Origin of the sequence: Comamonas sp. w2-DMI (assembly GCF_040187735.1) — a bacterium.
In the GTDB taxonomy this organism is placed as follows: Bacteria; Pseudomonadota; Gammaproteobacteria; order Burkholderiales; family Burkholderiaceae_C; genus Comamonas; species Comamonas terrae.
This window is the reverse complement of record NZ_JBANEL010000002.1, coordinates 338,994-379,911: the sequence shown is the minus strand read 5'-3', so window position 1 is coordinate 379,911 and position 40,918 is coordinate 338,994. Positions and strand designations below refer to the sequence as shown.

Here is a 40,918-nt window from a genome sequence, read left to right as displayed (position 1 = left end):
TCTCCAATCCTGACCAGCGCGGGGAATACGCCTCCGAGAAGATGGCCGCCCTGACACTGCGCGAGCTGGAGCGCTGGCTCACATTGGCGGTCGGCACCTATCACGGCTCCGTGCACAACGGCCTGCTCCAACCGCCGGCCGCGCGCTGGGCCGAAGCTATCACGCGGACCGGCGTGCCAACCGTCATCACTCGCGCTACGGCTTTTCTGGTCGATTTTCTGCCCATCATCCGCCGCACGCTGACCCGCACCGGCTTCGTCATCGACCACATCCACTACTACGCCGATGCGCTCAAGCCGTGGATAGCTCGGCGGGACCGCTTGCCTGCGTTCCTGATCCGGCGCGACCCGCGCGACATCAGCCGCATATGGGTGCTGGAACCAGAGGGGCAGCACTACCTGGAAATTCCCTACCGTACCTTGTCGCACCCGGCTGTCACCCTCTGGGAACAACGACAGGCGCTGGCGAAATTGCGGCAGCAAGGGCGCGAACAGGTGGATGAGTCGGCGTTGTTCCGCATGATCGGCCAGATGCGCGAAATCGTTACCACCGCGCAGAAGGCTACGCGCAAGGCGCGGCGCGACGCGGATCGACGCCAGCATCTCAAGGCAACGGCAACGCCTGTCAAAACCACGCCACCACCGGGCGCTGACATGGATGGGCAGCAGGCAGACAACCAGCCGCCGGCCAAACCGTTCGACCAGATTGAGGAGTGGTAGCCGTGGAAGAATATCCCATCATCGACTTGTCCCACCTGCTGCCGGCGGCCCAGGGCTTGGCCCGTCTCCCGGCGGACGAACGCATCCATCGCCTTCGCGCCGACCGCTGGATCGGCTATCCGCGAGCAGTCGAGGCGCTGAACCGGCTGGAAATCCTGTATACGTGGCCAAACAAGCAACGCATGCCCAACCTGCTGCTGGTCGGCCCGACCAACAACGGCAAGTCGATGATCGTCGAGAAGTTCCGGCGCACGCATCCGGCCAGAGCCGACGCCGACCAGGAGCACATTCCGGTACTGGTCGTGCAGATGCCATCCGAACCGTCGGTAATCCGCTTCTACGTCGCGCTGCTCGCGGCGATGGGTGCGCCATTGCGACCGCGCCCACGGCTGCCAGAAATGGAACAACTGGCGCTGGCACTGCTGCGCAAGGTCGGCGTGCGCATGCTGGTGATCGACGAGTTGCACAACGTCCTGGCCGGTAACAGCGTCAATCGCCGGGAATTCCTCAATCTCCTGCGCTTCCTCGGCAATGAACTGCGCATCCCACTGGTCGGGGTCGGCACGCGCGACGCCTACCTGGCCATCCGCTCCGATGACCAGTTGGAAAATCGCTTCGAGCCGATGATGCTGCCGGTATGGGAGGCCAATCACGATTGCTGCTCACTGCTGGCCAGTTTCGCCGCTTCGCTTCCACTGCGGCGACCCTCGTCGATTGCCACGCTGGACATGGCCCGCTACCTGCTCACACGCAGCGAGGGCACCATCGGCGAACTGGCGCACTTGCTGATGGCGGCGGCCATCGTCGCCGTGGAGAGCGGCGAGGAAGCGATCAACCATCGCACGCTGAGCATGGCCGATTACACCGGTCCCAGCGAGCGGCGGCGGCAATTCGAGCGGGAACTGATGTGAAGCCAGCGCCACGCTGGCCACTGCATCCGGCCCCCAGAGAAGGCGAAGCCTTGTCTTCGTGGCTCAACCGCGTGGCCCTTTGCTATCACATGGAGGTGTCCGAGCTGCTGGAGCACGATCTTGGTCACGCTCAGGTTGATGACCTGGATACCGCGCCACCACTGGCGCTGTTGGCGATGCTCTCCCAGCGGAGCGGCATCGAGCCGGACCGGCTGCGTTGCATGAGTTTCGCCGGCTGGGTGCCTTGGCTACTGGACAGCCTTGATGATCAGATTCCAGACGCATTGGAAACCTATGCGTTCCAGCTCTCGGTGCTGCTGCCGAAACTCCGCCGTAGGACGCGATCCATCACGAGCTGGCGTGCCTGGCTGCCCAGCCAGCCGATACATCGCGCCTGTCCTCTCTGTCTGAACGACCCGGCAAACCAAGCCGTACTGCTTGCATGGAAGCTGCCCCTGATGCTGAGCTGCCCGCTGCATGGCTGCTGGCTGGAATCCTATTGGGGCGTGCCTGGGCGGTTTCTCGGCTGGGAGAACGCCGACACTGCGTCGCGCACCGCCAGCGACGCGATTGCAGTGATGGACCGGCGTACCTGGCAGGCACTGACGACCGGCCATGTGGAACTGCCGTGCCGACGCATCCACGCTGGATTGTGGTTTCGACTGCTACGCACGCTGCTCGATGAGCTGAACACCCCGCTTTCGGCGTGCGGAACCTACGCGGGGTATCTCCGCCAAGTCTGGCAAGGCTGCGGGCATCCGCTGCGTGCTGGGCAAAGTCTGTGGCGACCGTATGAAACCCTGAACCCGGCAATACGGTTGCAGATGCTGGAGGCGGCGGCAACGGCAATCAGCTTGATCGAGGTGAGGGATATCAGCCCGCCAGGCGAGCATGCAAAGCTGTTCTGGTCCGAGCTCCAAACCGGGTTCACCAGTGGTCTGCCGGCGAAACCGCCGAAGCCCGAACCCGTCAATCATTGGCAACGGGCGGTCCAAGCTATCAGTGAGGCGATCATTGAAGCCCGGCACGACCCCGAGACGGCACGCTCGCTGTTCGCGTTGGCTTCCTATGGTCGGCGCGATCCCGCTTCCCTGGAACAGTTGCGCGCCACCTTTGCAAAGGAAGGCATTCCCCCGGAATTTCTGTCACATTACGAGGCTGATGGACCCTTTGCATGTCTTAGACAGAATGACGGGTTAAGTGACAAATTTTGACGACCAGAACTTTCCGGTGCACACTGTCACATAATCGAACGTATATGTGACAGGTGAAACATGCTGATTGGCTACATGCGGGTATCGAAGGCGGATGGCTCCCAAGCCACCGACTTGCAGCGCGACGCGCTGATTGCTAACGGCGTCGATCCGGCCCATCTCTATGAGGATCAGGCGTCCGGCAAGCGCGAGGACCGACCCGGCCTGGTGTCTTGCCTGAAAGCGCTGCGGCCCGGCGACACGCTGGTGGTGTGGAAACTGGATCGCCTCGGGCGCGACCTGCGCCACCTGATCAACACCGTGCACGACATGACCGGCCGTGGCATCGGTCTGAAAGTGTTGACTGGGCACGGCGCAGCCATTGACACCACGACGGCCGCCGGCAAGTTGGTCTTTGGCATCTTCGCCGCGTTGGCCGAGTTCGAGCGCGAACTGATTGCCGAGCGCACGATTGCAGGATTGGCTTCGGCGAGGGCGCGCGGTAGAAAGGGCGGCCGGCCCTTCAAGATGACTGCCGCCAAGTTGCGGCTGGCGATGGCCGCTATGGGGCAGCCCGAAACCAAGGTCGGCGATCTATGTCAGGAACTGGGCATCACACGGCAGACCTTGTATCGGCACATTTCGCCGAAGGGCGAGTTGCGCCTTGATGGCGAGAAACTGCTCAGTCAAGTTTGATGGCAGGACAGCGGTTACTGTAGACGAATCGTGACGACTGGTTGAGTCAGTATGTGCTACCTGTTATCACTTGAACGCCAATAACAGAACGCCTCCGGCGACCATCGAAATGCCGGACCACTCCCTCAGTGACGGGCGTTCGCCCAAAAAGGCGAAAGCAAATACCGCCACCAGGACAAGACTGAGTTTATCCACTGGCGCAACCTTGGATGCATCGCCAATCTTGAGTGCGCGGAAGTAGCAGACCCACGATGCCCCTGTTGCCAAGCCGGACAGCCCGAGGAAAAGCCATGTCTTGGGTGATAACTCCAAGGGGTTGGCCCATTTCCCCGTGTACGCAACAAACGCCGACAGGACGACGATGATGATGGCCGTGCGGATCAAGGTGGCCAGATCGGAATCAACTCCCTGAATGCCAACCTTGGCAAAAATAGCCGTCAGTGCTGCAAAGATAGCGGACAGCAAAGCCCAATAAAACCACCCCGCCGAATTAATCATTTAGCCTGCCTCCGCGTTTCTCAAACCCCTACCGCATGGGAGCGATAACGGCAACATTTAAGCCAGTTTGCTTCTCTTGGTCTGAGAAGTCGAGGCGGATTTCAGCACCGATGCGATTGGCAATCGTCTGGACAATGGATAGTCCCAGACCCGAGCCGATCTGCTCGCTCCCCAGCGTGCGGTAGAAGGGATCAAACACTCGATCCCGTTCAGCCAACGGAATGCCAGGCCCACTGTCCTGAATACGTAGTACGACCTTCCCTTCCGAAACACCCACAGAAAGATCAACACGCCCTCCCTCTGGCGTGTAGCGGATGGCGTTATCGACCAGGTTCTTGACCACAGCGATCATGTCCAGCTCGCTTGCCCACACTTCGGCGTCCAGCGTGCCTTCGACACCAATGTCGATGTGCTTGGCCTCGGCCAGCGGCATCAGGTCTTCCAGCACGCGGCGGTAGATGCTCTGGACAGATACAGGCGACTTCGGCAGGTCGGTGGCCGACTGCGCCTTGGCCAAGGTCAAGAGTTGATCGAGCAGGCTGCGGCCGCGCTCGATCCCTTGGCGCAAAACCGTCAGCCGTTCGCGCGCCACGCTGGACATTTCCGCTTCCGCGAGCCGTTCTGCTTGCAGCGACATGGCTGTCAGCGGCGAACGTAGCTCGTGCGCGGCATCCGCGACAAAGCGGCGCTGAGATTCCATCGACTGGCCGACACGAGCGAGCAGGCGATTGATCGCCACGGCAAACGGACGTACCTCGACCGGAAGGTGGCGGTCTTCGACGGGATGCAGTTCCTGCTCTGCCCGCTGGTCTATTTCCTTGGACAGCGCCGCGATGGGCTGGAACATCTTGCGCACCAGGTCAGCAACGATCAACAGCAGCACCGGCACGAGAATCAAGAAAGGCATCACCGTGCGCAGTGCCCCGTCGCGGGCAATTTCATTGCGGAAGCCGGACTCCTGAGCCACAGCAATGCGTTCGCCGCTCGCTGTGGTCTTGACCAGCACGCGAAACGTCTCGCCACCAACTTCCAGCGTGTGCAATCCATCTGCCAAGGTCGCCGGGAGCGGGAGCACGCCTCCTGCGTCCACGCCTACCGTAGAGGGACTGACCTCACCCAAGCGCTGGACGATCACGCGCGACTCTTCATCGACATCCTTGAGACGGATATCGGTGGTTGGCACGGCAGGCAACAAGCGCTGACGATCCATGAGCTGCGCCACCTGGCGCAATACATCGTCCTGTAGTTCGTGGGCTTCATCGAAGGCGGACAGGAACGAGAAGACGCCCGCCACAACGGCCACCACGAGGATGGCCAGCGACAAGGTGAAGGACAGCTTGAGCTGCACCGATTCGTTCAAGCGCCTTTTGAGACCATCCATCCGACCCCCCTGACGTTCTTGATGACCTCGCCACCGAGCTTGCGCCGCAGTGCGTGGATCAGATATTCGACGGCATTGCTTTCGACCTCTTCCCCCCAGCCATAGATGCGATCCTCCAGTTCGCTGCGCGAAAGGATGGCACCAGGCCGAACCAGCAAGGCTTGCAGTAGCGAGAACTCGCGGTTGGACAGTTGCACTTGGGGGCCATCATTGGCACAAGCCTCTTTGGTGGCCGGGTCGAGCGTCACCACGCCGTTGCTGAGCACTGGTGCTGCCGTGCCACCTTTGCGCCTCAGGACGGCGCGCATCCGGGCCAGTAGTTCCGCCATCTGAAAGGGCTTGGACACGTAGTCGTCGGCCCCGCCATCCAGGCCGCGCAGACGGTCATCCAGACCATCGCGAGCCGTGATGATGAGCAGGGGAATCGGGTTGTCCTTGGCTCGGATGCTGGCCAGCACCTCCAGCCCATCCTTGCCGGGCAGACCGAGGTCGAGTAGCACCAGGTCGTAGTGCTGGCAGCCCAGCGTGGTGAGCGCCGTCTGCCCATCCTTCACCCAGTCGGCGGCGTAGGACGCATCCTTCAATGCGCCCTGGATCGCGTCACCGATCATGGGATCGTCTTCGACCAGCAATACCCGCACTCACCCTCCCTTCAATTGTTGTTCAATGCGCCGTCCTGGCGGCTCGCTGCCTGAACAGCAGGATTGCCACCACTATGAAGGTGAGCAGCGCGGCCGACGCTGAATAGCGGCTCAGCGCCAAGCCGCCCGCGCTCACCGGCTTGTCCAGAAAATCGCCGACCACGGCACCTAGCGGACGCGTCAGGATGAACGCCGCCCAGAACAGCAGCGTGCGGGACACGCTCGTCCAGTAGTAGGCTGCCACGACCAGCGCGAGCAGCCCGCCGAACACGACGGCCGCACCCGTGTATCCCAGGCCCGCCGTATCAGCCGTCCAGTCGCCCAGCGCGGTGCCCAGCGTCTGGGAGAACATAATCGTCAACCAGTAAAAGGCTTCCGCCTTGGGCGAGCTGACCGTGCTTACCGACACGGAGCCAAGGGTGCGATGCCAGACGAAGAGAGAGCCAAGCAGCAAGGCCAGCAGCAAGCTCGAACCGCCAGCGTACCCGATTCCGAGCGATCGGTCCGCGAAATCGGCCAGCGTCGTGCCGACCGTGGTTGTCGCGATGATGGTCGTCCAGTACAGGAAGGGGTGGAAGTCCTTGGCCTTGACCTGCGCGACCACGGCAGCCAGGAAGATCGCCGCGAAGATGGCTGTACCGACCAGGTAGCCCAGGTTCATGGACATCGAAACCGCATCACCGCCAGTTTCACCGAGCGTCGTGGCGGCAATCTTGATGAGCCAGAAGCCCAGCGTAACTTCGGGCACCTTGGCCAAAGCGTGTTCAGTGGATGTTTTCATGGGGCGCGCTCACTTTCCTTCGAGCGTGTTAAAGGTTTTCAGCAGGGCATCCATCGCAGCCTTGCAGTCAGCCTGGCTTGGCGTGTCTGCGCGAAGCGCCGCAAGCGACTTGTCGATGGCCTTGTCGAGCAGATGCCAGTCATCTGCCGCGCGCGGTTTGAGTCCGGCTTCGGCCGAGTCCCATGCGACTTCCAAGTCCTTGATGCGTGACTTGGCAGCAGGCAGATCGCCCTTGTCAACAGTGGCGGCGACATCGGTGGCGATGCTGCGGAAGGCCGACAGGTCGCCCAGCTTGGAGGCAGTTTTGCCTTGCGAGGCCGAGACAGTCTGGGCCGGTGTAGTTGATGCTGTGCTTGCGTTGTTCTGATCGGCAGATTTGGAACAACCAGCCGCGAGGGCCAAGAGCACGGCGGCCGAAATGGCGGCAACAGGGCGAGCGATTGAGTGCTTTATGAGCATGTTTTTCTCCTTGTGTAGAGCGAAGATGGTTATTCGACGAGCTGGGCCGAGCGGCGTCCATTCATGCCGATCTGCGCGACGGCCACCAGCATGACGATCACCGTGAGGAACAAGGCGCTTGTCCACATGGCACCCATGCCAAGGCCGCCATAGGTCTTGGCCTGAGTCAGCAAGTCGCCGAGTGCGGCCCCGAAGGGGCGGGTCAATATGTAGGCGATCCAGAAGGTCAGAACGGCGTTGCCGCCCATGCGCCAGGCGGTATAGGTGATGCCAATCAGCACACCGAACGCCACCGCGCCCCAGGTAAAGCCCAAGCCCAATGCCTCGGTCGCCAAATCGCCAGCAGCCGTGCCCAGCGCGAACGTGCAGAGGATGGCAGCCCAATAGAACAGCTCCCGGCTGCGCGTCACAATGTCGTGAATGGACAGGGTGCGCTCGATCCGATACCAGACGAAGAAGATCGCGGCGAGCGCAACGGCGAACGCCGAGGTGCTGATGTACAGGCTGACGCCAAGGCCATCGGTCAGCAGATCGGTGATCTGGGTGCCGACCACGCTGACCAGTACCACCGTCAGCCAGTAAATCCAAGGGGTATAGCGTCGGGTGCGCAACTGCATGAACAAGGCGGCCGCCAACAGGGCAGCCATGACGGTTCGAGTCACGCCTTGCCCCCACCCTGCGTTGACCGCCAGGAAATCGGCTCCCGTCTCGCCCACCGTGGTGGACATGATCTTGATGATCCAGAACGACAGCGCGACTTCCGGGACTTTATTGAGCCAGCCAGTGGTGCTGCTCGTGGGCAATTTGTTCATGGTGTTCTCCTGCCGGGGGTGAAATGGTTTGCCAGCAGTTTGAACATGCTGACTTAGCCCGCCCATAGGCTCACTCGCGCACCCATCCAAGCGCGATCAACCCGCTGAAAAGCCGCCGATGGATTCCGGTGGAAAGTTGATAACTTGGCAATAGATACCAGTGTGCTTCACGTAACGTCAGCCAGGCACAGATTGCAGCAACGGCGATGGCCCCGAGCATGTCGAATGGGAAGTGCACTCCAAGGTAGATGCGCGCCCAGGCAATGGGAACGCCCAGCAAAGCCAAAGTCACGCCTGCAATTCGTGGGCCTCGTTGCAGCGCGAGGCTGAAGGCAACCGCCCACCACAGCGTCAGGTGATCGCTTGGGAAAGACGAATCGGCAACATGAGGGATGAGGGTGTGACCCAGGCCGATCATGAAAGGTCGAGGATGCAACCAAGCCAGGCCGATGATCTGGTTGATGAGCAGGCCCAGCAATCCCGATGCGCTAGCAACGAGCATCGTCTTGCGGGTAGGCTCGCCGCCGCGAAGCCAGCCGATGCCGATCAGGAGTGGAACCGCCCAGATGAGCTGTTCGGCAAAGAAGGTGGCCAACGTCAGAGCCAAAGCACTGGGATGCTCCGGTGCGTTGAGCCAGAGAAAAAATGTATGGTTGAGTGATTCCATGAGGTCTCCGGGCCGGATCGCCTCCGAGGGAAACGATCCGGCCATACTGTCGGGAGTCAGTCCCGCTTGTCGTGGTCATCATCGTGATCCGCCTTGTCCTCGGCAGACGAGATGACCGTGCCCTTGTCGGCATCGACCCGGACATCGAAGACCTTGGCCCCGCTGACGACTTCCACGTCGTAGACCCAGCCTTGCTTCGAGTTCTCGTACTCGGCGCGTGACGCCTTGCCATTGGCGTGCTGCTCGGCGACGGTGACCGCCTGAGTGAGGGGAATCTTGGCCTTGCTGATTGCCAGTGCGTCGTTTTCCATACCGCCATTGGCGGCGTAGGCGACCGCGCCGGTTGCAGCGATGGCGACGGCCAGAAGGGAAAGTTTGGTATAGCGGTACATGATGCTTCTCCAGAAGAGTGCAGGGATTTGCACAGTGGAGAAGGTACGCAGGCAGACTTAGCTCGCACTGAGCCGGGAAGTTTTCGCTCTCGCCGATGTAGTGTTATCGACTCCTGACAATTGGTGCAGTCGTCTTCTGAAAATGACACCTGATGTCAGATGTTGAGCACAAACAACGTCAGAGTAGAGTGTGAATTTATATTTATTGACACATTCAGCCAAGGGTAATAGATTTCATCCTGACATTTTTACCTTTGGAGGCATCTTGCAAGGTCAACGTATCGGCTACGTCCGCGTCAGCAGCTTCGACCAGAATCCTGATCGACAACTGGAACAAATAGAAGTCGGCAAGGTATTCACCGATAAGGCTTCAGGCAAGGACACACAACGTCCCGAACTTGAAAGGCTGCTGGCCTTCGTCCGCGAGGGCGACACCGTGGTGGTGCATAGCATGGACAGGTTGGCACGCAACCTTGATGACCTGCGCCGCATCGTCCAAGGGCTGACACAACGGGGCGTGCGCATGGAGTTCGTCAAAGAAGGGCTGACGTTCACCGGCGAGGACTCACCGATGGCCAATCTGATGCTGTCGGTCATGGGAGCCTTTGCTGAGTTCGAGCGCGCCCTGATCCGCGAACGTCAGCGCGAGGGAATCGTGCTGGCCAAGCAGCGCGGTGCCTACCGGGGACGAAAGAAATCGCTGAACAGCGAACAAATTGCCGAGTTGAAACGGCGAGTTGCGGCAGGCGACCAAAAAACCTTGGTGGCCCGTGACTTCGGCATCAGCCGCGAAACCTTGTACCAGTACCTGCGGGAAGACTGACCATGCCACGCCGCTCAATCCTGTCCGCCACCGAGCGCGAAAGTCTGCTGGCACTGCCAGATGCCAAAGACGAACTGATACGGCACTACACGTTCAACGAAACCGACCTGTCGGTGATCCGTCAGCGTCGCGGCGCCGCGAATCGATTGGGCTTCGCCGTGCAGCTTTGCTACTTGCGATTCCCTGGCATCTTCTTGGGCGTCGATGAACCTCCATTTCCGCCCCTGCTGCGCATGGTGGCCGCACAACTCAAGGTGCCGGTGGAAAGCTGGAACGATTACGGCCAGCGCGAGCAGACACGGCGGGAGCACTTGGTCGAGCTGCAAACGGTGTTTGGATTCAAGCCCTTCACCATGAGTCACTACCGGCAAGCAGTGCATACATTGACCGAACTGGCCTTGTAAACAGACAAAGGCATTGTGCTGGCCAGCACCCTTGTTGAAAACCTGCGGCGGCAGAGCATCATCCTACCCGCCATGAATGCCATCGAGCGCGCAAGCGCCGAGGCCATTACCCGTGCCAACCGGAGCATCCATGCGGCATTGGCCGATTCCTTGATACCTGTCCATCGCCAGCGCCTGGACGAACTGCTCAAGCGCAAGGATGGTAGCAAAATGACGTGGCTAGCGTGGCTGCGCCAATCGCCCGCCAAGCCGAACTCGCGCCACATGCTTGAACACATCGAACGCCTCAAAGCCTGGCAGGCGCTTGACTTACCTGCTGGCATCGAACGGCAGGTACACCAAAACCGCTTGCTCAAGATCGCCCGCGAGGGCGGCCAGATGACGCCCGCCGACCTGGCCAAGTTCGAGTCGCAGCGGCGTTACGCCACCTTGGTAGCACTGGCCATCGAGGGCATGGCCACCGTCACTGATGAAATCATCGACCTTCACGACCGCATCATCGGCAAGCTGTTCAATGCGGCCAAGAACAAGCATCAACAGCAGTTCCAGGCTTCCGGCAAGGCGATCAACGACAAGGTGCGGATGTATGGGCGCATCGGTCAGGCGCTGATTGAAGCCAAACAAAGCGGCGGCGATCCGTTCGCCGCCATCGAAGCGGTCATGCCGTGGGACACCTTCGCCGCCAGCGTCACCGAGGCGCAAACGCTGGCGCGGCCTGCCGATTTTGATTTCCTGCACCATATCGGCGAGAGTTACGCCACGCTGCGCCGCTATGCGCCGCAGTTCCTGGACGTGCTCAAACTGCGCGCCGCGCCCACCGCCAAGGGTGTGCTCGATGCCATCGACGTGCTGCGCGGCATGAACAGCGACAGCGCGCGCAAGGTGCCCGCCGATGCGCCAACCGCATTCATCAAGCCGCGCTGGGCAAAGCTGGTTCTGACCGACGAGGGTATTGACCGGCGTTACTACGAGTTATGCGCCCTGTCGGAGCTGAAGAACGCACTGCGCTCTGGTGATGTTTGGGTGCAGGGTTCGCGCCAGTTCAAGGACTTCGACGAATACCTGGTGCCGATCGAGAAGTTCGCCACCCTGAAGCTGGCCAGCGAATTGCCACTGGCCGTGGCCACCGACTGCGACCAATATCTGCATGACCGACTGGAATTATTGGAGGCGCAACTCGCCACAGTCAACCGCATGGCGGCGACCAACGACTTACCGGATGCCATCATCACCACTGCATCGGGCCTGAAGATCACGCCGCTGGACGCAGCGGTGCCAGACGCCGCGCAAGCCTTGATTGACCAGTCGGCGATGTTGCTGCCGCACCTCAAGATCACCGAGTTGCTGATGGAGGTCGATGAATGGACGGGCTTCACGCGCCACTTCACACACCTGAAGACCGGCGACACGGCCAAGGACAAAACCTTGCTGATGACGACGATTCTGGCTGATGGTATCAATCTTGGGCTCACCAAGATGGCCGAGTCCTGCCCTGGCACCACCTACGCCAAGCTGTCTTGGCTGCAAGCCTGGCACGTTCGCGACGAAACCTATTCGACGGCGCTGGCCGAGCTGGTGAACGCACAGTTTCGACAACCCTTCGCCGGAAACTGGGGCGACGGCACCACGTCATCGTCGGACGGCCAGAACTTCCGAACCGGCAGCAAGGCAGAGAGCACCGGGCATATCAATCCGAAGTATGGAAGTAGCCCTGGGCGGACGTTCTATACCCATATCTCCGACCAATACGCGCCCTTCAGCGCCAAGGTGGTCAACGTCGGCTTGCGCGACTCGACCTATGTGCTCGATGGCCTGCTGTACCACGAGTCTGACTTGCGTATCGAGGATACACTACACCGACACGGCGGGCTTCACCGATCATGTGTTCGGCCTGATGCACTTTCTGGGATTCCGGTTCGCGCCGCGCATCCGCGACCTGGGCGACACCAAGCTGTTCATTCCCAAGGGCGATACTGCCTACGATGCACTCAAGCCGATGATTAGCAGCGACAGGCTGAACATCAAGGCTATTCGCGCTCATTGGGATGAAATCCTACGGCTGGCCACTTCGATCAAGCAGGGCACGGTGACGTGCCTCGCTGATGCTGCGCAAGCTCGGCAGCTATCCGCGCCAAAACGGCTTGGCCGTCGCCCTGCGCGAGCTGGGGCGCATCGAGCGCACGCTGTTCATTCTGGATTGGCTGCAAAGCGTGGAGCTGCGCCGCCGCGTCCATGCGGGGCTGAATAAGGGCGAGGCGCGCAACGCGCTGGCCAGGGCGGTCTTCTTCTACCGATTGGGTGAAATCCGCGACCGCAGTTTTGAGCAGCAGCGCTACCGGGCCAGCGGCCTCAATCTGGTGACGGCGGCCATCGTGTTGTGGAACACGGTCTATCTGGAGCGTGCCACCAGTGCTTTGCGTGCCCACGGCAAGGCGCTGGACGACACGTTGCTGCAATATCTGTCACCGCTGGGGTGGGAGCATATCAACCTGACCGGCGATTACCTATGGCGCAGCAGTGCCAAGGTCGGTGCGGGGAAGTTCAGGCCATTGCGACCGCTGCCACCGGCTTAGCGTGCTTTATTTTCCGTTTTCTGAGACGACCTCTAGCAGGTCAGAACGCCAATGTCTTCACGCCGGGCTTGAGCAGATGGGCTGCCACATCTGCAGGTTTGGCTGCCGTGACACCCGCCAGCAGGTCCGTCGGCTGCTTGCCGGTGTTGGGCAGGTACAGCGCGCAGACTTCCACCTTCGCGCCACCTTTGATAATCCCTTGCAGCATTTGCTGCGGCGTGACGTTGCGGGGCTTGAGGGTTGGCTGAGCTTTGCCGTCTTGGCTGCTCAAGGCGATGTCGCCGGCCGCGTCACAGAGCAACACCCGTACCGATGCTTTCTGTTCGAGGGCCTGACCTGCCAGCACCAGGCCGGCTCCCTGGGCCATGGGACTTGATGAATGGATCGACACAAAGAGTTCCTCGGCTTGGGCGGCTGTGGCCGCGCAGGCGAGCGCGAGGGCGAGTGCGATGGACTTTTTCATAGGAAGGCTCCTTGGTTGGAAGAAACACGCACGGGCACCCCGTCAAGGCGGGGCAATGCCCAGGCTGCGGCGCAGCGATGCCGCGTCGGGCAGGTATTCGATGGTTTGGACACGCTGTTGCTCCAGCGCAATCAGCGTGACCTCCTTAGGCTTTCGGGGCAGATGACTCGTGATTTCGGAGTTCTGGACCAAGCCGACTTGGAAGGGCAAATCACGCATCTTGGGAAGCGCAAACATTCGGGTCACCATCGCAGGCATGGCACTGATGTCCGCGATATAGACGAGCCGACGCTCAGCGAAAATGGATGGGTGCGGACGCAACGCACCGCTCACGATGTCGCTGGCCGTCTTGTCGGCCGCAAAAACGACAAAACGAGTGGACGCCTCGATGCTCACTTGGCGCTCGTGCTTGTCCACAACGCTCAGGGCTGGCAAGAGACTTCCCGGAGCCAAGGGCGCTGCCAATAGTGGGGTGGAGGCGCCTCCAACGACCACTGCGAGCAGGATCAGCGAGATCCGCCGGCGGGCGATACCTCTGTTGGCCTTCGCCAGCGGTCTGTGTGCATAGGGGATGGTTTGGGGATTCATCGGTACTGCCTGAGATAGTTCCACTCGAAGCCACGCTTGGCCCAATGGAATAAACGGGTCGAAGGCAGCAGTACATTGCGCTGCGGGGTGCGCCACACCAGAGTTCCATGATCGATCGCATCCACGATGCAGATCAGCTCGACACGGAACGTCTCGCTCGATGGGCGGCCGTCCAGGTCGGCAATCAGATTGGCTGCCGCGGCCTTCGCCTGCAGGTCCGCCATGTGGGCCTGCTTGGGCATCCAGTCCGGGCCAGGGAAGCTGCCCGAGTCGCCGACCACGACCACGCGCTCGAAGCCAGGCACCCGGCAATGCGCATCGGCCTGCACCAGGCCGCCTGGGGACCGAGGGAGCGTCGTTGCATCAAACCAGGTGTTGCCGGTCATGCCGGGCATGAAGAGGATCAGGTCCGCTGCGAACGATCCGCCTTCCGTCACAACCTGGTCAGCCTCGAACCGCACCAGCTTGTGGCCCAGGTGGGTCCGGATGCCTCGCCGTTCCATTTCTCGGAGCAGGTGCTTCACCGTCTTCATGCCGAGACGGTTGCCGGGCTCGGAGGACGGGTTGAAGAAAACGAGATCGAAGTGCTGGCGCCGGCCCTCCCGTTTGAGCTGCTCATCGATGCCGAACAGGAACTCGAACATCGGGCCGCCGCGCACCGCACTGGGCTCATTCGGATTTCCCGCGAAGCCGACGGCGATCGTGCCGCCGGTCATTTCGCGCAGTCGATCGCGGATGCGTTCTGCCGCTGAGATGCCTTCGCAGGGTGTGATGGCATGCTCGATGCCGGGCAGCTTCTTGATGAAGCGCCCGCCGGTGGCGAGAACCAGGCCGTCGTTGACGACATCGCCGGTGCTCGTCTGCACGGTGCGGCCGTTATCGGCGAGGCCCGTGACTTCGGCCGGGACAAAGCGCACGCGCTGGCGCTGCAGAAAGCCGTCCAACGGCACGATCAGATCCTCACGGCGGCGCAAGCCGCTCGGGATCCAGATGATGCCTGGAAGGTAGTGCAGTTCCGGGCGCGGTGCGACCAGCGTGATCTGCGCCGCGGGATCACGGCGCCGCAGTTCGCGGATCGTCGACAGGCCGGCAAAGCCCGCACCCAGGACCACAATGTGTCGGGGATTCTGCGCGGTCGTCATGGCAGTGCGTTCGAGGCGTCCCCTGCAAGATCAGCAGGCACCGGGGGCAACGCGGTGAACCTCGCGCCGGACAGGGATATGGATTGCGACACGGTTGGATTCCCTCTCAGGCCGACTCGTCGCCGATGACGATACGTGCGTCGCTCAGAAAACGGTGTGGCGGGATTTCTAGATTGGTGGGTGCCGGCTTGTTCTTGAACACCCGACCGGCGAGGTCGAAGGTCGAGCCGTGGCAGGGGCAGAAGAACCCCCCTTGCCAGTCTTCGCCAACGCTCGGGTTGGAAGTGCCCGCAGCCACCGCGCTGGGAGAACACCCGAGATGGGTGCAGATCCCGATGGCAACGAATAGGTCTTGTCGCTCGGAGCGGCCGGGATTGCGCAGGGCTTCCGGCAAGGCATCCTTGCTGGAGTTGGGGTCGGCGAGCTTGTCGTCCTGCCCGCTGAGTGCGGCGATCATTTCCGGCGTGCGTCGCATGATCCATACGGGCTTGCCCCGCCATTCGACCGTCTTCAATCCGCCGGGCGGGATGTCCGCCAGGTCGACTTCGACCGCCGCGCCCGCTGCTCTTGCCCGTTCACTGGGCGCGAAACTAGAGACGAAGGGGATGGCGGTCGCCGCGGCCGCAACACCGCCGGCCGCAGTCGTGGCGATCAGCCATGCGCGGCGCTCAGGATCCATGGCGCTGGAAGGAGGAAGGGCAAGGTCGCTCATGTCGGGCTCCTGGTGCGCGGCTGACGATGCAACTGCATAGGGGCTGAGGGCTGGTCCGGTGGCCGGTGCGCCAAAGCGCTTGCGCGGCACAGGCTGAACCGGACACCGGACACCGGCCGCAGGCTGGACGGCGGTTCGACGCGAGAGCGCAGATGACGCGCCCAGCCTCCTCCGGCAGCCCAGATCCCACGGCGCGGGGCTGCGGCCTTTCGGTCGCAGCGGCGGACTTAAAGGCTCTTCGTCGAGAAGTACCAGTCCGTGGTCTTGTAGCCTTCGCCCATACGCTGCTTGATGGCGTCGGGACTCTTGGGTGGGGGAACGATCACATCGCATCCCGGCGTCCACCCCTCGGGGGTCGCCACCTGGTTGGCGTCGCTCGTTTGCATGGCCGTGAGCAGGCGCACGAACTCGTCGATCGAGCGGCCGTTGCTCATGGGGTAATACACCATGGCGCGCAGGATGCCGTTCGGATCGATGAAGAACGTCGCGCGCACGGCCTGCGTGTCGGCTGCGCCCGGGTGCACCATTCCATAGGCACGGGCCACGTCCATCTTGATGTCCTCGATGATCGGGAAGCTGATCTCGACGCCGAACTTGTCCTGGATGTTCTGCGTCCAGGCCAGGTGCGAGTACAGGCTGTCGATGGACAGGCCGATCAGTTCGCAGTTCATGCCGCGGAACGTGTCGGCGGCCTTCTGGAAGCCGATGAACTCGGTGGTGCAGACCGGCGTGAAGTCAGCCGGGTGCGAGAACAGGATCAACCACTTGCCCTTGTAGTCCGCCAGGCTGCGCTCGCCGTGGGTGGTCTTGGCCTTGAAGTCCGGGGCAGGTTCGTTGAGACGGGGGAAGGCGACAGGTGCGATGTCTTGCATGATGACCTCTTCAGTTGAAGGTTGTGTGTCAAAGTGACCATCATATATTAGTTGATTCTAAATTAGAAGATATTGAAATAAAAGTATTGAAGTCATTGTTGTCGCCTATCAAGGAGCAACGATGTAGCGGGCAGACAGCCAGGAGTGCACACCAAGCCTGGGGGCGCAGGACCGAGTAGGGGCGGCAGCACGGCCGGCCAAGCGCCGAGGAGACCTCGGCATGTTGACGTGCGGTGACAAGCAGGATGAAACCTGTCTAGGCCTGGGCTGCGGCAGTCTCCTCCGTTCACCCGCGCGGGCGGTCTGCGATCGATGGCGGCAGACCCAGCTCAGTGCGCTTTGGTTCGCCTGTGTGGGGCTCCGGCGAAGGCGGCCTGCGCCTTCGCCTTGCGCTCGAACTGCCTGGCGATGTTGCCGCAGACCAGGTCGCACAAGGAATAAACGGACTTGTCCGCGATGCTGTAGATGGCGCTGTTTCCGCGGCTTTCGCGTGCCACCAGACCGTGCTGGGTCAGCAGCGTCAAGTGCCGCGAGATGTTGGCCGAGCTGTAGCCACACAACTGGGCGAGTTCGCCCACGCTGCGCTCCTGCTTGCGCAGCAGGTTGAGGATCTGCAGCCGCGTTGGCTCGGACAGCGCCTGGAAGTACGCCGCCACCTGTTCCAGCGCCTCGTCGGGAAGGTCTTCCATATGTGTTGAGCATGCCAAGGATAGATGGGTAGACATGATGCCTCGGATCTTGATGATCTGCTTGTCTGTGAGCATCATGGTACTTGACTATTTAGCTATGTGCGCAAATAATGACTGAAATTTCTTCGCACTCGACAGCGCTCCTAACAGAAAGTGCCCTCCATGCGCCACACCAGCTACACCCTTTGCATCGCGGCTTTCGCCTTGATGGCGAGCCTGACTGCCTCCGCCCAGACGCCGCCCCAGCCGTTGAAGGCTACCGCGGCAGTGGCCACTGCGGGCACGACGACTTCGGCCTTCGATGGCGTCGTCGAAGCTGTTCGCCAGACGGTGATCGCGGCGCAGGTGCCCGGTGCGGTCATCCAGTTGGATGTCAAAGTAGGCGATCGTGTGAAAGCGGGCCAGGTGCTGCTGCGCATCGACGCCCGGGCGGCTGAGCAGAATGCCGCCGCCAGCGATGCCCAGGTGCAGGCAGCACGGTCATCCCTGGATCTGGCGACGAAGGACTTTGAGCGTCAGCAGCGGCTGTTCCAGAAGAACTACATCAGCCAGGCGGCCATGGAGCGCGCCGAGTCGGCTTACAAGTCGGCCCAAGCCCAGGCCAATGCGCTGCTCGCGCAGGCCAGTGCGTCGCGCACGCAGAGCGGCTACCACGTCGTGCGCGCACCCTTCGCGGGTGTGGTGTCCGAAGTGCCGGTATCCCTGGGCGACATGGCCATGCCTGGCCGGCCTCTGCTCACCCTGTATGACCCGACGGCTCTGCGCGTCACGGCGGCTGTGCCGCAGTCGGTGACGGCGCGCATGCCGGCCGATCCGAAGCTGCGCATCGAACTGCCCGGCCTGTCGGCGGCGAGTGCATGGGTGGTCCCTGGAAAGGTCCAACTGCTGCCCACCGTCGATGCAGCGACGCACACTGTGCAGTTGCGTGCCGAACTGCCTGGTGGCGTGGGCGCTACCGTCGCGCCCGGCATGTTCGCGCGGCTGTGGCTGCCGCTGGCACGCAGCGATGCCCCCGGTACAGCGCCAGGCGCTCTCCTGTCCGTGCCCGTGGAAGCCATCGTGCGTCGCGCCGAACTCACCGGCTTGTATGTACTGAATCCGCAAGGCAAACCCGTACTGCGCCAAGTCCGCCTCGGGCGGGCCACCGATGGCCGCGTCGAGATCCTGTCCGGACTGATGCCCGGTGAGCAGGTCGTGACCGATCCGCAATCCGCCGCGCGCGTGCGTTGAGGCCGGTCATGACGAAAACACGATCCACCACTACCGGCGCGCCTGCCATGGGCGTTTCGGGCCGCATCGCCGCCTTTTTCCAGCGGGCACAGATTACGCCACTGCTGGCACTGCTCGCGCTGTTGCTCGGCCTGTTCGCCGTGGGCGTGACCCCACGCGAAGAGGAGCCGCAGATCAACGTCACGATGGCGAATGTGCTGATCCCCTTCCCGGGGGCTGCGGTGCGCGACGTGGAACAGATGGTGGCCGTGCCGGCAGAGCAGGTGCTGAGCCAGATCCTGGACGTCGAGCATGTGATGTCGGTGTCCCGTCCTGGTCTGGCCGTGCTGACCGTCCAGTTCAAGGTCGGCGTGACCCGCACCGAGGCGCTGGTGCGGCTGTACGACACGGTGAATTCGAACGCCGACTGGCTGCCCAAGGGGCTTGGTGTGCTCGAACCGATCATCAAGCCCAAGGGCATCGATGATGTGCCAATCGTTACGTTGACGCTGTTCAGCGAGAACGCGCAGACCGGCGCATTCGACCTGGAGCGTGTCGCGCACAGTGTCGAGGCGGACCTCAAGCGTGTGCCCGGCACCCGCGAAGTGACCACGATCGGTGGCCCGGGCCGAGCGGTGATGGTGCAAATCGACCCGGTGCGCATGAGCGGCGTCGGCGTCACGGTGCCGGAGGTGCGGCAGGCGCTGCTGTCGGCCAATCTGGGGCTTCCGGTGGGTGAGCTGATCGCAGGCAACCGTTCGGTGGCCATCGAGTCCGGGCCTTTCCTGCGCCACGCCCACGAGGTAGCCGATCTGGTGGTCGGCGTGCGGGCCGGCAAGCCGGTCTTTCTGCGGGAGGTGGCACAGGTTCGTGACGGTCCGCTTCCACCCAGCCGCTATGTCTGGCATGGCGTTGCCGGCAAGGACGGCGCCGCGTCGGTCGAGCATCCGGCGGTCACGATCGCGGTGACGAAGAAGGCGGGTGAGAACGCCATCGACGTGGCCAACGCCGTGATGAAGCGGGTGGAAGGTCTGCGCAACACCATCATCCCCGGCGATGTCCAGGTGGCGGAAACGCGCAACTACGGCGCCTCCGCCAACGACAAGGCGCAGACCCTGATGAAGAAGCTGCTGTTCGCCACCGCGTCGGTGGTGGTGCTGGTTTTCTTCGCGCTCGGCCGGCGCGAGGCGGCCATCGTCGGCAGCGCGGTGGTGCTGACGCTGACGGTGACCTTGTTCGCATCCTGGGCCTGGGGCTTCACGCTCAACCGCGTGTCGCTGTTCGCGCTGATCTTCTCGATCGGCATCCTGGTGGACGACGCCATCGTCGTGGTCGAGAACATCCATCGGCACCAGCAGCTCTACCCCGGCAAGTCGCTGGCGGCGATCATCCCGGGTGCGGTGGACGAAGTGGGAGGGCCGACCATCCTGGCGACGCTGACCGTGATCGCCGCGTTGCTGCCCATGGCCTTCGTGACTGGCTTGATGGGCCCGTACATGAGCCCGATCCCGATCAATGCCAGCATGGGCATGCTGTTGTCCCTGGCCATCGCCTTCGTCGTCACGCCCTGGCTGGCTCGGCTGTGGATGAAGGCGGTACCGGCTGCTGCGCATGGCGACGGCGGGCCGCACACGGCGACCCACTCCGGCCTGGCCGCGAAGATCGCGCCGGTCTTTGAGCGGATCTTCCGCCCACTGCTGGACGAGCGGCGTGGCTCGCGCAACCGCAGCCTGCTGGGCCTGGGGGTCGCGCTGCTGATCGCTGCATCGCTGGCGCTGCCGGCCACCGGCTTGGTGCTGCTGAAGATGCTGCCCTTCGACAACAAGTCGGAGTTCCAGGTCATCGTCGACATGCCGGCCGGCACGCCGGTCGAGCAGACGGCCGCGGTGCTGCACGAACTGGGTGGCTATCTGGCGACGGTTCCCGAGGTCACCGATTACCAGGCCTATGCCGGTACGGCCGCGCCGATCAACTTCAACGGCCTGGTGCGCCAATACTATTTGCGCGCTGGCGGCAACGTCGGCGACCTGCAGGTCAATCTGGTCGACAGGACGGCACGCAAGGACCAGAGCCATGCCATCGCGACACGCGTGCGGCCCGAACTGCAGAAAATCGGGGAGCGCTTCGGCGCCAACGTCAAGGTGGTCGAGGTGCCGCCGGGCCCGCCGGTGCTCTCTCCCATCGTGGCGGAGATCTATGGCCCGGATGCGGCCGGTCGGCATCAGGTCGCCAAGGCCGTGCGCGCCGTGTTCGAGCGCACGCCCGGCGTGGTGGACGTGGACGACAGCAGCATCGCTGCGGCACCGAAGACGATGCTGCTGGTGGACAGGCAGAAGGCCTCCATGCTCGGCGTGCCGCAGCAGGCCATCGTCACCACGCTGCGCGCCGGACTGGCCGGCGAGGCCACGGCCTTTCTGCATGACGAGACCAAGTACCCGGCCGCCGCGGTGCTGCAATTGCCGCCCGAGCAGCACGGCGACCCGAACGCCCTGCTGCAGCTCACGGTACGCAGCGCCGATGGGAAGCCGGTGCCTATCCGTGAACTCGTCACCCTGAGCGACCAGGTGAGCGAGCAGCCGATCTATCACAAGGATCTGTTGCCGGTGAACTTCGTCGTGGCCGACATGGCCGGCGCGCTCGACAGCCCGCTCTACGGCATGTTCCAGATGCGTGGGGAACTCACCAAGATCGCCACGCCCGGCGGTGGGACGCTGCAGGAGTATTTCATCCGCCAGCCTGATGACGCTTACCGCGACTACGCGCTGAAGTGGGATGGCGAGTGGCAGGTGACCTACGAAACATTCCGCGACATGGGCCTGGCCTATGGCGTTGGCCTCGTGCTGATCTACCTGCTGGTGGTGGCGCAGTTCGGGTCCTACCTAACACCGTTGATCATCATGGCGCCGATCCCCTTGACCATCATCGGCGTGATGCCAGGCCACGCCGTGCTGGGCGCGCAGTACACCGCCACCAGCATGATTGGAATGATCGCGCTCGCCGGCATCATCGTGCGCAACTCCATCCTGCTGGTGGACTTCATCAACCTGCAGGTGCGCGAAGGCGTGGAGTTCAAGCAGGCCATCGTGCGCTCCGCCATCACGCGCGCGCAGCCCATCGTGCTGACCGGGCTGGCTGCCATGTTGGGCGCCTTCTTCATCCTCGACGACCCGATCTTCAACGGCCTGGCGATCTCGCTGATCTTCGGCATTTTCGTCTCAACCGTGCTGACGCTGGTCGTAATTCCGATCCTCTACTTCATCGCGTACCGGAACCGGCTGGACGCGATCGTGGGCCGCGAAGAGCCCGATGAAACCGTCACGTCGACCCCCGCAACCCTGTCCACTCAAGGAGAAACTCCATGACTTCCTGGCAACTCGTTCGCGTCATCGCAGGCACCTTCATCCTGCTGTCACTGGCCCTGGGCATCCCTGGCAGCCCGATCTTCGTCAATCAATGGTGGCTGGCCTTCACCGCCTTCGTCGGGGTGAACCTGCTGCAAAGCGGGCTGACCAAGTGGTGCCTGATGGAAGCCATTCTGCGCAAGCTCGGCATGCGCCAGGGAGCCTGATCATGCATGTCGGCTGCCCCGCCTGCGGGACGATCAATCGCGTCCCCGACGAACGCCCGTCCGGCGAGCCGGTCTGTGGTCGTTGCGGCGCTGAACTGATGGCGGCCACGCCCGCATCGCTGAGCGATGCGACCTTCGAGCGCTACATCACGCGCACCGATCCGCCGGTGTTGGTGGACTTCTGGGCGAGCTGGTGCGGCCCCTGCAAGATGATGGCACCGCATTTCGACGATGCGGCTGCGAAGCTCCCCGATGTGCGTTTCGCCAAGCTCGACATCGATGCCAATCCGCAGGCCGTGGCGGCCAGCGCCATTCGCAGCGTCCCAACGCTCATCCTGTATCGCGCCGGCAAGGAGCTAGCGCGCCACTCGGGGGCGATGGTCGCAGGCGACCTGGTGCGCTGGGTCCGCAAATACCTCACGCAGAAGGGATGAAGTCCATGAAGAAGCGCATGTCAAAGGCTTTGAGGATCTCGTTGCTGGCTGCGCCCCTGTATTGCCAGACGCAAGTGGCGATGGCCGCAGGGCTCATGGAGGCTTGGCAAGCGGCGACGCAGAACGACAAGGAATACGCTGTCGCCCGCGCGGCCCATGCAGCAGCCCAGCCGCGCCGTGACCAGGCCGCGGCGCTGTGGAGACCGACCGTCGGCGTGGTTGGTTCAGTAGGGGTAGCCACGAACGAGTCCGAAACGCGAGGTGCGCAGTTCAGCGCCCCTGGGTTCGGACAATCCAGTGGCGTAGGCTTCAGCACCTCCGTGACCAACGGCACCGCCTCGCGCTGGGCTATAGCAGCGACGCAGCCGCTCTACAACCCGAAGCGGCGCGCCGAACAACAGCAGCTTTCCACCTCAGCCGACCTGGCAGATCTTCAATGGCGGGTAGCAGGACAGACGCTGATGCTCCGCACGGTGGAGCGCTATCTTGATCTGGCCCTTGCCGAGGAAGCCGTGCGCGTACATCGGCAGCAACTCGATGCCGTCGAGAAGGCGGCGGTCGAAGCGCAGGACCGCTTCAAGCTTGGGGATGCCCCCATTACCGATACCCATGAGGCAGGTGCACGCCTCGCGGCACTGCGCGCACAGGTACTGGCGGCCGAGAGCGACGTGCTGGTCAAGCGCAATCTGCTGGCGAACACCACAGGATTGTCTCTCGGTGCTCTGGCGGCCCGCCTTCCTGGCCGCGGCGCAGGACAGACATCACCGCTACAGCCGATGGATTTCTGGCTGAATGAGGCGCAGTCGGGCAATCCAGAAATTCGTACCCAACTGCTGGCGGCCGATGTCGCAAGGCAAGAGGCGACGAAGTACGGCCGGAGTTCGTCCGCCACCGTCGATCTAGTTGCCCAGGTGGGACGTGATCGACTGAGCGGCAGTGGCGATTTCGGGTCGGCCAGCAACACGGGCACGAACCGGATGATCGGCATCCAGTTCTCGATGCCGCTTTTCACCGGCGGATACCGCAGCGCCAAGGAAGAAGAGGCGCTGCGACTGGCGGAAAAGGCCGCAGCCGAGGTAGAGCGCACGCGAGAGCAAGTCGCGCAGCAGGTGCGCTTGGCCTGGCTGGGGCTGAGCGTTGGCGCCGAACGTGTCAGGGCGCTGGAACAGGCGCTCAGTGCCAGCCTGGCAAGGCTCGACGCCACGCGCCTGGGACGCGAGGTCGGCCAGCGCACCACGCTGGACCTTCTCAATGCCGAAAACGAATCCGCCACATCCAGCCTTGCGCTTGCGCAAGCTCGCATCGGTCTGTTGATGGACCGGCTGCGACTGGCCGCGCTGATCGGCCGCCTGGATGAGGCTGCTTTGCAAGTAGCCGATGGCGAACTTGCTGCGTCACCTTTGAACTGACACTGGAAATTGAACGCATGAGTTGGTTAGCGAAGATTGTTGGGGCTTCTTGTTCCCGTTTTGGTCGATCGGCGGGTAAATCGGCCGCCGAAATGCTGTCGGCCGGCGCCGTCTTGGTTGACGTCCGCTCCGCCGGGGAGTTCGCTGCAGGGCACATCGAAGGAGCGCTGTGGCTACCGCTTGACCGTATCCACTTAGACATTGCGACCGCTGTGCCCACTCGGACCCAGCCTTTGATCCTGTATTGCCGCTCGGGCGCGCGCTCCCAACGTGCCTGCAAAATCGTTGAGCAGATGGGATATAGCCATGCGATCAACGGAGGCGGGGTGGGCGCACTTTCGAAGTTGTTGAACCGGCCGGTCGTTGGTGGGCAGTGACGCTGTTCATTCACGAACGGGTAGGCTGACGAGAGGAGCCAGGTATCGAGCTTTGGTAGGAGGCGACCAAGAGAACAGTAGCGGGCATCGATTTGAATCCGGCGGGTCGGATCGGCCGAACCAGAACAAGACGAACAAGGAGCACGCAATGGAACTGAGATTGCTGCGCTACTTCGTGGCAGTGGCCGAGGAACTGCACCTGGCGCGCGCAGCCGATCGGCTGGGCATCGATCAGTCGCCACTGTCGCGCGCGATGCGCGATCTCGAACAAGGGCTGGGTGTGGCGCTATTCGACCGCAGTAGCCGGCAGACGCGCCTGACCTGGGCCGGCCAAGTGCTGCTGGTGGAGTGCCGGCGCGTTCTCGCTACGCTGGACCAGGCGATCCAGGCTACCAAGGGCGCCGCGCAGGGGTACCAGAGCTACCTTCGCATCGCGATCTGCGACAGCCTGGCCCAGCCCAGGATCGCCGCGTTGCTCGCTCGCAACCGCGAGGAAGAGCCGGAACTGGAAATTCGCATCTTCGAGCTTCCGTTATCGCAGCAGCTCAAGGGCCTGCACACCGATCTACTGGACGTGGGCTTCGCGTTGTCGGGTTCGGTCAATGGCGGCCTAGTGGCCGAACCGGTGTGGACCGATCCACTTTCGGTGATCGTGTCGGCGCGCCACCCGCTGTTGGTCCACAAGGAGGTCAAGCTCGCCGACGCGCTGAAGTTTCCGGTGGTGTTGTGCCACCCGGACGCAGCCTCGGGCTGCCACGACCAGATCCAGGCGGTGCTCGATGGTGCGGCGCTGCCGCTGAAGGTGGTCGATCATGTCACCAGCTTGGGCGTGATGCTCACGCTGGTTGGGGCAGGATACGGGATCGGCTTTGCGATTGCCTCGCAGGTGGAGGCGCTGAACCGGCCGGACATTGCGACACGGCCGCTAGCGGGCACGCCACCGATGCTCTCGACCTACCTGGTGCGCCGTGGGGGCGAGCCCTCCGAGCCGTTGAAGCGGTTCATCAGTCGAGTGAAACGCTTGAACGCCCCGACACCTGACGAGGGCGGGGCCTGAGCGATCCTTGTCGGCTGTTGTTGGTCGCGGGCAGACACCGATGGACGCCGCGCGTTGACTAGCGTGCGCCGCTGGTACAATATGTGGTCATTTCCTGTGGAGCTAACAGGAAAAACCCGTTATTAATCAATGGGTTGGTTGATTGGACTTGTTCCCATCGCCCGCTCCAGATTGCTGGATCCAGAGCAAGGCCGGCCAGGCCTCTTCGTCGTTTCCATGTGGTCCCGGATGGAGCTTCGGCGCACCGCAGGCGACGGATCCTGCCATTTCAAGTGTCCTGCGCGTCTTCTGTCCGGCTTTCCGGGAGGATGTCGGCATGCCTCTTTCCGATCACGGAGCGTGAAGCGTTTTTCGCTTGGGCCCAGGTCAGGCGCACATCGGTCTTGCTGGCCGAGCGATAGACAAAGCTGCGGTCCAGCAGTCCGCCCTGACTGGGCAGTACGGGCCTGCGCATGCCCGTCAGCAGAGGGCGCTCCCTGAAGTTTTCAGCCATACAGGGCAATCACTTGAAGCCATGTCCAGGCGAAAAGCAATGACACGCCTGCCACGGCCAGCCAGGTAGTGGCCAGCACCAGCCCGCAGAGGAGGGGATGACCATTGCGGGCAGGATTCACGGCATCACCCGCACGCTGATGGCCCGTGCATCGGGATAGCGGTACATGGCGTCAAGCACGGCCATGGCACTGGAACGGAACAGGCCTGTGTATCGCAGGCAGCCTATGGTGACGAGGCAGGTTTTCATGGCTATTTGCTCCTTGGTGATGGCACCAGATGCTTGATGCATAAGCGCCGACGCATGCTTCGATCGTTTGGTTCTCCATCAGGAAAAAGAGCGGGGCACCCGGCTTGAGGTCTATCGGTGGCGGCATCCAGGCTGCCTCGATCCACACCCGGTTCTGGCTGAGCCACGCTCTGTGCTGATGGGCCTGGTCTGTGCCAGGCGGGATATTGATACTGTTATTTTATACAGTATTTTCCTGAGGCGGCAAGCTGTCCGTTGCAGCCGGCCGTTGCTGTGTCCAGCCGGTACATCGGTTTACAGCCTGTTAACCCATGGTGCCTAGACTGAAGCTGCATATGAGAAGGGATTGCCATGAAACAGCTTCTGTTCCTGGCTGCAGCCGTGCTGTCGCTGGCAGGCTGCATCGCGTCGCCCCCCGACCACAGGCATGGAGGGCAAGATCAGGGAGAAAAGGACCAGGGCGGCGAATACAGCCGCAAACCGAGCCCTGACATGCGCTCGGGCGATGGTTTCGGTCCGGATGGGCAGTGGGACTCGCGCAACTGCATACCTGATCGCGGCTGCTGACGCCGTCAGAGGCGGCAACTCGAGTGGCTATTGCGTAGCGGTGTCGCCAGCGTGGCTGGCTGGCCCGCCGAAACACGCAGCCGCTTATTGATTCACATCTTGCTCTAATCGATGTTCAGAGTCGATTTAGGTGCTCGCGTCGCAGATGCATCTAAATCCGGCCATGGGCTGCCAGGCATGTTCCGCCGTATGAACGACATAGGCGGCGATCTGCATATCCACCCGAGGCATGGTGGAGGAACACAGGTGCTGCTGCGCTGGCGCAGCGGGGAGGGCTGCCGACAATGAGCCAACCAGGCAGCGCATTGCCTGCATCGCCAGCCTTGAAGAGCTAAAAGATCAGGATCAGCTAGCGAAGCGCAGGCATGCGCGTGAAACAAAGCGCTCGATACTTTTGCGGCGCTGAACGCGTGCGAATTGCAAGCAGTCGATGGCAATGCTGACACAGCCCGCACCGGCGATGCACCCGAACAGCAAGGTGAATTGGGGGAAGAAAGTCCACAGGGCGATTGACGCAGAGACCACTACCGCGATGGAACTCCAGCTTCTCAGAAAAGCGGCACGCATGAACTGGCGCTGCTGGATTTTGTTGAGGATGGCTGCGGCAACAGCCTTCTTGCATTTCCCAACGAGCTTGTGGCTCCTGACCATGTCTGTTCCCTCTCGATATTGTGGTGGCTGTGTTTCTATTTGTATCAGGCTCCTGGATTCTATGGAGGTCGACGTCTTTTTGCCATGGCTGACTGGCCTTTGAAAAGACCTGTTCAGACCTTAAATGCACTGGCTTGGCCAACGTCAGCAAGGCTTTGTTGCTTGGATTTTGAGCGCGGAAAAATATTTTTCTCAGGCAAGCCGGACTGTTGCATAAAGGAACAGCTGTCCAGGGAGATGCATTAGTCCAGCCAGCCGACGCGGCCTTGGCCGTTTTCGTTGAGCAGGTCCACAAATGCAGTGGATTGCGGTTGGGGCAGCTGTATCTGCATGGTGACAAGACTGCCATGTTCGACGCTGACAAGTTCGGCCCCGGCGGCTTCTATCTGGCGGCGAATCATGCCTTCGAGTGCATACGGCGCAGCGCAGCGCAGCAGGCACATGCGCTGGATGGCAACCTTCTCGGCCTGCATCAGCGCTTGGGCTACCGCATCGGTATAGGCGCGCACCAAGCCACCTGCGCCCAGCTTGACGCCACCGAAATAGCGCACCACGGTTGCCAGCACGCCTTCCAGATCCTGGTGGCGCAACACATCGAGCATGGGGCGGCCCGCGGTCCCGCTTGGCTCGCCATCGTCCACAGCGGCAGACTGGCCACCGGCCAGCAGGGCCCAGCACACATGATTGGCTCCTGGATGCAGGCGCCGCAGCTCCTCGACTGCGGCCTGGGCACTGGCTCTGTCGGTCATGGGTTGGACGCAGCCAATGAAACGACTTTTCTTGATGATGAGATCGCTGTGCGCTGCTGTTCGGAGAGTCTGGGGCATAGAGGACGGCAGCATAGCGTGAAAAAGGCATTGCCTTTCCCTATGCCGCCCGGGCTGCGTGCCCATGCTTGCGGGATTATCTGGATCGAAAACGCATAGACATGTTTCTTCTTCCTACATACGCAAGAGGGTATGAGCTGTAAGCTTTTTGCAAAGGAGTGCAGCCATGGACATGCCCAAGACTTCGAACAACGCTTTGACCGAGCATACGTTCGGTCGCGAACACTTTTCCCCCCCCCGCGCTCCAGCAGGAACTGGGGGAAGGCATGAAGGCCGCGGGACAAGCCGAAGAGGACGCATTGGATTGGGTCCAGCGTATCCGCAATGTCGGCGAGTGGTAGCGGCCTGCCGAGAACCGGCGAAAGCTCAATCCCCGATTGTGCTTACCGGCTGCTGCGCTGATTTGTTGAGCCCGCTTTCCATCCGTGCATCTGCACTCCTAAAAACGCAGACCGGCGGGGTTGTCCGCTGTCGTTGAACCGGGTGGCGGGGTGGTTGCCGGGCGCGTTGCTTCGGCCGGCGTGTCTGTGGCAGCCTGTTTCAATGGCTGTTCTTCGGCCAGAGGCTTTGTCAGCTTGGCAGCGGGAGGCGGCTGGTAGCCCGTGGGAAGCTGGGACTTTGCAGGATAGCCTGCAGCACTGAGATACTCCCCCCAGATGTTCTCGGCAAAGCCGTTCAGATGCTGCTGCCCGATGGTGGCGAACGGAAGGGAGTTCTGGCCGCTGAGTTTTTGCAGGGCCGCCTGATCGGCGCTTGTCTCCACCAGCCATTCCGCGAAAGGTATACCGCGCGCCTGTAGAAAACGGCGTGCCTCATCGCAGGGTTGGCAATCCTTGGCGGAATACAGGGCGACTGGATAGCGGCTGGCAGCCTGGCGCAGCGCATAGGGCAGTGAGGCATTGCCTGCAGGCGGCGACGCTGGAGCAGCCGTTGGGGCGGATTCCATTCTTTGGCCGCTCCGGAGGACAGGCCGGTCGGAGAACGTCACCCGCCCGTCCGGCCCCACACTTTTGTAGATGCCCTGGGCCTGCCCCATGGAGACACCCAGGCAGGCTGCAAGCACGGCCATCTGCAACAGGGTATTGCGGCTTCGCCGTCCGAAGCGCAAAAAAGAAGAGGTAGCGGAAAAGTCGTTCTGTGGCATGAGCAAGGCGTAGGTCATGGCTGAAAAAGCCGGCCTAGCTTAGCGCAGCTATCCGCCGCCAGACGGCAAAAGGCGCAGCAACCGGCACCTTTTGCCGGAGGCTGAAGAAGTGCCAGTTCAGGCCTGGGCCATGCCCTGATGGCGCAGCAAAGCATCGAGCTGGGGCTCGCGGCCGCGGAAGGCCTTGAAGGACTCCATGGCCGGGCGGCTGCCGCCGGCTTCGAGGATGGATTGGCGGTACTTGCGGCCGGTCTCGGGGTTGGGCGAGCCGTCGGGCAGGACTGTTTCCTCGAAGGCCGCATAGGCATCGGCGGAAAGCACTTCCGCCCACTTGTAGCTGTAGTAGCCCGCGGCGTAGCCGCCCGCAAAGATGTGGCTGAAGGTATGGGCCATGCGGTTGTAGGCCGTCGTGGGCAGCACGGCCACTTCCGAGCGCACCCTGGCCAGCAGAGGCATGAAATCATCCGCAGGGCTATGCTCGGTATGCAGCAGCATGTCGAACAGCGCGAACTCGATCTGGCGCAGCGTCTGCATGCCGGACTGGAAATTCTTGGCGGCAATCATCTTGTCGTAGAGTGCGCGGGGCAGGGGCTCGCCCGTGTCCACATGGGCGGTCATATGCTTGAGCACATCCCACTCCCAGCAGAAGTTCTCCATGAACTGGCTGGGCAGCTCCACGGCATCCCATTCCACGCCGGCAATGCCCGAGACGTCGCGCTCGTTGACCTGGGTGAGCATGTGGTGCAGCCCGTGGCCTGTCTCATGGAACAGCGTGATCACATCGTCGTGCGTGAGCAGCGGCGGCTTGCCTTCCACACCGGCCGCGAAGTTGCAGACCAGATGGGCCACAGGCGTCTGCAGCTGGTGGGTGTCGGGGCGCAGCCAGCGCGTGCGTACATCGTCCATCCAGGCTCCGCCGCGCTTGCCCTTGCGGGCTGCGGGGTCCAGGTAGAACTGGCCGACCAGCCGGCCTTCGCGCTCGATGCGGTAGAACTCCACGCTGGAATTCCAGACCGGTGCCTCATCGCGGCGGATGGAGACTTCGAACAGGGTCTCCACGATCTTGAACAGGCCAGCCAGCACCTTGGGCGCGGGAAAATATTGCTTGAGCTCCTGCTCGCTGAAGGAATAGCGGGCTTCCTTGAGCTTTTCGCCGATGAAGGCCCAGTCCCAGGGCTGGGGATCGGCGATATCCAGTTCCTTGCGGGCGAACTCGCGCAGGTCTGCCACATCCTTTTCGGCATAGGGGCGGGCCCGGCGCGCCAGGTCCCGCAGGAAGTCGACGACCTGCCTGGGCGAATCGGCCATCTTGGGGACCAGCGACACTTCGCCGAAGTTGGCATAGCCGAGCAGCTGGGCTTCCTCCTTGCGCAGCGCCAGGATTTCCTTCATCACGTCGGTGTTGTTGAAGCGCTTGGCTTCACCTTCGGCCTGATCGGAAGCGCGGGTCACATAGGCGTGATAGAGCTTTTCGCGCAGCGCACTGCTCCTGGCAAACTGCATGACCGGCAGGTAGCAGGGCATTTTCAGCGTGAGCCTGAAGCCTGGCTTGCCTTCGGCTTCCGCGGCGGCACGCGCTGCCTGCTGCACATCGGCGGGCACGCCGTCCAGCTCCTCGGCCGTGGCGTAGTAGGCAAAGGCATCGGTGGCATCGAGAGCGTTTTCGCTGAACTTCTGGGCCAGCTCGGCAGAGCGTGCCTGGATCTGCGCAAAGCGTTCCTTGGCCGCGCCCTGCAGCTCGGCGCCCGACAGCACGAAGCCGCGCATTGCATGGTCCCATGCTGCGCGCTGCTCCTTGTTCAGGCTGGCGGGGTCAATGGCCTTGTATTTGGCATACAGGCGCTCGTCGGCGCCCAGATTCGTCCAAAACTCGGTGACCTTGGGCAGAGCCTGGTTGTACGCTGCACGCAACTCGGGAGTATCGGCCACGCTGTTGAGGTGGTTGACGGCTGCCCAGGCCGTGCCCAGCTTCTCGGTGGCGACATCCAGCACGGCGGAGATGGCTTGCCATTGCGCAGGAAAACCGGGCGCCGTGACGGTCTCCAGCGCCTCGCTGGCGCGCGCCAGCAGGATGTCGATGGCAGGGCCCACATCCGCAGGCGTGATGCGGTCGAACAGGGGCAGGTCGGAGGATTCGAGAAGTGGATTGCTCATGCTGTATCAGTTTCCGGCAAAAACCGGGAAATCAAGCGCTGGCCAGGACGGGAAGTTGCTATGGCTGCGATAGCGTCAGCCTGAGGTCAGCGTCCATGCGGACACCGGCCGAGACCCACGCACAAGCCCTGCACGCGGGCCGGCCTCAGACGGCCGCGCGCTCGGCGGATTCCATGGTGTTGACCAGCAGCATGGTGATGGTCATGGGGCCCACGCCGCCGGGCACGGGCGTGATGTAGCCCGCGACCTGCTTGACGCCTTCGAAGTCCACGTCGCCGCAGAGCTTGCCCTCGGCGTTGCGGTTCATGCCCACGTCGATCACCACGGCGCCGGGCTTGACCATGTCCGCAGTCAGCACGTTGACCTTGCCCACGGCAGCCACCACGATGTCTGCCTGGCGTGTCATGGCGCCCAGATCGGCCGTGCCGCTGTGGGTGATGGTGACGGTGGCATTGGCAGCCAGCAGCATCATGGCCATGGGCTTGCCCACGATGTTGGAGCGGCCGATGACCACGGCGTGCTTGCCGCGCAGGTCCTTCATGCCGATGGATTCAAGCATCTTCATGCAGCCGTAGGGCGTACAGGCCTTGAAGCCAACTTCGCCCACCATCAGCGCGCCGGCGCTGGCCACGTGGAAGCCATCGACGTCCTTGGCCGGCGAAATGGTCTCGATGACCTTGTGATCGTCGATGTGCTTGGGCAGGGGCAACTGCACCAGGATGCCATGGATGCTGGGATCGTTGTTCAATGCCTCGACGCGGGCCAGCAGCTCCGCTTGCGTCATCGCGGCATCGTACTTCTCCAGTACCGAATGGAAGCCCACATCTTCGCAGGCCTTGACCTTGTTGCGCACGTAGACCTGGGAGGCCTGGTTGTCACCGACGAGGATCACCGCCAGGCCCGGCGTGATGCCTTTGGCTTTCAGCGCGGCGGCGCGCGTGGCGACTTCCTTGCGCAGTTGTTCGGAAAGGGATTTGCCGTCGATGATTTGGGCTGTCATGGCTGGGGTTTACCAATAAAAATGCTGCTAACCCTTGATATACAAGCGCTAGCAGCTATCAGAATGGAAGTGGGCTAATCTGAAAGCACGAAAGCTTTGTGCTGGCTTTCCCCGATTATCCTGCCGATCCGGCAAGCCGGAACCGGCTCCGTGTTCAGTGGGTGGCGGCCGCCTTGGCTGCGGCCGCGGTCTGGCCTTGGCCCAGCGCGATCTTGAGCAGGTCGGCAACGGTGTTGGCGTTGAGCTTTTCCATGATGTTGGCGCGGTGCGCCTCCACGGTCTTGATGCTGATGCCCAGGTCGTCGGCGATCTGCTTGTTCAGGCGGCCTGCCACGATGCGCTCAAGCACCTGCGCCTCGCGGCCCGTGAGCTTGGCCAGCAGTGCATCGCGGTTGGCGGCCTGCTGGTGGCCGGCAAAGGCTTCGCGCGCATGGTCCAGCATGCGTTCGACCAGGCCCACCAGCTCTTCCTCGTTGAAAGGCTTCTGGATGAAGTCCAGCGCGCCTTTCTTCATGGTGTTCACGGCCATGGGCACATCGCCGTGGCCGGTGATGAACACGATGGGCAGGGGGGACTTGCGTTCGATCAGACGGTCCTGCAGCTCCAGGCCGGTCATGCCACCCATGCGGATGTCCACGATCAGGCAGGCAACCTCGCGGGGGTCGTAGCGCGAAAGAAAGGTCTCTGCGGAATCGAAGCAGCGGACACGGTAGTCCTTGCCTTCGAGCAACCATTGCAACGAATCACGAACCGCTTCATCGTCATCAACTACGTACACAGTGCCTTTTTTGGGAATCAAACTCATGCAATCGTCCTCGGTATGGATTCGGTTGACGTGGCGAGTGTTGTCGTCTCCACCATTGTTGCCAGAGGCAGCCAGAAGGAAAAGCGGCAGCCTATGACCTCGGAACCATTGTAGAGGTTCTCGGCACGCATTCTTCCGTGATGCGACTCCACAATGGAGCGGCAGAGGTTCAGGCCGATGCCCATGCCTTCGGACTTGGTCGAGAAGAAGGCTTCGAAGAGATGCTCCAGCACTTCGGGCGGCAGGCCCTTGCCGGTGTCTTCCACGGTGAACTCCACGCCTTTGAGGTTTTCGAACATCTGCGGACGAACGCGCAGCTCCACGCTGCGCTGGCCTGCGGGGCGGTCCGAATGGTCGATGGACTCGGCGCTGTTCTTCATCAGATTGATCAGAACCTGCTCGATCAGAATGGTGTCGGCCATTACGGGCGGCAAACGCTCCGCAACATGGGTGGACAGTTGCACGTTGCGCCGGCGCAGCTCGATGCCGGCCAGCTCCACGGCCTCGTTCACCATTTCGCTGACCTGTGCCAGGGTGCGGTTGGGTTCGCTCTTTTTCACGAAGGAGCGGATGCGCTGGATGATCTGGCCCGCACGCTGTGCCTGGTGGGCGGTCTTTTCGAGCGCGAACTTCATCTGCTCTTCGGTCAGCGTGCCTTTTTCCAGGCGCGAGAGCATGCCCGAGCTGTAGTTGCTGATGGCCGTGAGCGGCTGGTTGAGTTCGTGCGCCACGCTGGAGGCCATCTCGCCCATGGTGATCAGGCGGCTGGCGGTCTGGGCCTTCTCGGCCTGGGCCGCGGCCTGGTCCTCGGCCAGGCGGCGCTGGGTGATATCGGTGGCAATCACCATCTGGGCCAGGCGCCCGTCGACCCAACTGAGATAGCGCGAGCGCACTTCCAGCCACTTGCCCAGGTCGGGCACGAAGATCTCCGCATTCTCGCTGCGCGCATCGGTGAGGGAGTCGGACACGCCCGCGAGATCCTCGTCCTCGCCGCGCCGGGACTGCCTGCGCGCGGGCAGCACGCCGGCCTTGGCTACCAGCTGAAGGTGGCCTTCGGCCTGGGAGCCGAACCATTGCCGATAGAGCTTGTTGGCGAACAGCAGCTCGGCTCCACCCAGCGGTGCCACGGAAACCGACGCGTCCAGGGCTTCGAGAACGATGGTGAAGCGCTCGTAGGAAGCGGAAAGCTGTTCGCGGATGCGGTTGGGCTCGGTGATGTCGGTCATCGAGGACATCCAGCCCGTATGCTGGCCGTGGGCATCGATCAGCGGCGAGACATACAGGCGCGCATCGAACAGCGTGCCGTTCTTGCGCTTCACGCGCACCTGGAAGCCGCCCACGATGGTCTTGCCCGACAATTCCTCGCGCAGTTGCGAGTGCAGGTTGTCGTAATCGTTGTCCGGCCAGTAGGAATAGGGCGGTACCTGGCCCACCAGTTCCTGTTCGCTCCAGCCCGTCATCTGGCAGAACGCCGCATTCACATAGGTGATGCGGCCCTGCAGGTCCAGTGCGCGCATGCCGGTGAGCACGGAGTTTTCCATGGCGCGGCGGAAATTGGTTTCGGCCACCAGGGCTTCCTGCGCGCGCTGGCGCCGGCGCGTGTGCCGCCAGGTGGCCAGCAGCATCCAGGCGGTCATGGCGCTCAGGGTGCCGACCAGCCAGAACAGGCCACTGCCGACCACGCCCAGCGAGGTACGGTAGGCCTGGGCACGCAGCATGAGCGAATTGCCGACGGGCGAAACGGGTACCTCGTATTCATTGGCGATGGCGCGGAAGTTCAATAGCTCGCTGGGCGTTCTCTTGCGCAGGGTGAGCGGGGTGCCGGCCAGGATGTGGCCATGGCTGTCGCGCATGGTGATGGCATAGCGCGCCATGACTTCGGTGGGCGTGCCGTAGCGCAGCAGGCTGTCCACGGAAAACTCGCCCAGCAGCTCGCCTACATAGCGGTTGTTGCTGTTGATGGGGACATGCAGCTGCAGCAGGGGAGAGGGCTCGCCGTCGCGGCCTTGGCTTTGCACATAAATGGGCTGCAGCATCTCGCGCGCCTGCTGGTAGGCGTTGACGGCATCCGCCTGGTTCAGGGTCTCGCCGGGCACGCGCAACTGGTCGGTAGCCACGGTAGGCGCGGCCTGGCTACTCAGTACATGGCGCTTGTCGTCCAGCCAAGTGATGGACTGCAGTTCCGGATATTGGCTGATCAGCGCTTCGGAGCGGCTGGCAAAGTCGGACCTGCCCAGTTCCTTGATGCCCAGGTCGCGCGCCATGCGCATCAGCTGCTCCTGGCGCTCCAGCAGGCGCAGGCGTACGCGCTGCTGCGCGTACTCCACATCGCGCCGCAGGGCCTCCTGCTCTCGGTCGACCTCTTCCGTGCGCAGATACCAGAACGAGGCAATGATGGCTGCCATGAACATCAGCACCGAGGCCAGCGGTGCCAGCGCCGCAAAACGGTCCTGCCGTGTAGGCGAAAGACTGCGCCACCAGCTGCGCCACCAGCGCACGGGCGCGGCCATCGATTCTGCGGAGGGCTCGGCCGCAGTCACAGTCCGGGAATTGCTTGTTTGCATCCTTGCAGTGTAGGGGAGAGCCCCACTGTTTTTGCCGAGTATTTTTGTCGTTAAAGCGACGCTTTTTTTCGGGCTCCCTGTATGTGCATTTGCAGCAATTTTTTAAATAGTGAAATCACAAAGCACAATTTGAAATTTAAAAAAAAATGTGCGAAACTCGCCCGCTATCGAGACAGTGATCCGGTAATTTCGGGGTCGTACAACTGGGCCCGTGCCACACCAAGCTGGCATGGAACCTGCCACGACAGCGTGTACGGCCGCTCACTGGTTCGGTCCCGGAAGTTACCTTTCTCGAAGGAGACACCTCAAATGACAGCTCAGACTGACCCTCAAGGCGCTGGCTTGCCCGCCGGCCTGGACCAACAAGAATCGCGTGAGTGGATGGATGCCCTCTCGGCCGTGATCGATCGCGAAGGCGCTGAATACGCCCACAAGCTGATCGAGGAGCTGCTCGAGCATGCACGCCAAAGCAGCGTGGATCTGCCGTTCTCGGCCAACACCGGCTATGTGAACACCATCGAGCCCAGCCAGGAGGCTCGCTGCCCCGGCAACCTCGAGATCGAACAGCGCCTGCGCGCCTACATGCGCTGGAATGCCATGGCCATGGTGGTCAAGGCCAACCGCATTCATCCCCCCGAAGGCGGTGACCTGGGCGGCCACATCGGCTCCTTCGCCTCGCTGGCCAACATGTTCGGTGCCGGCTTCAACCACTTCTGGCACGCCGAGAGCGAGAACCACGGCGGCGACTGCCTGTACATCCAGGGCCACGTGTCGCCCGGCATCTACGCCCGCGCCTACCTGGAAGGCCGCATCTCCGAAGAGCAGCTGCTGAACTTCCGCCAGGAAGTGGACGGCAAGGGCCTGTCGAGCTATCCCCATCCCAAGCTGATGCCCGACTTCTGGCAGTTCCCCACGGTGTCCATGGGCCTGGGCCCGCTGATGGCCATCTACCAGGCGCGCTTCCTGAAGTACCTGCACGCCCGCGGCATTGCCAATACCGAAAACCGCAAGGTCTGGGTGTTCTGTGGCGATGGCGAAATGGACGAGCCCGAATCGCTGGGCGCGATCAGCCTGGCCGCGCGCGAGAACCTGGACAACCTGATCTTCGTGATCAACTGCAACCTGCAGCGCCTGGACGGCCCGGTGCGCGGCAACGGCAAGATCATCCAGGAACTGGAAGGCGAATTCCGCGGTGCCGGCTGGAACGTCATCAAGCTGATCTGGGGCAAGGGCTGGGACGAGCTGCTGGCCAAGGACAAGGACGGTGCGCTGCGCAAGATCATGATGGAGTGCAACGACGGCGACTACCAGTCCTTCAAGGCCAACGACGGCGCCTATGTCCGCAAGCACTTCTTCGGCCGCGATCCCCGCACGCTGAAGATGGTCGAGCACATGAGCGACGACGAGATCTGGGCGCTGCGCCGCGGCGGCCACGATGCGCAGAAGGTCTATGCGGCCTTCCATGCCGCCAACAACGCCAAGGGCCAGCCTACCGTGCTGCTGGTCAAGACCGTCAAGGGCTTCGGCATGGGCAAGGTCGGCGAAGGCAAGAACAACGTTCACCAGACCAAGAAGCTCGATGACGACGCGATCCGCGAATTCCGCGACCGCTTCAACATCCCGATTCCGGACAGCCAGCTGGCCGACCTGCCGTTCTACAAGCCGGCCGACGATACCCCGGAAATGAAGTACCTGCACGAGCGCCGCAAGGCCCTGGGCGGCTACCTGCCCAAGCGCCGCGAGAAGGCGGACGAGCAGTTCACCGTGCCGCCGCTGGACACCTTCAAGGCCGTGCTCGAACCCACGCCCGAAGGCCGCGAGATCTCGACGACCCAGGCCTATGTGCGTTTCCTGACGCAGCTGCTGCGCGACAAGGAAATCGGCCCCCGCGTGGTGCCCATCCTGGTCGACGAGGCCCGTACCTTCGGCATGGAAGGCCTGTTCCGCCAGATCGGCATCTACAACCCCCATGGCCAGCAGTACACCCCGGTCGACAAGGACCAGGTGATGTACTACAAGGAAGACAAGGCCGGCCAGATCCTGCAGGAAGGCATCAACGAAGCGGGCGGCATGTCCAGCTGGATTGCCGCGGCAACCAGCTACAGCCACAGCAACCGCATCATGATCCCGTTCTACATCTACTATTCGATGTTCGGGTTCCAGCGCATCGGCGACCTGGCCTGGGCGGCCGGCGATCTGCAGGCGCGCGGCTTCCTGCTGGGCGGCACTTCGGGCCGCACCACGCTGAACGGCGAAGGCCTGCAGCATGAAGACGGCCACAGCCACATCCTGGCCAACACCATCCCGAACTGCATCTCCTACGATCCGACCTTCGCCCATGAAGTGGCAGTGATCATGCAGGAAGGCCTGCGCCGCATGGTGCAGAACCAGGAAAACGTCTTCTACTACCTGACGCTGCTGAACGAAAACTACGCCATGCCCGGCCTGACCCCCGGCACGGAACAGCAGATCCTCAAGGGCATGTACATGTGCAAGCCCGGCCAGAAGGTTCCCGAAAGCGGCCTGCGCGTGCAGCTGCTGGGCTCGGGCACCATCCTGCGCGAGTCCTTCTTCGCCCAGGAACTGCTGCTGGCCGACTGGGGCATCGCTGCCGATGTGTGGAGCTGCCCGTCGTTCAACGAACTGACCCGCGATGGCCAGGACGCCGAGCGCTGGAACATGCTGCACCCGCTGGAGGCCGCCAAGGTCCCGTTCGTCACGCAGCAGCTGCAGGGCCATGCCGGTCCGGTCGTCGCCTCGACCGACTACATGAAGGCCTATGCCGAACAGATCCGTCCTTACATCCCCAAGGACCGCGTCTACAAGGTGCTGGGCACCGACGGTTTCGGCCGCTCGGATTTCCGCGCCAAGCTGCGCGAGCACTTCGAGGTGAACCGCCACTACATCGTGGTCGCAGCCCTGCGTGCCCTGGCCGACGAAGGCAAGATCAACGCCACCACCGTGGCCGAAGCTATCAAGAAGTACGGCATCCAGGCTGACAAGGTCAACCCGCTGTACGCCTAAGAACCACCGGAGACATTCAATATGGCATTGACAGAAATCAAAGTCCCCGACATCGGTGACTTCGCCGAAGTCGGCGTGATCGAAGTGCTGGTCAAGGTGGGTGACACCATCAAGGTCGAGCAGTCGCTGATTACCGTGGAGTCCGACAAGGCCTCCATGGAGATTCCCTCCAGCCATGCCGGCGTGCTCAAGGAGCTCAAGGTCAACCTGGGCGACAAAGTGGCCGAAGGCACGGTGATCGCCGTGGTGGAAACTGCCGACACGGCAGCGGCTCCCGCGCCGGCCGCAGCTCCTGCCCCTGCGGCCGCTGCACCGGCTACCGCCGCAGCCCCTGTGGCCGCCGCCGCTCCTGCAGCCGCTGCTCCCGCGGCAGCCAGCACGCTGGACATCAAGGTGCCCGATATCGGCGACTTCAAGGACGTGGCCGTCATCGAGATCCTGGTCAAGGCGGGCGATACCGTGACGGCCGAGCAGTCGCTGTTCACCGTGGAGTCCGACAAGGCATCGATGGAGATTCCGTCCCCCGCTGCCGGCACCATCACGGCCCTGAGCATCAAGATCGGCGACAAGGTCAACGTGGGCGACGTCGTCGGCCAGATGAGCGTGCAGGGCGCTGCGCCCGCACAGGCTGCGGCCCCTGCGGCTGCTCCGGCTGCCGCCCCCGCTGCTGCGGTGGCAGCTCCCGTGGCCACAGCCGCACCGGCTGCCGCCCCAGTGGCTGCGCCGGCTGCCATGCCTGCGCACAATCCCACCGTGGCACCTACCGGCAGCCTGCCTTACGCATCGCCTTCCGTGCGCAAGTTCGCCCGCGAACTGGGCGTGCCGCTGGCCGAGGTCAAGGGCTCGGGCAACAAGGGCCGCATCACCCAGGAGGACGTGCAGGCGTTCACCAAGTCGGTGATGGCAGGTGCCGTGCAGACGCTGGCGCAGCAGGCCGCTGCTCCGAAGTCGGGCGGTTCCGGCGTCGGCCTGGACCTGCTGCCCTGGCCCAAGGTCGACTTCGCCAAGTTCGGCCCCATCGAACGCAAGGAGCTGTCGCGGATCAAGAAGATCAGCGGCGCGAACCTGACGCGCAACGCGATCATGATTCCGGCCGTCACCAACCATGACGACGCCGACATCACCGATCTCGAAGCCTTCCGCGTCTCCACCAACAAGGAGAACGAAAAGAGCGGCATCAAGGTCACGATGCTGGCCTTCCTGATCAAGGCCTGCGTGGCCGCGCTCAAGAAGTTCCCCGAGTTCAACAGCTCGCTGGACGGCGATGCGCTGATCTACAAGCAGTACTACCACATCGGCTTCGCGGCCGATACGCCCAACGGCCTGGTCGTTCCCGTCATCAAGGATGCCGACAAGAAGGGCGTGCTGCAGATCAGCCAGGAAATGGGCGAACTGGCGAAGAAGGCCCGCGACGGCAAGCTCGGCCCGGCCGACATGACCGGCGCCACCTTCACCATCTCGTCGCTGGGCGGCATCGGCGGGCGCTACTTCACGCCCATCATCAATGCGCCCGAAGTGGCCATCCTGGGCGTGTGCCGCTCCAACATCGAGCCCGTGTGGGACGGCAAGGCCTTCCAGCCGCGCCTGATGCTGCCGCTGTCGCTGACCTGGGATCACCGCGTGATCGACGGTGCCGCTGCCGCGCGCTTCAACGCCTACCTCGGCCAGATCCTGGCGGATTTCCGCCGCATCCTGCTGTAAAGAGAGGGCTGCTACATATGGCAATCATCGATATCAAGGTACCCGACATCGGCGACTTCGCCGAAGTGGGCGTGATCGAACTGCTGGTGCAGCCCGGTGACACCGTGGCCGTGGACCAGTCCCTGATCACCGTGGAGAGCGACAAGGCCTCCATGGAAATTCCTTCGAGCCACGCCGGCGTGGTCAAGGAGATCAAGGTCAAGATCGGCGACAAGGTCAGTGAAGGTTCGGTGATCCTCGCACTGGAAGCCTCCGATGCAGGCGCTGCA

At 62.6% G+C, this 40,918-nt stretch carries 39 protein-coding genes and 1 pseudogene (1 of these 40 running past the window's edge); 17 read left to right on the top strand and 23 right to left on the bottom strand.

Features of this window, described 5'->3' with window-relative positions; genetic code table 11:
- The 4 genes from V8Z74_RS04460 to V8Z74_RS04445 form a co-directional block, all read left to right on the top strand.
- Positions 1-719, top strand: a 719-nt coding sequence (locus V8Z74_RS04460; RefSeq protein ID WP_349708161.1) for a Mu transposase C-terminal domain-containing protein, incomplete at its 5' end; no start/stop codon positions are given.
- A gap of 2 nt (positions 720-721) precedes the next feature.
- The gene (locus V8Z74_RS04455; RefSeq protein WP_009687862.1) at positions 722-1,630 is read left to right on the top strand and encodes a TniB family NTP-binding protein; all 909 of its coding nucleotides are present in this window, start codon (positions 722-724) and stop codon (positions 1,628-1,630) included.
- Positions 1,627-2,844, top strand: a complete 1,218-nt coding sequence (locus V8Z74_RS04450; RefSeq protein WP_011517528.1) for a TniQ family protein — start codon at positions 1,627-1,629, stop codon at positions 2,842-2,844. Before V8Z74_RS04455 ends, V8Z74_RS04450 begins: the two co-directional genes overlap by 4 nt.
- Positions 2,845-2,904: 60 nt before the next feature.
- Positions 2,905-3,519: a recombinase family protein gene (locus tag V8Z74_RS04445; RefSeq protein ID WP_011875630.1), complete on the top strand. Its 615-nt coding sequence runs from the start codon at positions 2,905-2,907 to the stop codon at positions 3,517-3,519.
- 66 nt (positions 3,520-3,585) lie between these two features.
- Here V8Z74_RS04445 and V8Z74_RS04440 read toward each other — a convergent pair whose 3' ends face one another.
- From V8Z74_RS04440 to V8Z74_RS04405, 8 genes are all read right to left on the bottom strand, one after another.
- On the bottom strand, positions 3,586-4,017 hold the full coding sequence (locus V8Z74_RS04440; protein WP_021161961.1) for an EamA family transporter: 432 nt from the start codon (positions 4,015-4,017) through the stop codon (positions 3,586-3,588).
- Between the two features lie 28 nt (positions 4,018-4,045).
- Positions 4,046-5,398 carry a sensor histidine kinase gene (locus V8Z74_RS04435; protein WP_011875627.1) on the bottom strand — a complete coding sequence of 451 codons (1,353 nt, stop codon included), beginning with the start codon at positions 5,396-5,398 and terminating at the stop codon, positions 4,046-4,048.
- The gene (locus tag V8Z74_RS04430) at positions 5,374-6,039 is read right to left on the bottom strand and encodes a response regulator transcription factor (protein ID WP_011875626.1); all 666 of its coding nucleotides are present in this window, start codon (positions 6,037-6,039) and stop codon (positions 5,374-5,376) included. The genes V8Z74_RS04435 and V8Z74_RS04430 overlap by 25 nt, the downstream gene beginning before the upstream one ends.
- Positions 6,040-6,061: 22 nt before the next feature.
- Positions 6,062-6,820 carry a COG4705 family protein gene (locus tag V8Z74_RS04425; RefSeq protein WP_011875625.1) on the bottom strand — a complete coding sequence of 253 codons (759 nt, stop codon included), beginning with the start codon at positions 6,818-6,820 and terminating at the stop codon, positions 6,062-6,064.
- A 9-nt stretch (positions 6,821-6,829) separates the two neighbouring features.
- Positions 6,830-7,279: a hypothetical protein gene (locus V8Z74_RS04420; RefSeq protein ID WP_011875624.1), complete on the bottom strand. Its 450-nt coding sequence runs from the start codon at positions 7,277-7,279 to the stop codon at positions 6,830-6,832.
- A 29-nt stretch (positions 7,280-7,308) separates the two neighbouring features.
- Entirely contained in the window at positions 7,309-8,091 is a 783-nt protein-coding gene (locus V8Z74_RS04415; protein ID WP_005797951.1) for a COG4705 family protein, read from the bottom strand.
- 70 nt (positions 8,092-8,161) lie between these two features.
- The gene (locus V8Z74_RS04410) at positions 8,162-8,758 is read right to left on the bottom strand and encodes an undecaprenyl-diphosphatase (RefSeq protein ID WP_011517526.1); all 597 of its coding nucleotides are present in this window, start codon (positions 8,756-8,758) and stop codon (positions 8,162-8,164) included.
- Positions 8,759-8,814: 56 nt separating this feature from the next.
- Positions 8,815-9,150 (bottom strand): PepSY domain-containing protein, encoded by a 336-nt coding sequence (locus V8Z74_RS04405; protein ID WP_005797945.1) that lies wholly within the window; start codon positions 9,148-9,150, stop codon positions 8,815-8,817.
- Positions 9,151-9,415: 265 nt separating this feature from the next.
- On the opposite strand from V8Z74_RS04405, the gene V8Z74_RS04400 reads away from it, so the two are divergent.
- Complete coding sequence (locus tag V8Z74_RS04400; RefSeq protein ID WP_001162010.1) at positions 9,416-9,973, top strand: recombinase family protein; 558 nt, start codon at positions 9,416-9,418, stop codon at positions 9,971-9,973.
- Positions 9,974-9,975: 2 nt separating this feature from the next.
- Positions 9,976-12,950: pseudogene (locus V8Z74_RS04395) on the top strand (Tn3 family transposase).
- Positions 12,951-12,990: 40 nt separating this feature from the next.
- Here the strand turns inward: V8Z74_RS04395 and V8Z74_RS04390 are convergent.
- From V8Z74_RS04390 to V8Z74_RS04365, 6 genes are all read right to left on the bottom strand, one after another.
- A complete protein-coding gene (locus tag V8Z74_RS04390) occupies positions 12,991-13,413 on the bottom strand; it encodes a DsrE family protein (protein WP_020226651.1) in 423 nt (140 codons plus the stop codon).
- 42 nt (positions 13,414-13,455) lie between these two features.
- Complete coding sequence (locus tag V8Z74_RS04385) at positions 13,456-14,001, bottom strand: hypothetical protein (RefSeq protein WP_020226652.1); 546 nt, start codon at positions 13,999-14,001, stop codon at positions 13,456-13,458.
- Positions 13,998-15,143: an NAD(P)/FAD-dependent oxidoreductase gene (locus V8Z74_RS04380; RefSeq protein ID WP_024000745.1), complete on the bottom strand. Its 1,146-nt coding sequence runs from the start codon at positions 15,141-15,143 to the stop codon at positions 13,998-14,000. Before V8Z74_RS04380 ends, V8Z74_RS04385 begins: the two co-directional genes overlap by 4 nt.
- Positions 15,144-15,249: 106 nt before the next feature.
- Positions 15,250-15,855, bottom strand: a complete 606-nt coding sequence (gene petA / locus V8Z74_RS04375) for a ubiquinol-cytochrome c reductase iron-sulfur subunit (protein WP_020226654.1) — start codon at positions 15,853-15,855, stop codon at positions 15,250-15,252.
- Between the two features lie 227 nt (positions 15,856-16,082).
- Entirely contained in the window at positions 16,083-16,727 is a 645-nt protein-coding gene (locus V8Z74_RS04370) for a peroxiredoxin (RefSeq protein WP_349708158.1), read from the bottom strand.
- A gap of 329 nt (positions 16,728-17,056) precedes the next feature.
- Positions 17,057-17,416 (bottom strand): ArsR/SmtB family transcription factor, encoded by a 360-nt coding sequence (locus tag V8Z74_RS04365; RefSeq protein ID WP_020226656.1) that lies wholly within the window; start codon positions 17,414-17,416, stop codon positions 17,057-17,059.
- 162 nt (positions 17,417-17,578) lie between these two features.
- Between V8Z74_RS04365 and V8Z74_RS04360 the strand changes: the two genes are divergently transcribed.
- The 7 genes from V8Z74_RS04360 to V8Z74_RS04330 all read left to right on the top strand — a co-directional run bounded on the left by V8Z74_RS04360 (position 17,579) and on the right by V8Z74_RS04330 (position 25,470).
- Positions 17,579-18,646, top strand: a complete 1,068-nt coding sequence (locus V8Z74_RS04360; RefSeq protein WP_020226657.1) for an efflux RND transporter periplasmic adaptor subunit — start codon at positions 17,579-17,581, stop codon at positions 18,644-18,646.
- Positions 18,647-18,654: 8 nt separating this feature from the next.
- Complete coding sequence (locus tag V8Z74_RS04355) at positions 18,655-21,987, top strand: efflux RND transporter permease subunit (protein ID WP_349708157.1); 3,333 nt, start codon at positions 18,655-18,657, stop codon at positions 21,985-21,987.
- The gene (locus tag V8Z74_RS04350; RefSeq protein WP_020226659.1) at positions 21,984-22,193 is read left to right on the top strand and encodes a YgaP family membrane protein; all 210 of its coding nucleotides are present in this window, start codon (positions 21,984-21,986) and stop codon (positions 22,191-22,193) included. The genes V8Z74_RS04355 and V8Z74_RS04350 overlap by 4 nt, the downstream gene beginning before the upstream one ends.
- A gap of 2 nt (positions 22,194-22,195) precedes the next feature.
- Entirely contained in the window at positions 22,196-22,627 is a 432-nt protein-coding gene (gene trxA, locus V8Z74_RS04345) for a thioredoxin (RefSeq protein WP_024000747.1), read from the top strand.
- Entirely contained in the window at positions 22,624-24,036 is a 1,413-nt protein-coding gene (locus V8Z74_RS04340) for a TolC family protein (protein ID WP_082176296.1), read from the top strand. Before trxA ends, V8Z74_RS04340 begins: the two co-directional genes overlap by 4 nt.
- A 17-nt stretch (positions 24,037-24,053) precedes the next feature.
- Complete coding sequence (locus V8Z74_RS04335; protein ID WP_349708155.1) at positions 24,054-24,413, top strand: rhodanese-like domain-containing protein; 360 nt, start codon at positions 24,054-24,056, stop codon at positions 24,411-24,413.
- Between the two features lie 148 nt (positions 24,414-24,561).
- Positions 24,562-25,470: a LysR family transcriptional regulator gene (locus tag V8Z74_RS04330; RefSeq protein WP_020226663.1), complete on the top strand. Its 909-nt coding sequence runs from the start codon at positions 24,562-24,564 to the stop codon at positions 25,468-25,470.
- A 268-nt stretch (positions 25,471-25,738) separates the two neighbouring features.
- Here V8Z74_RS04330 and V8Z74_RS04325 read toward each other — a convergent pair whose 3' ends face one another.
- Together V8Z74_RS04325 and V8Z74_RS04320 are read right to left on the bottom strand one after the other, a co-directional pair.
- Positions 25,739-25,963 (bottom strand): hypothetical protein, encoded by a 225-nt coding sequence (locus tag V8Z74_RS04325; RefSeq protein WP_349708154.1) that lies wholly within the window; start codon positions 25,961-25,963, stop codon positions 25,739-25,741.
- A gap of 117 nt (positions 25,964-26,080) precedes the next feature.
- On the bottom strand, positions 26,081-26,212 hold the full coding sequence (locus V8Z74_RS04320) for a hypothetical protein (protein ID WP_281178779.1): 132 nt from the start codon (positions 26,210-26,212) through the stop codon (positions 26,081-26,083).
- 351 nt (positions 26,213-26,563) lie between these two features.
- On the opposite strand from V8Z74_RS04320, the gene V8Z74_RS04315 reads away from it, so the two are divergent.
- Entirely contained in the window at positions 26,564-26,779 is a 216-nt protein-coding gene (locus V8Z74_RS04315; protein WP_349708152.1) for a hypothetical protein, read from the top strand.
- 345 nt (positions 26,780-27,124) lie between these two features.
- Here V8Z74_RS04315 and V8Z74_RS04310 read toward each other — a convergent pair whose 3' ends face one another.
- From V8Z74_RS04310 to V8Z74_RS04280, 7 genes are all read right to left on the bottom strand, one after another.
- The gene (locus tag V8Z74_RS04310; protein ID WP_349708151.1) at positions 27,125-27,430 is read right to left on the bottom strand and encodes a hypothetical protein; all 306 of its coding nucleotides are present in this window, start codon (positions 27,428-27,430) and stop codon (positions 27,125-27,127) included.
- Positions 27,431-27,672: 242 nt separating this feature from the next.
- Positions 27,673-28,257 carry an IMPACT family protein gene (locus V8Z74_RS04305; RefSeq protein WP_349708177.1) on the bottom strand — a complete coding sequence of 195 codons (585 nt, stop codon included), beginning with the start codon at positions 28,255-28,257 and terminating at the stop codon, positions 27,673-27,675.
- Between the two features lie 439 nt (positions 28,258-28,696).
- A complete protein-coding gene (locus tag V8Z74_RS04300; RefSeq protein ID WP_349708150.1) occupies positions 28,697-29,419 on the bottom strand; it encodes a DUF4124 domain-containing protein in 723 nt (240 codons plus the stop codon).
- A gap of 99 nt (positions 29,420-29,518) precedes the next feature.
- Entirely contained in the window at positions 29,519-31,555 is a 2,037-nt protein-coding gene (locus V8Z74_RS04295) for a M3 family metallopeptidase (protein ID WP_349708149.1), read from the bottom strand.
- Between the two features lie 145 nt (positions 31,556-31,700).
- Positions 31,701-32,555, bottom strand: coding sequence for a bifunctional methylenetetrahydrofolate dehydrogenase/methenyltetrahydrofolate cyclohydrolase FolD (folD, locus tag V8Z74_RS04290; RefSeq protein WP_066478346.1), 855 nt, complete (start codon positions 32,553-32,555; stop codon positions 31,701-31,703).
- Between the two features lie 154 nt (positions 32,556-32,709).
- Complete coding sequence (locus V8Z74_RS04285) at positions 32,710-33,360, bottom strand: response regulator transcription factor (protein ID WP_066478341.1); 651 nt, start codon at positions 33,358-33,360, stop codon at positions 32,710-32,712.
- Positions 33,357-35,924: a PAS domain-containing sensor histidine kinase gene (locus V8Z74_RS04280; protein WP_502879441.1), complete on the bottom strand. Its 2,568-nt coding sequence runs from the start codon at positions 35,922-35,924 to the stop codon at positions 33,357-33,359. Before V8Z74_RS04280 ends, V8Z74_RS04285 begins: the two co-directional genes overlap by 4 nt.
- 309 nt (positions 35,925-36,233) lie before the next feature.
- Between V8Z74_RS04280 and aceE the strand changes: the two genes are divergently transcribed.
- The 3 genes in view from aceE to lpdA are tightly spaced (at most 21 nt apart) and all read left to right on the top strand, a layout consistent with a single transcriptional unit that may run on beyond the window.
- Complete coding sequence (aceE, locus tag V8Z74_RS04275; RefSeq protein WP_066478333.1) at positions 36,234-38,948, top strand: pyruvate dehydrogenase (acetyl-transferring), homodimeric type; 2,715 nt, start codon at positions 36,234-36,236, stop codon at positions 38,946-38,948.
- Positions 38,949-38,969: 21 nt separating this feature from the next.
- Positions 38,970-40,649, top strand: a complete 1,680-nt coding sequence (gene aceF, locus V8Z74_RS04270) for a dihydrolipoyllysine-residue acetyltransferase (RefSeq protein ID WP_066478329.1) — start codon at positions 38,970-38,972, stop codon at positions 40,647-40,649.
- 17 nt (positions 40,650-40,666) lie between these two features.
- Positions 40,667-40,918, top strand: the 5' end (the start) of a protein-coding gene (lpdA, locus tag V8Z74_RS04265; protein ID WP_349708146.1) for a dihydrolipoyl dehydrogenase. It continues 1,590 nt past the right edge of the window; the window shows 252 of its 1,842 coding nt (coding positions 1-252); the start codon lies at positions 40,667-40,669; its stop codon lies beyond the right edge, outside the window.

Bases quoted from the DNA above. Each gene is read 5' to 3' on its own strand.
- V8Z74_RS04420 (WP_011875624.1), bottom strand. From the start codon at position 7,279: ATGCTCATAAAGCACTCAATCGCTCGCCCTGTTGCCGCCATTTCGGCC.
- V8Z74_RS04330 (WP_020226663.1), top strand. From the start codon at position 24,562: ATGGAACTGAGATTGCTGCGCTACTTCGTGGCAGTGGCCGAGGAACTG.
- V8Z74_RS04440 (WP_021161961.1), bottom strand. From the start codon at position 4,017: ATGATTAATTCGGCGGGGTGGTTTTATTGGGCTTTGCTGTCCGCTATC.
- V8Z74_RS04380 (WP_024000745.1), bottom strand. From the start codon at position 15,143: ATGACGACCGCGCAGAATCCCCGACACATTGTGGTCCTGGGTGCGGGC.
- V8Z74_RS04295 (WP_349708149.1), bottom strand. From the start codon at position 31,555: ATGAGCAATCCACTTCTCGAATCCTCCGACCTGCCCCTGTTCGACCGC.
- V8Z74_RS04410 (WP_011517526.1), bottom strand. From the start codon at position 8,758: ATGGAATCACTCAACCATACATTTTTTCTCTGGCTCAACGCACCGGAG.
- V8Z74_RS04325 (WP_349708154.1), bottom strand. From the start codon at position 25,963: ATGGCTGAAAACTTCAGGGAGCGCCCTCTGCTGACGGGCATGCGCAGG.
- aceF (WP_066478329.1), top strand. From the start codon at position 38,970: ATGGCATTGACAGAAATCAAAGTCCCCGACATCGGTGACTTCGCCGAA.
- V8Z74_RS04280 (WP_502879441.1), bottom strand. From the start codon at position 35,924: ATGCAAACAAGCAATTCCCGGACTGTGACTGCGGCCGAGCCCTCCGCA.
- V8Z74_RS04390 (WP_020226651.1), bottom strand. From the start codon at position 13,413: ATGAAAAAGTCCATCGCACTCGCCCTCGCGCTCGCCTGCGCGGCCACA.
- V8Z74_RS04335 (WP_349708155.1), top strand. From the start codon at position 24,054: ATGAGTTGGTTAGCGAAGATTGTTGGGGCTTCTTGTTCCCGTTTTGGT.
- petA (WP_020226654.1), bottom strand. From the start codon at position 15,855: ATGAGCGACCTTGCCCTTCCTCCTTCCAGCGCCATGGATCCTGAGCGC.
- V8Z74_RS04300 (WP_349708150.1), bottom strand. From the start codon at position 29,419: ATGACCTACGCCTTGCTCATGCCACAGAACGACTTTTCCGCTACCTCT.
- V8Z74_RS04405 (WP_005797945.1), bottom strand. From the start codon at position 9,150: ATGTACCGCTATACCAAACTTTCCCTTCTGGCCGTCGCCATCGCTGCA.
- V8Z74_RS04415 (WP_005797951.1), bottom strand. From the start codon at position 8,091: ATGAACAAATTGCCCACGAGCAGCACCACTGGCTGGCTCAATAAAGTC.
- V8Z74_RS04305 (WP_349708177.1), bottom strand. From the start codon at position 28,257: ATGCCCCAGACTCTCCGAACAGCAGCGCACAGCGATCTCATCATCAAG.
- V8Z74_RS04445 (WP_011875630.1), top strand. From the start codon at position 2,905: ATGCTGATTGGCTACATGCGGGTATCGAAGGCGGATGGCTCCCAAGCC.
- V8Z74_RS04425 (WP_011875625.1), bottom strand. From the start codon at position 6,820: ATGAAAACATCCACTGAACACGCTTTGGCCAAGGTGCCCGAAGTTACG.
- V8Z74_RS04350 (WP_020226659.1), top strand. From the start codon at position 21,984: ATGACTTCCTGGCAACTCGTTCGCGTCATCGCAGGCACCTTCATCCTG.
- V8Z74_RS04435 (WP_011875627.1), bottom strand. From the start codon at position 5,398: ATGGATGGTCTCAAAAGGCGCTTGAACGAATCGGTGCAGCTCAAGCTG.
- V8Z74_RS04310 (WP_349708151.1), bottom strand. From the start codon at position 27,430: ATGGTCAGGAGCCACAAGCTCGTTGGGAAATGCAAGAAGGCTGTTGCC.
- aceE (WP_066478333.1), top strand. From the start codon at position 36,234: ATGACAGCTCAGACTGACCCTCAAGGCGCTGGCTTGCCCGCCGGCCTG.
- V8Z74_RS04340 (WP_082176296.1), top strand. From the start codon at position 22,624: ATGAAGTCCATGAAGAAGCGCATGTCAAAGGCTTTGAGGATCTCGTTG.
- V8Z74_RS04365 (WP_020226656.1), bottom strand. From the start codon at position 17,416: ATGGAAGACCTTCCCGACGAGGCGCTGGAACAGGTGGCGGCGTACTTC.
- folD (WP_066478346.1), bottom strand. From the start codon at position 32,555: ATGACAGCCCAAATCATCGACGGCAAATCCCTTTCCGAACAACTGCGC.
- V8Z74_RS04360 (WP_020226657.1), top strand. From the start codon at position 17,579: ATGCGCCACACCAGCTACACCCTTTGCATCGCGGCTTTCGCCTTGATG.
- V8Z74_RS04370 (WP_349708158.1), bottom strand. From the start codon at position 16,727: ATGCAAGACATCGCACCTGTCGCCTTCCCCCGTCTCAACGAACCTGCC.
- V8Z74_RS04355 (WP_349708157.1), top strand. From the start codon at position 18,655: ATGACGAAAACACGATCCACCACTACCGGCGCGCCTGCCATGGGCGTT.
- V8Z74_RS04315 (WP_349708152.1), top strand. From the start codon at position 26,564: ATGAAACAGCTTCTGTTCCTGGCTGCAGCCGTGCTGTCGCTGGCAGGC.
- trxA (WP_024000747.1), top strand. From the start codon at position 22,196: ATGCATGTCGGCTGCCCCGCCTGCGGGACGATCAATCGCGTCCCCGAC.
- V8Z74_RS04385 (WP_020226652.1), bottom strand. From the start codon at position 14,001: ATGAATCCCCAAACCATCCCCTATGCACACAGACCGCTGGCGAAGGCC.
- V8Z74_RS04285 (WP_066478341.1), bottom strand. From the start codon at position 33,360: ATGAGTTTGATTCCCAAAAAAGGCACTGTGTACGTAGTTGATGACGAT.
- V8Z74_RS04320 (WP_281178779.1), bottom strand. From the start codon at position 26,212: ATGAAAACCTGCCTCGTCACCATAGGCTGCCTGCGATACACAGGCCTG.